Raw genomic sequence first — 56,385 nt, forward strand, 5'->3', positions numbered from 1 at the left:
CGGGTTCGGGCAGAACCGGCTGGTGCTGGTCGGGGTCGGCGCGTCGGCCGCCGCCACCGCGCTGATCGGCCTGCTCATCGTGCTCACCGACCCGTTCGACGCGACCAAGGCGCTGACCTGGCTGTCCGGTTCGACGTACGGCAGGACGCTGCCGGACGTAGTCCCGGTGGGCGCGGTCCTCGCGGTGGGCACGGCGGTCGCGGTGGCGCGCCGCCGGCAGCTGGACCTGGTGGCGCTCGACGACGACACGCCCCGGCTGCTCGGGCTGGGCCTGGCCCGTGAGCGGCTCGGGCTGCTGTGCCTGAGCGTGCTGCTCAGCGCGAGCGCGGTGGCCGCGGCCGGCACGATCGCCTTCGTCGGGCTGGTGGCGCCGCACGCGGCCCGCGCGCTGGTCGGCCGCCGGCACGTACGGGTGCTGCCGGTCGCGGTCATGCTGGGGGCCGCGCTGGTGTGCGCGGCGGACCTCCTGGGCCGTACGGTGATCGCACCGGCCCAGCTCGGCGCGGGCCTGACGACCGCGGTCATCGGCGCGCCGTACTTCCTCTACCTGCTGGTCAGGACCCGGCGGTAGGGGCCCACCCCGGCCGGTTGCGGCACGACCCGGTGCAACGGGCGTGCCGGGGACGGAGGATGGGGTGGCGCCGGTACGGACGGGAGGTCGGCAGTGATATCGGAGCCGGAGTTGAGCGGGGGTTCCGAGGGGGCGGAGCCAGAGCCCGCGGCGCGGGACGCGCGGGCGGGAACGGCGGCGGAGCAGGCGGTCGCGGCGGGGGCCCCGGCGGGGCGGGCGCCGGACGGCGGGGCGCCGCAGGCCGGGCCGGGAGCGGGGCCGGGAGCGGGGCAGGCGGTCGCGGGCGATGTGGTGACGGGCGACGTGGTCGCGGCCGATGTGGTGGCGGGCGGCGAACTCCCGCGCGCCGACCGGCAGTCGGTGCGGCGCGCGTGGCTGTGGGGGATCACCGGGGCGCTGCTGGCGTCCGCGGCGTGGGGCGCCGGGTTCTCCTTCTACGACGAGCACGACGGCGGTCCGCCGGACCTGCACGGCTACGCGCTGGGCGAGAGCCCGTGCGCCGGCACGACGCTGGCGAAGCTCACCGGTGCGATGGGCGTCACCGACAGCGAGCCGGTCTCGCCGTCCGCGGTGCACCTGGGCGAGGCGCTGGACCAGATCCGCTGCACGCTGTTCGCCTCCGCGCCGCTGCCGCGCGGCGGCACCGCCCGCTACGAGGTGTCCGTCTCGATCGACCTGCACAAACAGACCGATCCGAAGGCGGAGTTCGAGGACCAGCAGGAGCTGGACCCGGCCGACCTCGACCCGGTCGAGGCGACCACGACGGTCCCGGGCCTGGGCGACGAGGCGTTCCTGCTGACCGTCAGCGACCAGACCCGCCGGCTCGAAGTCCTGCACGGCGGCGCGGTGTTCGTCCTCACCCTCACCGGCTACAACAAGCTGCCGGTCTCCGACGACACCGTCAGCGCCCTGCACACCGGCGACGCGGCGCCGGACGTCGGGCGCTTCCAGCCCGCGATGGTCGAGGCGATGCGCACGGTGATGAAAGCGCAGGAACGCGCGGGGCGTTGAGCACCGGGCCGAGCGGCGGCGTCCGGCGAGCCGTCGAGCGGCGACGGCGACGGGGACGTCGAGCGGCGACGTCGGACGGGACGTCGAGCAGGGCCTCAGACCTCGAAGCGGTAGCCCATGCCCGGCTCGGTGATCAGGTGCCGCGGCCGGGTCGGGTCGGGCTCCAGCTTGCGCCGCAACTGGGCCATGTAGACGCGCAGGTAGTTGGTCTCGGTGCCGTAGCCCGGGCCCCATACCTCCTGCAGGAGCTGGCGCTGGGTGATCAGCCAGGCGTTGCGGGCCAGCACCTCCAGCAGGTGCCACTCGGTGGGCGTGAGCCGCACGTCCGCGCCGTCGCGCACCACCTTCTTCGCGGCCAGGTCGACGCTGAACGACGCGGCCTGGAGCACCGGCTCGCCCGGTCCGGGGTCGGCGCGGCGGAAGGCGGCGCGCAGCCGGGCCAGCAGCTCGTCCATCGCGAACGGCTTGGTGACGTAGTCGTCGGCGCCGGCGTCCAGCGCCTCGACCTTCTCGCCGGAGGCGTGCCGCGCGGACAGCACGATGATCGGCACCCGGGTCCAGCCGCGCAGCCCGGCGATCACGTCGACGCCGTCCATGTCCGGCAGCCCGAGGTCGAGCAGCACCACGTCCGGGTGGCGTTCCGCGGCCAGCCGCAGCGCGGTCGCGCCGTCGGGGGCCGCGTCGACCTCGTACTGCCGGGCCCGCAGGTTGATCACCAGGGCCCGTACGATCTGCGGCTCGTCGTCCACCACCAGCACGCGGCTCACCCGCGCCCCCCTTCGTCGCCTGCGCCGGGTCCCCCGGCGCCGTCCGGTACGCCGCGTCCACCGTGTCCACCGCGTCCGCCGCGTCCACCGTGCCCGCCGCCGGCGCCGCGGGCCCCTCGCCCGTCGCCGGCGCCGCGGGCTTCGGGCCCGCCGCCGGCGCCGGGCCCGTCCCGCCCGGCGGCGCGCAGCGCGAGCACCATCGTCAGGCCGCCGCCCGGCGTCTCCTCGGCCTCCAGGGTGCCGCCCATCGACTCCGCGAAGCCGCGGGCCACCGCGAGGCCGAGGCCCACGCCGTTGCCGCGCGGCGCGTCGCCGTGCCGCTGGAAGGGCTCGAAGATGGCGCCGCGCGCGGCCTCCGGGACGCCCGGGCCGCGGTCGGCGACGCGCAGCTCGACCCGGTCGTGGACCGCGCTCGCCGCGACCACCACCCGGCGGCCCGGCGGGCTGTACTTCACCGCGTTCTCCACCACGTTGGCCACGCTCCGCTCCAGCAGGCCGGGGTCGGCCTCGACCATCGGCAGGTCCTCGGGGATGTCGAGGTCGACGCTGTCGCGCGGCACCGCGGCGAGCGCCGCGGGCACCACCTCGTCCAGGTCGACCGGGGCGACCAGCGGGCTGACCGTGCCGGTCTGCAGCCGGGACATGTCCAGCAGGTTGCCGATCAGGTGGTCCAGCCGGTCCGCGCCGGCCTCGATGCCGGCCAGCAGCTCGGCCTCGTCGTCCGCGGACCACGCCACGTCGTCCGAGCGCAGCGAGGTGACCGACGCCTTGATGCCGGCCAGCGGGGTGCGCAGGTCGTGGCTGACCGCGGCGAGCAGCGCGGTGCGGATGCGGTTGCCCTCCGCCAGTTCGCGGGCCCTGGCCGCCTCGCCGGCCAGCCGCTGCCGGTCCAGCACGCCGGCCGCCTGCGCGGCGAAGGCGGACAGCACCCGCCGGTCGGAGGCGGGCAGCACCCGGCCGCCGAGGGTGAGCAGCAGCCGCTCGTTCACCGCGACGGCGACCTCGGCGTCCTCCGGCCGGTCGGGGCCGGGCGGCGGGGCCACGAAGCCCGCGCGCCGCCACGCGCCGCGCGCGTCGTCGCGCTCCCACAGCGCGGCCGAGGCGGTCCCGAACGTCTCGCGGACGCGTTCCAGCAGCGCGGCCAGCGTGTGGTCGCCGCGCAGCACGCTGCCCGCGAGGTACGACAGGATCTCCGCCTCCGCCTGGAGCCGCGCGGCCTGTTCGGTGCGGCGCGCGGCGAGGTCGACCACGGAGGCGACCGCGACGGCGACCACGACGAAGACGACCAGCGCGGTGACGTTCTGGCCCTCGGCGATGGTGAAGGCGTGGGTCGGCGGGGTGAAGTAGTAGTTCAGCAGCAGCGAGCAGCAGACCGCCGAGGCGAGCGCCGGGTAACGGCCGCCGAGCAGCGCGGCGGCCACGGTCAGGGTCAGGAACAGCAGGATGTCGGTGGCCAGGCTCGGGCCGCGGGCCGCGGTGAGCACGGCGGTCAGCAGCACCGGGCCGGCCACGCCGACGAGCCAGCCGGCGAGCACGCGGGTGCGGCCGAGCCGGGCGCCCGGCGCCACCGGCAGCGTCCGTCCGCTCCCCCGGGCGGCCGGGCCCCCGGCGTCGGCCTCCGGGCCGCCGCCCGGATTGCGCCGTCCGCCCCCGCGCGGGCCGGCCCACCGGCCGCCCGACCGGCCGCCGTGCGTGACCAGGTGGACGTCGAGGTCGGGGCCGCCGGTCCTGGCGACGCGCGCGCCGGTCCCCGGCCCGAAGACGTACCGCCACCCGGGCCGGCGCCCCGCGCCCAGCACGATCTGCGTGGCGTCGGCGCCCCGCGCGAAGTCCAGCAGCGCGGTCGCCACGTCGTCCCCGAGCACCTGGTGGTACGACCCGCCGAAGCCCTCCACGAGGGCCCGCTGCCCGGCGGCGGCCCCGGCGCCGCCGGGGCGGACCACGTGGACCGCGAGGATCTCGGCGTCGGCGGCGCCGGCGGCGCGGGCGGCCAGGCGGGCGGCGCGGCGTATCAGGGTGCGGTCCTGCGGGTCGCCGGACAGGCCGACGACGATGCGCTCGCGGGCCTCGCCGCCGAGAGGCTCGCCGGCGGGCAGCGCTCCGCGCATCCCCCGCGCCTCGCGCGTGCCGTCCGCTTCCACGCAGCTCACTGTAGGTCCGCGGAAGCGGACGAACACCCCGGCATCCGGGCGTTCCGCACGATCTTGACGCGTGCTTGACGGCCGCCGCCACCCGTACGGGCGGCCGGGGGCCGGACCGCGGCTCCGGCAGGGCCGGTGAGCTGGGACCGCGCGGGGGCGGCCGGGCGGCCGGGCGCGTTAAGAACACGTATGGATGCGTCGCGGCGCGCCGCGGCGCCGCCCGTGCGAGGGTTCGATGGGGCGGCAGCAGCAGGCAGCACGACAGGAGCGCGCACCCGATGTCCACCCCCGTCCGGTCGCACCGCCTGCGCGCGTGGTTCCTGGAGGGCCAGTCCGACATGGCCGGGCGCCAGCAGGGCCCGCACGCCAAGCCGCTGCCGCCGCCCGGGCGGACCCCGGACGGCGGCGGGGACGGAAGCGGGGACGGGAGCGACGGCGACCGGGACGGCGACGGGGACGCGAGCACCGGCGGCGACAAGGCGGCGCACCCGCACGGCCAGCGCTGGTGGCGGGTGATGTGCCTGACCGGCGTCGACTACTTCTCCACCCTCGGTTACCAGCCGGGCATCGCCGCGCTCGCCGCGGGCCTGCTGTCACCGGTCGCCACGGTCGTGCTGGTGATCGTCACCCTGGCCGGCGCGCTGCCGGTCTACCGCCGGGTGGCCGGCGAGAGCCCGCACGGCGAGGGCTCGATCGCGATGCTGGAACGGCTGCTGTCGTTCTGGGGCGGCAAGCTGTTCGTGCTGGCGCTGCTGGGCTTCGCGGCCACCGACTTCCTGATCACGATCACCTTGTCGGCCGCCGACGCCTCGACCCACCTGGTGGAGAACCCGCACTTCGCCTCCACGCTCGGCGGCCACCAGATGGTGATCACGCTGGCGCTGATCGCGCTGCTCGGCGCGGTGTTCCTCAAGGGCTTCCTGGAGGCCATCGGGGTCGCGGTGGTGCTGGTCGGGATCTACCTCGCGCTCAACGTCGTGGTGGTCGGCGACGCCCTGTGGCACGTGCTGGCGGCGCCGCACCTGGTCACCGACTGGCGGCACGGCCTGACCGCCGAGCGCGGCAACGTCTTCGTGATGATCGGCGTCTCGCTGGTGATCTTCCCCAAGCTCGCGCTGGGCATGTCCGGCTTCGAGACCGGCGTCGCGGTGATGCCGCACGTCAAGGGCGACCCGGGCGACACCGAGGAGCACCCGGCCGGGCGTATCCGCGACACCAGGAAGCTGCTGACCACCGCGGCGCTGATCATGAGCGTCTTCCTGATCGCGACCAGCTTCGTGACGACCGTGCTGATCCCGCAGCAGGACTTCAAGGCCGGCGGCCCGGCCAACGGCCGCGCGCTGGCCTACCTCGCGCACGACCGGCTCGGCTCCGGCTTCGGCACCGTCTACGACTTCTCCACCATCGCCATCCTCTGGTTCGCCGGGGCCTCGGCGATGGCCGGCCTGCTCAACCTGATGCCGCGCTACCTGCCGCGGTACGGGATGGCGCCGCACTGGGCGCGCGCGGTGCGGCCAATGGTGCTGGTCTTCACGCTGGTCGCGTTCCTGGTGACGTGGATCTTCGACGCCAGTGTGGACAAGCAGGGCGGCGCGTACGCCACCGGTGTGCTGGTGCTGATGAGCTCGGCGGCGGTCGCGGTGACGATCTCCGCGCGGCGCCGCGGGCAACGGGGCTGGACGGCGGCGTTCGGGGCGATCGCGCTGGTGTTCCTGTACACCACGGTGGTCAACGTGCTGGAGCGCCCGGACGGCGTGAAGATCGGCGCGTGCTTCATCGCCGGCATCGTGCTGGTGTCGCTGCTGTCGCGGCTGGCCCGCTCCTTCGAACTGCGGGTGACCAGCGTGGAGCTGGACGACATGGCGGCCAGGTTCGTACGGGACGTGGCGAGCCGGCGCATCCGGTTCATCGCGAACGAGCCGGGGCTGCGGGACGCCGCGGAGTACCGCGACAAGATCCACCAGATCCGGGCGGACAACGACATTCCGCCGGAGGACGACCTGGTGCTGGTCGAGGTCACGGTGCGGGACCCGTCGGAGTTCGAGTCGGCGCTGACCGTGCACGGGCACGTGCTGCACGGCCGCTACCGGGTGCTGTCGCTGGAGAGCTCCTCGGTGCCCAACGCGCTGGCCGCGCTGCTGCTGCACGTGCGGGACGTGACCGGCCGCAAGCCGCACATCTACTTCGAGTGGACCGAGGGCAGCCCGTTCGCGAACTTCCTGCGGTTCTTCCTCTTCGGCCACGGGGAGATCGCGCCGGTCACCCGCGAGGTGCTGCGCGAGGCCGAGCCGGACCGGGCCCGGCGCCCGCGGGTGCACGTGGGCTGACGCCGGCGGCCGGTCTCCGGCCGCGGCGGGTGACCGGCCTCCGGCCAGGGCGGGTGGCCGGCTCGGCCGCGTCGGGGCGTTTCCTGTGGGTCGCGCCAAGGGGGCGTCAAGATGCGGCCGGTCCACGTCAAGGCCGTGTCACCGGCGGGTCCTGCCGGCAGTCGCGCGGCCTAGCGTCGGCGGCATGGGACGACCTCGCAGGGCAGAGCCCGCGGCAGCCGCCGTGCGGCGGCGCGGGCCGGTACGGGTCGCGGCGGTGGTACGGGCCGTGGACCGCGGGTGGCGGCGCGACACGCGGCGGGCCGCGGGCTGCGCGCTGGCGTTCTGGGCCGCGGCGACCCTGCTGGACCTGGCCGCGGGAACGCTCACCCCGGTCCGCGCCGCGCTGTGGGCGGCGCTGGCCGCCGGGCTGCTGGCGGTGCTGCTGCCGTCGCGGCTGAGCGCCGGTCCCGGCTGGCTGGCCGCGCGCGGGCTGCTGCGCGAGCGCCGGGTGCGCACCGACGCGCTGGTCCGGGTGAGCCGCTACGGCGCCGGGGTCGCGCCCACGCTGCTGCTGCGGGACGCCGACGGCCGCCGGCTGCTGCTGGACCCGCGGGTGCTGGCCGCCGATCCGCTGCTGTGGCACGAACTCGACACCGGCGCCCGCGCGTCCCGCGCCGCCGGGACCCTGCGCGGCGGCGACGCGGTCCTGCGCGACCTCGCCGCGCGGATCGACGACCCCGTGGCCCGCGCGGTCTTCACGGCGTCCGGGCTGAGCTGACGGCTCGGCGGCCGAGCGCGGCGGGCCGGCCGCCGCGGTGCGTCCGCGGCCCCGCGGTGGCCGGCCCGTCCGTCGCGTCAGCCGGGCTCGTGGCCGTGCGGCGGCTTTCCCGGGCGGGCGGGCCGGCGCGGGGCCGCGGGGAGCGAGACGACCATCGTGAGGCCGCCGCCCGGGGTGTCCTCGGGGGTCAGGGTGCCGTGCATCGCCTCGGTGAGCCCGCGGGACAGCGCGAGGCCGAGGCCCAGGCCGGTGGTGTTGTCGGTGTCGCCGAGCCGCTGGAACGGCTCGAAGACCCGGTCGCGGTCCTCCGGCGCGAGGCCCGGCCCGTGGTCGGCGATCCGCAGCTCGACGCGGTCGCCCAGCGTGCTGGCGCTGACCAGCACGGGCGCGCCGGCCGGGCTGTGGCGCACGGCGTTGGCGGCCAGGTTGGCCAGCACCCGTTCCAGCAGCGCGGGATCGGCGAGGACCTCCGGGGCCGCGTCGAGTCCGCGGACGACGACGCCGGGGGCCGCCGGGTTCGCGGAGTTCACCGGCCCGGCCAGGTCGTCCAGCGCGGCCGGGGCGATCTCCGCCAGGGCGGTCGGCCGCAGGTCGAGGGTGAGGGCGCCGGCCTGCAGGCGGCTCATGTCGAGGAGGTTGTCGACGAGCCGGGCGAGCCGGGTCAGCGACTGCTCGGCGGTGGCGAGCAGTTCGTCGCGCTCGCCCGCGGTGAAGTCGACGTCGCGGCTGCGCAGGGAGCTGACCGCGGCCCAGCCCGCGGCCAGCGGGGTGCGCAGGTCGTGGCTGACCGCGGCGAGCAGCGCGGTGCGCAGCCGGTCGGCCGCCCTGACCGGCTCGACCTCGGCGGCGGCCTCGGCCAGCCGGGCGCGTTCCAGGGCGGCGGCCACGTGCCCGGCGAAGGCGACCAGCACCCGCCGCTCCGACGCGGCCAGATCCCGCCCCCGCAGCACCAGCGTCTGCCCCGCCCCGACCCCGACCGTGACCACACCCCCGGCCCCGGACCCGGACCCCGCATCGCCGGACCCCACGTCGCCGGACCCCACGTCGCCGGACCCCGCATCGCCGGACCCCGCGTCGCCCGCCGCCGGGCCGCCCTGCGGCGGCTCCGCGTCCACCAGTTCCGCGCTGTCCATGCCGAAGGCCTCCCGCGTGCGTTCGAGCAGGAGGGCCACCGTGTGGTCGCCGCGGAGGATGCCGCCGGCCAGGGAGGAGAGGGTCTCGGCCTCGGCGGTCGCGGCGGCGGCGCGGCGGGACAGGCGCAGGGAGCGGTCGACGATCGCCGCGACGGTGACCGCGACCACCGCGAACACGCCGAGCGCGAGCGCGTTGTTGGCCTCGCCGACGGTGAAGCGGTGCACCGGGGGGATGAAGAACCAGTTGAGCAGCAGCGACGCGGTGACCGCGGCCAGCAGCGCGGACGCCACCCCGCCGATGCACGCGACGCCGACCACCGCGAGCAGGAACAGCAGCGCCTGGCTGGTCAGGTTGAGGTCGCCGCGGGCGTGGCCGAGGACCAGCGTGAGCAGCGCCGGCAGCACCAGCCCCGCCGCGGGCCCGGCGATCTTGCGCACCGGCGGGAGGCCGCCGCCCGCGGCCGGGGCAGCCGGCCGCGCCCGGCCCGCTCGTGGGTGACCATGTGGACGTCTATGGCGCCCGAGCGCTCCACCGTGGTCTCGCCGACGCCGCGCCCGGTGACGAACCGCGCGAGCCGGCCCCGCCTGCTGGTGCCGATGACCAGCTGGGTGGCGTTCTCGGCGCGGGCGAAGTCCAGCAGCGCGGTGGGCACATGGCCGCCGACCACCGAGTGGAAGGTGCCGCCGAGGCTCTCCACCAGGGCCCGCTGCCGGGCCAGCGCGGCGGGCGACGCGCCGGCCAGGCCGTCGCTGCGGGCCACGTGCACCGCGAGCAGGTCGCCGCCGGCCGAGCGGTCGGCGATGCGGGCCGCCCGGCGGATCAGCGTGGCGCCCTCGGGGCCGCCGGTGAGCCCGACCACGACCCGCTCGCGGGTCTCCCAGACGCCGCCGATGCCGTGCTCGGTGCGGTACTTCTGCAGCGCCTCGTCGACCCGCCCGGCCACCCACAGCAGCGCCAGCTCGCGCAGCGCGGTGAGGTTGCCGACCCGGAAGTAGTGCGACAGGGCCGCGTCGACCTTCTCCGGCGCGTAGACGTCGCCGTGCGCCAGGCGGCGGCGCAGCGCCTCCGCGGGCATGTCGACCAGCTCGATCTGGTCGGCGCGGCGCACCACCTCGTCCGGCACGGTCTCGCGCTGCGGCACCCCGGTGATCTTCTGCACCACGTCGTTGAGCGACTCCAAGTGCTGGACGTTGACGGTGGTGACCACGTCGATGCCCGCCGCCAGCAGCGCCTCGACGTCCTGCCAGCGCTTGGCGTGCCGGCCGCCGGGCACGTTGGTGTGGGCGAGTTCGTCGACCAGGGCGACGCGCGGCGCGCGGGCCAGCACCGCGTCGAGGTCCAGCTCGGGGAAGCGCACGCCGCGGTGGGTGCGCCAGGCCCTCGGCACCTGCTCCAGGCCGCGCAGCATGTCCTCGGTGTGCGGGCGGCCGTGGCACTCGGCGTAGCCGACCACCACGTCCGTGCCGCGCCGGGCCCTGCGGTGGCCCTCGTCGAGCATCCGGTAGGTCTTGCCGACGCCGGGCGCCGCGCCGAGGTACACCTTGAGCCGGCCGGGCTTCACGGCGTCACCCCAGCCCGGCGAGATCGGCGTTGAGCCGCACCACGTTCACGTACCGCTCGCCGAGGAAGCCCAGGGCGCGGCCGTGGGTGGTGTGCTCGACCAGCCGGCGGACGGCGGCGGGGTCCAGGCCCCGGGCCCTGGCGACGCGGTCGACCTGCTCGGCGGCGTAGGCCGGGGAGATGTCGGGGTCGAGGCCGGAGCCGGAGGCGGTGACCGCGTCGGCGGGTACGTCCTTCGGGTCGACGCCGTCGAACGCGGCGATCGCGGCCCGGCGCTCTTTGATCGTCGTGACCAGGCCGGGGTCGTTGGGCCCGAGGTTGGAGGCGCCGGAGGCCAGTGGGTCGTAGCCGCCGGCGGACGGGCGGGGCTGGAAGTACCGCGGGTCGGGCCGGGGCGCCTCGTTCGGGTCGTCCGGGTGCTTCTTGGGCAGGTCGAAGGTCTGGCCGATCAGGCTGGAGCCGACCACGTGTCCGTCGTGCTCGATCAGCGAGCCGTCCGCCTGGTGCCGGAAGGCGGCCTGGGCGACGCCGGTGACCAGCAGCGGGTAGAGCACGCCGGTGATCACAGTGAGCACCAGCAGCATCCGCAGGGCGGCGAGATGGGTACGCATGGCGATGTCTTCCCTGTCTTCCTTCCGCCGCTTCAGCGCAGTCCGGGGACGAACTGCACGACGAGGTCGATGAGTTTGATGCCGGCGAAGGGCAGCAGCAGCCCGCCGAGGCCGTAGACCCAGATGTTCCGGCTGAGCAACTGCGCGGCGGAGGACGGGCGGTAGCGCACGCCGCGCAGCGCCAGCGGGATCAGCGCCACGATGATCAGCGCGTTGAAGACGATCGCCGAGGTGATCGCGGAGGTCGGGCTGTGCAGCCGCATGATGTTGAGCTTGTCCAGGCCCGGGTAGGCGGCGGCGAACATCGCGGGGATGATCGCGAAGTACTTGGCGACGTCGTTGGCGATCGAGAACGTCGTCAACGCGCCCCGGGTGATGAGCAGTTGCTTGCCGATCTCGACGATCTCGATGAGCTTGGTGGGGTTGGAGTCCAGGTCCACCATGTTCCCGGCCTCCTTGGCGGCCGAGGTGCCGGTGTTCATGGCGACGCCGACGTCCGCCTGGGCGAGTGCGGGCGCGTCGTTGGTGCCGTCGCCGGTCATCGCGACGAGCCTGCCGCCCTCCTGCTCCCGTTTGATCAGCGCCATCTTGTCCTCGGGGGTGGCCTCGGCGAGGAAGTCGTCCACGCCGGCCTCCCGCGCTATGGCCCTGGCGGTCATCGGGTTGTCGCCGGTGATCATCACGGTGCGGATGCCCATCCGGCGCAGTTCGTCGAAGCGTTCGCGCATGCCGGGCTTGACCACGTCCTTGAGGTGGATCACGCCGAGCACCCGGGCGGTGGTCCGCCCGTCGCGCTCCACCACCTCGCCGACCACCAGCGGGGTGCCGCCGCCGGCCGCGATGGCGTCGGCGACCGGTCGGGCCTGCTCGCCCGGCCGGCCGCCGCTGTCGGTGATCCACCGCAGCACCGCGCTGGTCGCGCCTTTGCGCAGCGACCTGCGGGCGCCGTCCTCGTCAAGGTCCACGCCGCTCATCCGGGTCTGCGCGGTGAACGGCACGAACTGCGCGCCGGCGGGCCGGTCCGCGCCGCCGCGCCGGTCCGCGCCGCCGCGCCCGTCCGCGCCCGGCCCGCCGCCCGGGCCGTGCCGCTCCTCGGCCAGCGCCACCACCGACCGTCCCTCGGGCGTCTCGTCGGCCAGCGACGCCAGCCGCGCGGCCCGCGCCAGCTCGGCCACGTCGACGCCGTCGACGGGCAGGAACTCGGCGGCCTGCCGGTTGCCGAGGGTGATGGTGCCGGTCTTGTCCAACAGCAGCGTGTTGACGTCGCCGGCGGCCTCCACCGCCCGGCCCGACATGGCCAGCACGTTGCGCTGCACCAGCCGGTCCATACCGGCGATGCCGATCGCGGACAGCAGCGCGCCGATCGTGGTCGGGATCAGCGCGACGGTCAGCGCCACCAGCACCACCAGGGACTGCGCGGCGCCGGCGTAGACCGCGAACGGCTGGAGCGTCACCACGGCCAGCAGGAAGACCACGGTCAGCGAGGCGAGCAGGATGTTGAGCGCGATCTCGTTGGGCGTCTTCTGCCGGGCGGCGCCCTCGACCAGGGCGATCATCCGGTCCACGAAGGTCTCGCCGGGCCTGGAGGTGATCTTCACCACGATCCGGTCGGACAGCACCCGGGTGCCGCCGGTGACCGCGCTGCGGTCGCCGCCGGACTCGCGGATCACCGGCGCGGACTCGCCGGTGATCGCCGACTCGTCGACGCTCGCGACGCCCTCGACGACGTCGCCGTCACCGGGGACGACCTGCCCGGCCTCGACCAGCACGTGGTCGCCGAGCCGCAGGTCGGCGGCGGCCGCCCGCTCCTCGGTGTACGTGCCGGGCGCCGCGCCCGGCCGCCAGCCGGTGAGCCGCCGCGCCGGGGTCTCGGTCCTGGTCCGGCGCAGCGTCTCGGCCTGCGCCTTGCCGCGGCCCTCGGCGACGGCCTCGGCGAGGTTGGCGAAGAGCACGGTCAGCCACAGCCACGCGGCGATCACCCAGGCGAAGACGCCGGGGTCCTTGATCGCGGAGACCGTGGTGAGCACCGAGCCGACCTCGACCACGAACATGACCGGGTTCCTGACCATGGTCCGCGGGTCGAGCTTGCGGGCCGCGTCCGGCAGCGAGCTGACCAGCTGCCGGGGGTCGAGCAGTCCACCGGACAGCCGCCGGGCGGCCGGCCGGTCGGGAGCGCCGCCCGGGGCGGCGGGGGGTTCGAGGGTGGTGACGGACATCAGTGCAGCCCTTCGGCGAGCGGCCCCAGCGCGAGCGCCGGGAAGTAGGTGAGGCCCACCACGACGACGATCACGCCGGCCAGCAGGCCGACGAACTGCGGCCGGTGGGTGGGCAGGGTGCCGGCGGTGGCGGGCACCGGCTGCTGCCGGGCCAGCGACCCGGCCAGCGCCAGCACGAAGACGATCGGCAGGAAGCGGCCGAAGAGCATCGCCAGGCCCAGCGCGGTGTTCCACCAGTTCGAGCTGACGGTCAGTCCGGCGAAGGCCGAGCCGTTGTTGTTGGCGGCGGAGGTGAAGGCGTACAACACCTCGGAGAAGCCGTGCGGCCCGGAGCCCAGCATGTTCGCCCGCTCGCCCTTCAGCGACATCGCGGTGCCCGCGCCGACCAGCACGACGGCCGGGGTGGCGAGGATGTAGAGGGAGGCGAACTTCATCTCCCGGGCGCCGAGCTTCTTGCCCAGGTACTCCGGGGTGCGGCCGACCATCAGCCCGGCCACGAACACGGTGATGACGGCGAAAATCAGGATGCCGTACAGGCCAGAGCCGGTGCCGCCGGGCGCGATCTCGCCCAGCATCATGTTGAAGATCGTCATCCCGCCGCCGCCCGGCGAGAACGAGTCGTGGAAGGAGTCCACGGCGCCGGTGGAGGTGAGCGTGGTGGACGCGGCGAACAGCGCCGACGCCCAGACCCCGAACCGCTGCTCCTTGCCCTCCATCATCCCGCCGGCCGCGTGCCCGGCCGAACTGCTCACGCTGTGCAGCTCGTTGACGGTGATCAGGGCGACCGAGGCGGCCCAGATCAGGCCCATCACGGCGAGCACCGCGTAGCCCTGGCGGCGGTCGCCGACCATCGTGCCGAAGGTCCGCGGCAGGCTGACCGAGATCACCAGCAGCAGGTAGATCTCCAGCCAGTTGGTGAACCCGTTGGGGTTCTCGAAGGGGTGCGCGGAGTTGGCGTTGTAGAACCCGCCGCCGTTGGTGCCGAGTTCCTTGATGGCCTCCTGCGAGGCGACCGGGCCGCCGGTGATCGACTGCTTGTCGCCGAGCAGCGTGCCGATCTCGTGCGCGCCGTGGAAGTTCTGCACCGCGCCCGCGGCCACCAGCACGATCGCGAAGACGAACGCGACGGGCAGCAGCACCCGTACGGTGATCCGGGTCAGGTCCACCCAGAAGGTGCCGACGCGGTCGGTGCGGTTGCGGGTGAAGCCGCGGATCAGGGCGGCCACCACCGCGACGCCGACCGCGGCGGAGACGAAGTTCTGCACCGCGAGCCCGGCCATCTGCACCAGGTGGCCCATCGTCGACTCGCCCGAGTACGACTGCCAGTTGGTGTTGGTGACGAAGGACGCGGCGGTGTTGAACGCGGTGCCCGGCGGCACCGCCTTCATGCCGACGGCCAGCAGCAGGTGGTTCTGCAGCCGCTGGAAGGCGTACAGGAACAGCACGCTCACCACGGAGAAGGCCAGCACGCCGCGCAGATACACCGGCCAGCGCTGGTCGGCGTCGCCGTCCACGCCGCCGAGCCGGTAGAGCGCGCGCTCGACCCGCAGGTGGCGCGCGGAGGTCAGGGTGTGGGCGATGTGATCGCCCAGCGGCCGGTACGACAGGGCCAGCGCGCCCAGCAGCGCGAGGATCTGCAGCCAGCCGGCGAGGGTGTCGTCCACTAGAACTTCTCCGGGCGGATCAGGGCCACCACCAGGTAGCCGATCAGGAGGGCGGCGACGACGAGCCCCACGACGTCGTCCGCGCTCACAGCCGCTCCACCGCCTTGGCGAGCAGGCCGAGCACGGCGAAGACGGCGACGGTGACGAGGACGAACACCAGGTCCTGCATGAGGAGCACCCCGGGGTGTGACGGAGGGAACGGGCCGCGCGCCCGGCCGGTCAGGCGGGGCGTGCGGGCCGGCGCACCGCCGGCCGTTCCAGACAACCCCGCCTTCGCGCGGGTGGGAGCGGCCCTTAGCGGGTCCCTGACGCGCGGCGCGGACGCTTTGACGCGGCCTTGACGGCTTGACCGGGGAGGGAGCGGCCGGTCGGCTCAGGCGGACAGGCCCGGCGCGGGGATGCGCTGCTCGGTCCAGATGATCTTGCCGGACGCGGTGTAGCGCGTCCCCCACTGCTCGGCGAGCTGCGCGACCAGGAACAGGCCGCGCCCGCCCTCGTCGGTGGTGGCGGCGTACCGCAGGTGCGGGGAGGTGCTGCTGGTGTCGGCGACCTCGCAGATCAGCGCCCGGTCCATCAGCAGGCGCACCTCGATCGGCCCGGAGGCGTGCCGGATCGCGTTGGTGATCAGCTCGCTGAGGATCAGCTCGGTGGTGAAGGCCAGGTCGTCCAGGCCCCAGCGCTCCAGCTGCTCGGTGGCCGCGCCGCGCACCCGTGCCACCGCCGCCGGGTCGGTCGGCACCTCCCAGCGGGCGATCCGGTCGTCCGGCAGCGCCCTGGTGCGGGCCACCAGCAGCGCGATGTCGTCCTTCGGCACCTGCGGCAGCAGCTCGGCCAGCACGGTGTCGCAGGTCTGCTCGGGCGTGCGGTCGGGGCCGGCCAGCGCCTGCCGCAGCAGCTCCAGGCCGACGTCGATGTCCCGGGCGCGGTCCTCCACCAGGCCGTCGGTGTACAGCACCAGCCGGCTGCCTTCGGGCAGCTCGCGCTCCACCGACTCGAACGGCAGCCCGCCCAGGCCCAGCGGCGGCCCGGCCGGCACGTCGAGGAACTCCGAGGTGCCGTCCGGGCGCACCAGCGCGGGCGGCAGGTGCCCCGCCCTGGCCAGCTCGCAGGTCCGCGCCACCGGGTCGTAGATCGCGTACAGGCAGGTGGCGCCGGCGATGGTGGCGCCGGTCGCGCCGGGCGCGGTCTCGTCCTTGTCGATCCGCGCGACCAGGTCGTCCAGGTGCGCCAGCAGGTCGTCGGGCGGCAAATCCAGCATGGAGAAGTTGTGCACGGCGGTGCGCAGCCGGCCCATCGTCGCCGCCGCGTGCATGCCGTGCCCGACGATGTCGCCGACCACCAGCGCGACCCGCGCGCCGGGCAGCGGGATCACGTCGAACCAGTCGCCGCCGACCCCGGCCTGCGCGGGCAGGTAGCGGTAGCCGACCTCCAGGGCGTTCTGCTCGGGCAGGCCGTGCGGCAGCAGGCTGCGCTGCAGGCTCACCGCCATCGCCGTGTTGCCGGTGATGGCCGAGTCGAACTGCTCCTGGGTGGTGTACTTCGTGTCGAAGAAGCCGGTGTTGCGGCCGACCCGCAGCACCGCGACCCGGTCGCTGACCGCGCGCACCTCGTCCATCTCGTGGCTGACGAAGAGCACGCCGAGCTGCTGGTCGCGCAGCCGCTGCACCAGTTCCAGCACCTGGGCGGCCTGCCGCGGGCCGAGCGCGGCGGTCGGCTCGTCCATCACCACCAGCCGCGGCTCGCCGATCAGCGCGCGGGCCACCGCCACGCCCTGCCGCTGCGCGCCGGACAGCGACGCGACCGGCACCCGCAGGCTGGGCACGTCCACCGACAGCGACTCCAGCAGCCGCCGGGAGCGGCGCTCCATCGCGACCTGGTTGAGCATGCCGAAGCGGCGCAGCTCGCGGCCGAGGTAGAGGTTCTCGACGGTGTTGAGGTTGTCGCACAGCGACAGGTTCTGGTGCACGGTGGCGATGCCGAGCCGCTGGGCGTCCAGCGGGCGGCGCAGGTCGACCGGCCGGCCCTTCCACTCGATCGTGCCGGCGTCCGGCGAGAACACCCCGGAGACCGTCTTGACCAGGGTGGACTTGCCCGCGCCGTTGCTTCCCACGAGGCCCACCGCCTCGCCCTCGCGGACCTCCAGGTCCACGTCCTGCAGCGCCTGCACGGCTCCGAACCGCTTGCAGATCCCGCGCACGGTGAGCAGAGGACTGCCTCTCACCGCACCACCTCCGCCCCGCGGCCGCCGCCCAGCGCACGCTTGCCCCTGAGTCTGCCCGGATCACCGGGTCCACGCACGTCAACCGGCGCAGTTGCCGTCACCCGGATGCGGTACGGCACGCCGGTCCGCGTTGGGCACGCTGGAAGCAGCAGGCGGGCCGTCGCGCGGCGCATCCTCGTTGCGCGGCCCCCGCCCGGCCGCGGCCCCGGCCCACAGGGAAAGGCGACCGCCATGCGCACCCTGCTCGTCCGCTCGCTGCACCGCCTCGGCACGTACCGCTGGTTCGCGGTCGTCGCGTCCTCCTGGGCGCCGCGCGCCGACATGTGGCTGCACCGCAGGACCTCGGGCCGCAGGATGCTGCTGTCCGCCCTCTTCCCGGTCCGCGTGGTGACGACCACCGGGCGCCGCAGCGGGCTGCCGCGGCGGACCCCGCTGCTCACCGTCGACGAGCCCGGCGGCCCCGGCTGCTACGTCGTCGGCAGCAACTTCGGCATGGACCGGCCGCCGGCCTGGGCGCTGAACCTGATGTCCGACGGGCGCGCGACGGTGGAGTACGACGGGGTCGACGTGCCGGTCACCGCCGAGCTGCTGACCGGGCAGGCCCGCGACCGGGCGTGGCAGCGGATGGCCGCGGTGTGGCCGCCGTACCGCGCGTACGCCGCGCACACCGCGCGCGAGTTCCCGCTCTTCCGCCTCAGCCCGGCGGCGGCCTGAAGGTGCGCCCGCGGCGGGCACGGGGAGGCCCGACCCCCACAACGGCGGACCCCCACAACGGCGGACGGGCCGCCGGCTGGTGCCGGCGGCCCGTCCGCGACGCGGGGTCCGCTGGGGCCCGTCGGGCCCCCGGTGTCCTCGGGGTGTCGTCAGTGGTTGGCCACACCGTTGCCGGAGAGCACCGGGATGTTGTCCAGGATGTGCGACAGCGGCTCGTCGCCCTTGGCCTGGGTGGAGTTCTCGGTGCACTGCTGGTTCTGCGGCGAGGACAGCACGTTGATGTCCTGGACGGTGATCGGCACCAGGCCGACCAGCGAACCGACGTTGACCTTGACCGGCAGGCCGACGCAGGGCTTGTTCAGGGTGCCCTGGACCAGGCCGATCTGCGGGCTCTGGGTGCCGCCGGTCACGGTGTTGCCGTACGCCGACGAGGCACCGTTGCCGTTCACCGTGGTGGTGCCCTCGTCGTTGCCGATGGCCATGGCCGGGGAGGCGGTGGCGCCGACAGCGGCGACCGACGCGGCGAGAGCAGCACCGGCGAGCATCTTCTTGATCATTGTTGTCCCTTTTTTGGTGCTTGGATGCACGGTCTGGAAGGTCGGGTGGAGCGATCTGATCAACCGCTCGCGGGGGGTTTGGTTCCGGCGTTTCACTCCGATGGGCGAGTGGCCGGAGCGTCGGTGACGCGACCGGGCGGCCCGCGGGCCGACCCGAGGTCAGTGCAGCGGCAGGCCGTTCAGCGGCAGGCCGCCGAGCAGCGAGGCGCCGGGGACCGCGCCGGTGACGGCGGGCAGTGCGGCGCCCTTGACCACGTCGGTGGCCTGGCCGAGCAGCTGGTCGGCGGGAAGCTGCTGCGGCAGCGCGTCGGTGGTGTGGTCGACCGTCGCCACCGCGGAGGACAGGTGCGTGCCGTCCAGCAGCTGCTGGACGGGCTGCGCGGCCAAGAGCTGGTCGACGCCGGCGTTGATGCTGGTCGGCATCGCAGGGGCGGCGGTCGTGGCGTCCGCGGCGAAGGCGGGCGCGCCCACCCCGACCGCGACCACGGAGCCGGCCATGACCGCTGCGACCTTGGAAAACTTCACTTGCCACCCTTTCAGTAGCCGAAGCCGGGGTTCCGGCGCCGGAGGAGTCCGGGGGCCGGGGGCCCTGCCGGCTCGGCGCCTGGTGCGCCCGGCCTGCCGGCGTCCCTCGCCGGCGCTGCCTCGCCGTGGACAACGAGGGTGCGGCACTGCCGGAAACGCCGGGGCGGCCAGAAGCCGGACAATCACTCGTTCGGTGACGGCCCCGCGCCCGTACGGCCCACGACGCGTGCGGAGCCGGGTGCGGGCCCGGAGCCGACGGCCCGGTCCGCACGCATGAGCGCGGAGCCGACGGCCCGGTCCGCGCGGCTGAGCGCGCGGGCCGGTCCGGAGCCGGGCGGACGGTCCGCCGGTCAGCGGCGGGCGTGGCCCGCGCGGGCGCCGCGGTCGGCGTGCGGGCCGGCGCCGTGGCCGGCCCGCGCGGGGGCGGTGCGGCCGCCGCGGCGGTAGAGCAGGGCGCCGCCGAACAGCAGCGCGGCCGCCAGGGCCGCGGCCCCGCCCAGCTCGCCGCCGCCGATCCCGGTCTCCGCCAGGTCGTGGTGCACCGGGCGCGGCTCGGGGACCTGCCGCTGCGGGGTGGTGGGGACCGGGGTGGCGGGGGTCGGGGTCGTCGGGGGAGGGGTCTGCGCGGTGGGCGGCGCGGGCGTGCCGTTGGAGCAGGCGTTGCCGAACGCGGGGTTCAGCAGGCCGACCGCGTCCACCGAGTTGCCGCAGACGTTGACCGGCACCTCGACGGGCGCGGACACGCTGTTGCCGGACACCAGTCCGGGCGAGCCCTCCGCTGTCCCGTGGGCGCCGGAGTCCGCGCTGGCGTATCCCCCTGCCGCGGCGAGGACGCCGCCGGCGGCGGCGACGGTGAGCACGCTCCGGCTCAGGATCTGTCGCATCGAATCTTTCTCCGCTCGGGTACGGCCGCACGTGGGTGCGTACGGCCGACGTGCCGTACGGGAGTGCGTACGGCCGCGGGGCGCGCGTGCGCGGGCGCGTCCCGATGCGCACCGCCCCGGGGCGCGGCGTGCGCGCTCCGGGGCGGTACCTGATCAGGGCCTGACGGCCCGGCAGGTCGCGATCGTCGTCACTCGCTGACGTTGGCGCAGGTGTTGCCGAACGCCGGGTTCAGCAGGGCGATGATGTCGACGGTGTTGCCGCACAGGTTGATCGGCACGTGGACCGGGACCTGGACGACGTTGCCGGACAGGACGCCCGGGGAGTGCACGGCGGCGCCGCTCGCGCCGGCGTCCGCGAACGCGGGGGCGGCGGCGCCGCCGACGGCGATCATCGTGCCCGCGGCGAGCGCCGCGACCTTCGTGTACTTCACTTGTGTGCTCCTTTTCGTCAGCGGCGTTCCGGAATACGCCGCGCATTCGCGCAGCAGCCGGCCCGTGGTTCCGGGACCTCGAACTCCGCTATCGACCGCCTAACGACGACCGGGCGCGGGAGGCAACTCCCCGGCCGGTACGGCGGCCGCGATCCACCCGAATGGACGCGCCGGGCGGCGGGCGGCGTCAGCCGTTGTGCGCGCCGTTCCCGGACAGCACCGGGATGTTGTCCAGGATGTGCGAGAGCGGCTCGTCGCCCTTGGCCTGGGTGCTGTTCTCGGTGCACTGCTGGTTCTGCGGCGAGGACAGGATGTTGAGGTCCTGGACGGTGATCGGCACCAGGCCGACCAGCGAGCCGAGGTTGGCCTTGGCGGGCAGCGCGATGCAGGGCTTGTTCAGCGAGCCGGCGATCAGCGCGAACTGCGGGCTCATGTAGCCGCTGGTGTACGTGTTGCCGTAGTACTGCGCGGAACCGTTGCCGTTCGCGGTGGTGGTGCCCTCGTCGTTGCCGAGCGCCATGGCCTGGGGGGCGACGGTCGCCGAGACGCCGGCCAGCGAGGCGGCGACGGCGGCCGTGGCGAAGATCTTCTTGATCACGGTTGGTCCTTCTGGAGAGAGGTTGCCCCGGTACCAGGGGCCGCACTGCCCAACCGCGCGGCGGTGGATCGGTAATGGACCTTCACCCGAATGGATAATTTCCGCGCGCCGCCGCGCCGTACACCCCTCGGGGGAGTGACATCCGCGGACCCGGTGTGACCTCGGGTCAATCCCATAACCCGTCAACTGATCCGATCGTCATATGAATTTGGAGTAGCGGGGCGCAGCGCGTCGGACGTGATTTCCTGCGGCGGGCGTGCATTCCTGTTCTGGGGATTACCTGACAGGCACGGAATTCGTTGACTGCACGCAGCCCGCGCCCGCGCGCCGCTCCGGCGCCGGTCGCGAGCCGCAGGACCGACCACACTTCGGCTTCGCCGGGCCCGCCCGGCGTGAGAGAACGGCGTGCGATGCCGCAAGACCAGTACGGGCTGGAGGGGCCGGACCGGCCGCACGGGCTCGGGCTCCACGGGCGCGGGCCGGACGGCCCGGCCGTCCTGGGCGGCACCACCCGCGCGAGCGGCACGGTCCGCGCGCGCGGCACGGTCCGCCTGGACGGCGCGGCCCCCGCGGACGGCGCGGTCCGCCTGGACGGGCTCACGGTGCTGCACCTGGCGCAGCCGGTCGACGGCGGCGTCGCCCGGGTGGTCGCTGACCTGGCGCGTGCGCAGACGGCGCTCGGGGCCCGCGTGGTGGTCGGCTGCCCGCCGGACGGCCCGCTCGCCGAGGCGGCGCGGGCGGCCGGAGCGGCGACCGTGCCCTGGCACGCCCGCCGCTCGCCCGGCCCCGGCCTGCCCGCGGAGGTGGCCGGCGCGGCCCGCGCGGCCCGCGAGAGCGCGGCCGACCTGGTCCACCTGCACAGCGCGAAGGCCGGGCTGGCCGGCCGGCTGGCGCTGCGCGGCCGCGTCCCCACCGTCTTCCAGCCGCACGCCTGGTCCTACGAGGCGGCGACCGGGCCGCTGCGGGCCGCGTCGGTGCGCTGGGAGCGGTACGCGGCGCGCTGGGCGCACCGCGTGCTGTGCGTGAGCGAGGCCGAACGCGCCTCCGGCCTGGCGCACGGGATCGCGGCGCGCTGGCACGTGGTGCGCAACGGCGTGGACACCGCGCGGTTCACTCCGGCGGTGCGGCAGGAGGGGGTGCGGGCGGAGCTGGCCCGGTGGGTCGGGCTCCGGGAGCCGGGCGGGCCGGATCGGCCGGGCGAGGCGGATCGGCCGGGCGAGGCGGATCGGCCGGGCGACGCGGCTGCGGCGGGCGGGGTGCGCGAGCCGGGAGGCGCATCCGAGCGGGGCGGCGCACCCGAGCCAGGCGGCGTGCCCGAGCCGGGCAGCGCACCCGAGCCGGGAGGCGCACCCGAGCCGGGAACGTCGGATCGGCCGGAGGCGCCCGGGGCGGGAGCGCCCGGCGCTGATGCGCCCGGGGCCGGAGCGCCCGGCGCTGAGGCTCTCGGAGCCGGAGCGTTCGACGCCGAGGTGCTTGCAGTCGAGGCTGCCGGGACCGTCGCGTCCGGAGTCGAGGCGATCGGCGCTGGAGGGCCCGGCGCTGAGGCGCTCGGCGCCGGGGTGCCGCTGGTGGTGTGCGTCGGGCGGCTGTGCCGGCAGAAGGGGCAGGACCTGCTGCTGGAGGCATGGCCGCAGGTCACGGCGCGGCTGCCGGAGGCGCGGCTCGTACTGGTCGGCGACGGGCCGGACGCACAGGCGCTTTGGGCGGCGGCGCCGCGGGGCGTGCTGTTCGCGGGCGCGGCGGCGGACCCGGTCCGCTGGTACCAGGCCGCGGACGTGGTGGTGCAGCCGTCGCGCTGGGAGGGCATGGCGCTCGCGCCCCTGGAGGCGATGGCGTGCGGCAGACCGGTGGTGCTCACCGACGTCGGCGGCGCGCGCGAGTGCCTGCCGGAGGTGGACGCGGCGCACTGCGTGGTCCCGCCCGGCGACGCGGCCGCCCTCGCCACGGCCCTGCTGCGGCTGCTCACCGACCCGGTGCTGCGTTCGGCCGCGTCCCTGCGCGCGCTCGCCCGGGTGCGCGAACGCCACGACCTGCGCGACACCACGGCGGCGGTCACCGCCCTCTACGCCCACCTCCTCGACCTCCCCGCCCGGGAGGCCACCCCCCGATGACCCCCGACGACGCCACGCGCCCCCGCCCCGCCCGGCCGGCCGCTCCCACGACGCCTCCCGTTCCCGCACCCGACCGCCCGGACGCCGCGGCCGCCGGGACCGGAGCCACGCCGGACGCTCCCGCGCGGCCCGCGGCCCCGGCCGAACCGGGGGACGGGAGCCTCGCGGCGGCGGGGGCCCGGCGGGCGGGCGGCGAACGCCCCGCGGGCGCGGCGCGGGGAACGCGGACGGCACGGTCGCAGCCGTCGCGCAGCACGACGCCCAGCGCGCCCCCGCCCGCGCCCCTGCGCGCCGCCGGGGGACGGCCGGGCGCGGAGCCGCGCGACCTGCGCGAGGCGGAGGCTCGGGAGCCGGCCGGCGGGCAGGTGCGGGCGCGGAGCGCCGAGCACGCGGCCGGCGAGCACGGCGCATCGCGCGAGCAGACCGTTCCCGCGCCCTCGCGGGTCGGCGGACGGCGCGGCGCCGGACCGCACGTCCCGGGCTCCGGGGGCGGGCCCGGGCGTGACGTCGAGCACGCCTCCGTACGCGGCCTCCTTCGCGGGCGCGGAAGCGCGCACCGGCGCGGCACCGGGGACGTGGCGCGCCGCGCCCGGCGCGACCCGCACGGACCCGGGTGGGGGCACGGCGCGTGGGGGCTGGTCGCCGCGGACGTCGTCGGCGTCGCCGCCGGTATCGCCGCCGGCGCCGCGGCCGGCTCGCCGGGCCCGGGCGTCGCCGGGACCGCCGCGCTGCTCGCCGTGCTGCTGCCGGCACACCGCGCGGGCGGCCTGTACCGCCCGGGGTTCGCCGCGTCCGCGCTGAGCGAGGCCCCGGCCGTGGCCGTGCGGGCCGGCGCCGCGTGGGCGGTGGCCGCCGCGACCGCCGCCGCGCTCGCGCCCGGCTCGGCGCTGCGCCCCCTCGCGCTGCTCGCCGCGCTCGCGGCCACCGTGCTCACCGCGTGCCTGCTGCGCGCCTTCCACTACGCGCGCGGCCGCCGCGCCGCCCGCCGCGACCCGCGCTCGACCCTGATCGTGGGCGCGGGCCCGCACGCCGGCCCGTACGTCCAGCAGATCGCCGCGGCGCTGCACGGCCACCCCGAGTACGGCCTGCGCCCGGTCGGCGTCGTCACGCCCGACCCCGGCGCGGAGCCGCACGACCCCGCCGTGCGGCTGCTCGCCGCCGCGCTGCACGCGCAGACGCCTGGCGCCCCGCCGGGGCTGCCGCTGCCGGTGCTGACCGGCCACGCCGAGATCACCCGCGCGGTGATCCAGAACAGCGTGCGGCACGCCGTCGTCACCGGCCCGCCCGCGCTCGACGCGCGCACCACCGCCACGCTGCGGCTGCTGGCCGCCCAGGGCTGCCGGGTCTGGCACCTCACCTCGGGCCGCGGCCCGGTGCCGCCCGCGCACCTGTGGGGCTTCGCGTTCCGGCCGCTGGACCTGGAGCCGTACCCGGCGCCGCGCCCGGGCCGCGCGGCCAAGCGCGCGCTGGACGCGGTCCTGTCCGGCGCCGCGCTGCTCGCGCTCGCACCGGTGCTGGCCGCGTGCGCGCTGGCGGTACGCCTCAGCGACGGCCCCGGCGTGCTGTTCCGGCAGGAGCGGATCGGCCTGGGCGGACGCCCGTTCACGCTGCTGAAGTTCCGCACGCTGCGGCCGACGGACTCGCAGGAGTCCGCGACGCTGTGGAGCGTCGCGCACGACTCCCGGGTGAGCCGGGTCGGCCGGCTGCTGCGCCGCACCTCCCTCGACGAGCTGCCGCAGTTGTGGAACGTGCTGCGCGGCGACATGAGCCTGGTCGGCCCGCGGCCCGAACGCCCGCACTTTGTCGAGGAGTTCAGCCGCGCCCACCCCGGCTACCGGGACCGGCACCGGATGCCGGCCGGCATCACCGGGCTCGCCCAGGTGCACGGGCTGCGCGGCGACACCTCGATCAGCGACCGGGCGCGCTTCGACAACCACTACATCGACAGCTGGTCGTGGTGGCAGGACATCGCGATCCTGCTGCGCACGGTCGGCTCGCTGTTCCGGATGGGCGGGAGCTGATGGCCACGGCCACACCGGTCGACGGCACGCCGCCCGACGCCCGCGGCGCGGCGGGGAGTTCGGCAGCGGCGACCGCGCCACACGGCGAGGACTCCGCGTCGGGAACGGGTGCGCCGCCCGCGACCGCGGCTGCGTCCGGAGCGGGGGCGCCGCCCGCGACCGCGTCCGGTTCGTCTCCGGCCCGTACGCCCGGAGCCCGCGGGGCAGGGGCGCACACGCCCTCGGTCGGCGCGGGCGCGGACCACGCCGCCCCAACGGCCGCCGCCGGCAAGGCGACACGGCGGCGCGGGGACCCAACGGCCGCCGCCGGCAAGGCGGGACGGCCGCGCGGGGGCCGACGCGAGCCGTACCCGGGGCGGTGGGCGCGCGTGCTGCGCCGATACGCCTGGCTCGCCCCGCTGGCGCCGGCCGTCGCGACCGTGCTGCTGCTGGCGCTGCCCGTGTCCGACGGCGACGTCAGCGCGTCCGGCAAGGTCACCCCCGCCGACGTGGCGTCAGCCGTGCTGGTGGCGACCTGCGCGGTGCGGCTGCTGCGCGCGCGACGCCGGGTCCTCGCGCCGGCCGCCGCGGTGGTGCTCGGCGCGCCGCTGGCCGGCTTCGCGGTCGCCGCGGTCACCTCGCTCGACCCCGGCGCCGGACTCACCGGATTCCTGCGCTACGCCCAGGTGTTCGTGCTCGTGCCGGCCTCGGTGGCGCTGCTGCTGCGCGACCGGCGGGACTTCGCGGTGGTCGCCGGGTCGATCGTCGCGCTCGCGCTCGCACAGGGCGCGGTCGGAGTGTGGCAGTACGCGACCGGCACCGGCGCGTCGTACGCGGGCCAGGACATCCGCGCGGTGGGCACGTTCGGTCCCGCCGACGTGATGGACATGGCCACGGTGGTGGCGTACGGGCTGGTGGTCGCCGCGGCGTACGCGCTCGCGCCCGGGCCGCGGCGGCTGCGGCTCGGCGCGCTCGGCTGCGCGGTGGCGCTGGTGGTGCCGCTCGCGGTGTCGTTCAGCCGCGGCACCTGGATCGCGACCGCGCTCGCGTGCACCGTCGTGATCGCGCTGGCCGGGCTGCGGCAGGCGGTCCGCGTGGCCGCCGTGCTCGGCGCGTGCGCGGTGCTGCTGGTCGGCGGGCTCGGCGTCGGGTCCCAGGCGATCGGCGCGCGGCTGTCGAGCATCACGCAGGTCACGGCCGCGCCCGACCCCTCGGTCACCGACCGGTACACCCTGTGGGCCGCGGCGCTGTCGATGTGGCGCGAGCACCCCGTGACCGGCGTCGGGCTCAAGCGCTTCCCCGACGAGCGCGACGGGCACGCCTCCCTCGCGCTCTCCTCCGGCAGCGACACGGCCGGCGCGGGGCAGTCCTTCCGCCGCGAGCCGCTGCTGTCGCCGCACAACATGTACCTGCTGGCGCTCAGCGAGCAGGGCCTCGTCGGCTGCGCGCCGCTGACCGCGTCCTGGGCCGCGCTGCTGGCCGCGGGGCTGGTCCGGGTCGCCGGGCGGCGTAGGCGGGCACGCCCGGCGGGGCGGTCGGGGCGGCCGTGGCGGGCGCCCGCCACGCCGCGCGGCCCCGCGGCCTGCGGGCTGGCGGCCGTCGGGCTGCTGGTGTGGCAGTGCGTGGACTTCCTGTACGCCGACATCGGCGGGCCGACGACCGTGCTGACCGCGACGCTGCTCGGCCTCGCGGCGTGGTGGGCGCTCGCCCCCGCGAACGCGACGCGGCCGGGCGGAAGCGGGCGGCCCGCGGGCGGCGGGGTGCGCCGGGGCCGGCCGTGCGGCCGTACGAGGGGACGACCGTGCCGCCGTACGAGGGGCCGCGCAAGGGACCGCAGGAGGGGCCGCGGCGATGACCGAGCTGCGCGCGCCGGACGCCGTGCGCGTCCCCGGCACGGCGTCGGCCGCGCCGGACGCACCCGCCGGGCCGGACGCACCCGCCGGGCCGACGCCCGAACCCCCGGCTCCGGGACGGGGGTTGGCGTGGGCGGCGGGGGTGACGGCCGGGCTGAGCGCGGTGGGGTCGGTCGGCGGACTGGTGCGCGACCAGGCGATCGCGCACCTGTTCGGCGCGGGGGCGGAGAGCGACGCGTTCCTGGTCGCGTGGACCGTGCCCGAGATCGCGGCGACCGTGCTGATCGAGGACGCGATGGCGCTGCTGATGGTGCCCGCGTTCAGCGCGGCGCTCGCCCGCGCGGGCGGGGCCGGCGCGCGCGGCCTGGTCCGCGGCACGCTGCCCCGACTCCTGGCGCTGCTGGCCGCGTTGACCGCCGCGCTGGCCGCGGGGGCGCCGTACGTCGTGGACGTCCTCGCGCCCGGCCTCGCCGACCCGCGCGCCGCCGTCGCCTGCACCCGGCTGACCGCGCTGACCGTCCTGACCTTCGGCCTCACCGGCTACCTCAGCGCCGCGCTGCGCGCCCACCGCCGCTTCGTCCCCCCGGCCGCGGTCTACGTCGCGTACAACGCGGGCATCGTCGCCACCCTCCTCGCGCTGCACGGCCGTTACGGAGTCCGCGCCGCCGCGGCGGGCGTCGCGATCGGCGGCTTGTGCATGGTCGCCGTGCAACTCCCCGCGTTCGTCCGCGCCTTGGCCGCGACGGCCGGCACGACGCCGGAACCGGAGGCGGGCGCGGGGGCAGCGGCGAGGACCCTCCTACCGCCCACCGGACCTGGCGTCGGCACACCGGCGCGGCCGGCGAACGGCCCTGACACGCGCCGCGAAGCCGGCGGCGGCGAGTCAGCCGGTGCGGGACTGGGCGGCGGCGCTCCCGCACAGCCGGGAACCGGTGCCGATACCCGTGCTGGAGCACGCGGTAGCGACCTCGCGCGACCGGCAGCGGGCGGCGGTGACCCGGCCCCGGCACATCCGGGCAGCGGCCTCCCTGCGCGGACGGAAGCCGGCAGCGGCGTCCCCGCCGTCTTCGCGCGGCCGGGGGCCGACGGCGGCCTGCCAGCGCCCGCCGGGCCGGGTGTCGGCGTCCCTGCGCAGCCGGGGAGCGATGCGGACGCGCGCGCGAAAGCCGGCAGCGGCGTCCCGGTCGACGCGGTGCCTCGCGACGGCGTTCCCACGCGACCGGAGGCCGGCCATGGCGGTCCCGGCCCTAGCGGTCTCGCAGGGCCCGAGGCGCACGGCGACCTGCCGGCACCCGCGGGGCCAGGCGTCGGCACACCGACGCAGCCGGAGTCCGGTGCCGGCGTGCGTGTTCGCTCGCGCGGCGGGCGCGGGGGGCTTGCACAGCCGCAGGAGCCGGACGCGGTCCTCGGCCGCTCGCGGGGGCGGCAGCCGGTCCTGCGGCGGGGAGGCCGCGCGGCCCGGCGCGTCCGGCGGGGTTCTGGCGCCGCCGGAGACTCCGCGCGCGCGTTCGGGCTCGTCGTGCCCGTCGTGACCTTCACGCTCGGACGGCAGGCGCAGGTGCTGGTCGAGCGCTTCTTCGCCGCGCCGCTCGCCGCGGGCGCCATCTCGCACCTCAACTACGCGCAGAAAGTCGCCCAGTTGCCGATGGCGCTGTCGCTGATGATCGCCACGGTGACGTTCCCGGTGGTGTCGCGCGCGCTCGCCGAGGGCGACCGGGAGCGGGCGCGGCGCCGGGTGACGCGCGACCTGCGACTGGCCTGCCTGGTGGTGCTGCTCGGCACCGCGTACGTGATCGCGTGCGCGCCGCAGATCATCGACGTCCTCTTCCAGCGCGGCGAGTTCACCGCGTCCGACACCGCCGCGACGGCCGGCGTGATGCGGGTGTACGCGCTCGGGCTGCTCGGGCAGACCCTGGTCGGCGCGCTGGTCCGGCCGTACTTCTCGGCGGCGCGCCCGACCTGGTTCCCGGCCGCCTGCATGGGACTCGGCCTGCTCGTCACCGCCGTGGCCGACGCCGCGACCGCCGGGCCCTGGGGCGCCTACGGCATCGCCGCGGGCAACGCCGCCGGCATCAGCGTCACCGCCGTGCTGCTGCTGCGCGGGCTGGCCGCGCGCGGCATCGACGTCCGCGCCCGCGACCTCGCGCCCGGCCTGGCCAGGACCGTGTCCGCCGCGGCCGCGGCCACCGCCGCCGGGTGGGCGCTGACCGCCGCGGCCGGCTCCCCCTGGCCGCCGCGGCCCTGTGCGCGCTCGCCGTCCCCGCGGTGTTCGCCGCCGCGGCCGTCGTGCTGCGCGCGCCCGAAGTGCCGCACGTGCTCGGCCGGTTCGCGCCCCGCCGCGGCTCCTCCGGCGCGACCCCCGGCCGCGCGGACCTCCCCCGCCTTTCCCGCCTTTCCCGCCTCTCCCCCTCCCCGCCGGCCGGTCCGCCGCGCTCCCCCGCATCCGTTCGCCACCCGCGCGGCCCGCGCCCTGCGCGCGGCGCCCCGCTCAGCCCGCGCCGTGACCCGCGGGGTCGCCGGCGCCCTACGTAAGGACCGCAGATGACGCCCGAACTCGTCGTTCCCGCAAGGTCCGAGGCCGCCGCGCGGCGTGCGCCGTGGGCGCTGATGTACCACTCGGTGGGCGGCGTCGCGCACGATCCGTACCAGGTCACGGTGAGCCCGGACCGGCTGGCCCGGCAGCTGCGGTGGCTGAGCCGGCGCGGGCTGACCGGCGTGAGCATGCGCGAGCTGCTGGCGGCGCGGGCGCAGGGCCGCGCGGCCCGGCTGGTGGGGCTGACCTTCGACGACGGCTACGCCGACTTCCTCACCGAGGCGGTGCCGCTGCTGCACGAGTACGGCCACACGGCGACGGTGTTCGTGCTGGCCGGCCGACTCGGCGGCGACAACGCGTGGGACCCGGACGGCCCGCGCAAGCCGCTGCTCGACGCGGCCGGGGTGCTGGCCGCGCAGTCCGCCGGGATGGAGATCGGCTCGCACGGCCTGCTGCACCGGGACCTGACTGCCCTAGGCGACGCGGAGTTGGCGGCCGAGACCGCGGACAGCCGCGGCCGGCTCGCGGAGATCACCGGCAGCGCGCCCGGCGGGTTCTGCTTCCCGTACGGCGCGGTGGACGCGCGCACCGTGCGGGCGGCGCGCCGGGCCGGGTACGCGTACGCGTGCGCCGTCGACCCCGGGCCGCTCGCCGGGCCGTACGCGCTGCCGCGTACGTACGTCGGCGAGCGCGACACCTCCGCGCGCCTGCACGCCAAACGCGCCCTGCACCGGCTGCGCGGCCCGCGCCTGGCCGACCCGCCGCCGCCCGCGCCGACGCCCCCGCGCACCCCGGCGGACGGCACCGCGCCCACGGCGACGCGCACCGCGACGCCCACCCCGTCACGCGCCCCGTCGGACCCCGCGTCCGGCAGCGCCCCGCGCCCGCGGCCCACCGCACCCTCCCGGGAGGACACATGAGAGTCCTGCACGTCATCACCGGCCTCGGCATCGGTGGCGCCGAGCAGCAACTGCGGCTGCTGCTGCGGCACTTGCCGGAGGAGTACGAGTGCGAGGTGGTCACCCTGACCAACCCCGGGCTGGTCGCGGAGGGGCTCGCCGAGGACGGCGTGCCGGTCGCCCACCTCGGGATGCACGGCAACCGCGACCTCGGCGCGCTGCCCCGCCTCGCCCGGCTGATCCGGGCCGGCTCGTACGACGTCGTGCACACCCACCTGTACCGCGCGTGCGTCTACGGGCGGGTCGCCGCCCGCCTCGCCGGGGTCCGCGCGGTGGTGGCCACCGAGCACTCGCTGGGCAGCAGCCAGATCGAGGGCCGCAGGCTGTCCCTGGGCGTGCGCGCCCTCTACCGCGCGAGCGAGCGGCTCGGCTCGACCACCCTCGCGGTCTCCGAGACCGTCGCGCGGCGGCTCGGCGACTGGGGCGTCGACCCCGCGCGGGTGCGGCTCGCGCCCAACGGCATCGACGCCGCCCGCCACGCCTTCTCGCCCGCCGCGCGGCTGGCGGTGCGCGGCCGGCTCGGCATCCCGCAGTACGCGTACGTGGTCGGCGGCGTCGGCCGCCAGACGCCGGGCAAGGACTTCGACCGGCTGGTCCGCGCGGTCGCCGCCAACCGCGACGCGCACCTGCTGCTGGTCGGCGACGGGCCGGAGCGGGTGCCGCTGCTGCGCACCGTGCACCGGGTCGGCGCGGCGGGCCGCGTGCACTTCGCCGGTGCGCACGAGCACCCCGAGGCGGACGCTCCGGGCGCGCCCGACGTCCCCGACCTGCTGTCCGCGATGGACCTGTTCGTCTCGCCGAGCCCCGAGGAGTCCTTCGGCCTGGCGGTCGTCGAGGCGCTCGCCGCGGGTCTGCCCGCGCTGTACGTCGCCTGCCCGGCCCTTGAGGACCTCCCCGCCGAGTACGCGCCGGGGGCGCGCCGGGTGGCCTCCGAGGACCTCGCCGCCGCGATCCGCGCGGAGGTCCTGGCCGGCCCCCGCCGCCTCCCGGTGCCGCCGGCGGTCGAACGCTACGACATCGCCCGCACGGTCGAGGCGGTCACCGCGGCCTACGCGTCCCTCCTCGCGCCCACGGCGACCCCCCACCCGCCGGCCGCCCCAGCCGGCCCCCGCGCCCACCGTCCCCACCCCGGCGAGCACCCCCACGCGGCCCTCGACGACCCCCGCGTCCCCCGACCGCGCGGCAGGTCCCACGCGGGATGCGGCAGGTCCCACGCGGGATCCCGCGCGGCACTCCGCGACCGTCCCGGCGTACAGCTCCGCGACGGTCACCGCGTCCGACCCCGCGCGCGGCTCGGCGCCCCGTCCCGCGACGGGTTCCGCGACGGTCACCGCGAGCGAACCCGCGGCAAGCCCCGCCACAGGTCCCGCCACAGGTCCCGCCACACGTCCCGCGTCCGACCCCGCGCGCCACTCCGCCGCCGGCTCGGCGGCCCGCTCCGCCGAGGACGCGGCTCGCGACCCCGCGCGGGGCGCCGGTGCCGCGCACAGCGCCGTGGTCGGCTCAGCGGCCGACGCGTGGCACGCCTCCGGAGGCGGGGACGGGGCGGCGCCGGCGGGCGGGCGCGACGGTTCGGCCGCGCCCGCCGAACCCGCCGACTCCGCTGGGCCCGCCGAACCGGCCGGGCCCGCCGAACCGGCCCACCCGGGCGGCCCCACTTCCTCCGCCGCAGGCGAGCCCGCGGCGACCGGTTCCGTATCCGTCGAGAAACGAGGAGAGCAGGCATGAACGACGCAGCTGGCGCAGCCGGCCAGCAGGGGACGCGGCCCGAGCGCGGCCGGGAGCGGGAGCCGGACGGCGGGCGGGGCGCCGGGCGCGAGCGGGGCGCCGGGCGCGAGCGGGGCGCCGGGCGCGAGCAAGGCCGGCGCGCGGTCGGGGCGTGGGTGCGCCGACTGCCGCGGTGGGGAGTGGTGCCGCTGGGCGCCGCGGTGGGCCTGGGCTGCGGGCTGGGCTACGGGCTCACGGCCACCCCGCAGTACGCGGCCACCGCGTACGTGATGGTCGTGCCGCAGCACGCGGGCGGCGACTCCGCGAGCGCCACGGGCTTCGCGCAGGCGTACGGCCGCATCGTCACCGGTTCCGCCGTGCTCGCGGGTGCCCAGGCGGCGACCGGCGCCGCCGCGGCCAACCTCCGCGCCCACGTGCAGGCGGCGACCTCGCCGGACGCGCCGATGATCTCGGTCACCGGCACCGCGGACCGCGCGGGCGCCGCCGCTCAGATCGCCGACGCGGTCGCCGCGTCGCTCGCCCGGACCGGGAACCGTACGGCCGCGGACACCGGCGTCCGGCTGCTCGTGTTCTCCCGGGCCACCGCCCCCGACTCGCCCGCCTCGCCCTCGGTCCCGCTGTCCGGCGCGGTCGGCGCGAGCACCGGCGGGCTCCTGGCCGCCCTCACCCTCCTCGTCCGCCGCCGCGAGCCCGGCGACGCGTACGGCGCGTACGGCGCGTACGGCGACACGGACGGCGGGCACGGCGGATACGGCGACGGGCACGGCCTCCCCGGGGACGGGCACGACGCCGACGCCGCCGCCACGCTGCCCTCCCCGGCCGCCCCCGCGCCGAGCAGGACCCCCGCATGACCCGGCGGCACCCCGACCCGTCGGCGTCCGTGGCCGTCGACCCCGCACCCCGCCTCCCGTCGGCCCGCACCCCCGGCGCCGGGCCGCCCCGTGCGCCCGGGCCCGGGCCCGCCGCCGGCGCGCTGCGCGTGGAGATCTGCCGCGACGCCGAGGAGTTCGCGGCGCTCGCGGGGGAGTGGGACGCGCTGTACCGGCGGTGCGGGGACGCGGTGACCGCGTTCCAGAGCCACGCGTGGCTGCACTCGTGGTGGGCGTCGTACGGGCGGCGCGGCCGACTGCGGGTGGTGCTGGTGCGGCGCGTCGGCGCAGACGGCGAGGGCGGCGAGAACGGCGGAGCCCGTACGGGCGGCGATCGCGGTGAGCTCGTGGCCGCCGCGCCGCTGATGCGCGCGTACCGGCCGCTGCCCGTGCTCGTCGCGCTGGGCGGCGCGATCACCGACTACACGGACGTGCTGATCGCCCCCGGCGCCGACACCACGCACGACGCTGACGCGAGCTCCGACACCTGCGGCCCGGTCCCTGCCCCCTCGGGCCCCGACGACCGCGGCCCGGACCCCGCGAGCCCCGCCCGCGCACCCGTCTCCGACGAACCCGTCTCCCGCGAACCCGCCGCCGACGTCCTGGACGCCCTTGCCGCCGGGGTGCGGCGGGCGGCTCGCGGCGGGCCGGTGGACCTGCGGGAGGTGCGGCCGGGCGGCGGCGCCGAGCGGCTGTACGCGCGGTGGCGCGGCCCGAAGCGGCAGCTCGCCGGCTCGGTGTGCCTTGAGCTGCCGGGCGCGCCGATGGACGGCCTGATCGCGCGGGTCGGCAGCTCGCGCGGGCAGCGTGTCCGCAAGGAGCTGCGCGCTCTGGACCGCGCGGGCCTGACCGGCTACGACGTGGCGCCCGCCGACGTGCCGCGAGCGGTCGCGACGATGCTGCGGCTGCACCTCGCGCAGTGGCGTGGCCGGGGGATGACGCCCGAGCACCGGCGGCCGCGGTTCGCCGCGCACCTGACCCGCGCGGCGGCGCTGATGGTCGCGTCGGGCGACGCCGCGGTGACCGAGTACCGGCGCGGCGGCCCGGACGGCGAGGTGGTCGCCGTGGGCCTGACCGTGCTCTCCCCGGCCTGGCCGGCGGCTACCTCTACGGCGCCGATCCGGCGCTGCGCGCGGCCAAGGTCGATGTGATGACCATGCTGATCCGGCAGGGCGCCGCGCACGCGGCGGGCGGTGGGCGGCCGGTGCTCAGCCTGCTGCGCGGCGCCGAGCCGCACAAGTTCCACTGGCGGCCCGAGCACCGCGCCAACCGGCGGCTGCTGCTGGCCGGCCGCCGTGCCGCGCCCGCGCTGCCGCTGCTCCTCGTCCCGGCCCTGGTCCGCGCCGCCGCGGCCCGCTCCCCCGGCTGCGCGCGCTGCGCGACCGCCTCCGCAACGCCCTGCGCGAGCGCCGCGCCTGACGCCGCGGCAGCGCTGCGGCGGGGCCTCGCCGCGGCGCTGCCGGCCGCGTGCGCCCCACCGGCGCGCACGGGCCGCACGGGGCCGCCCCGGCCGCCGGCTCACGGCCACCACGGCCGCCACGGCCACCACGGCCGGCAGCTCACAGCGCAGGGCGCGGGCCCGTCGATCACGTCGGTCACCGGCTCACCACCGGCTCACCACCGGCTCACTACCGGCTCACCGCCGCCATGGCCAGCGACTCACGGCGCCGGGCGCGCTCGCGTCGCCGCCGGCGTGGTCGGCGTGGTCGGCGCCCCCGGCGTGCCCGTGGCGGTCGGCGTCGCCCCGACCGCGGGGGTCGGCGCCTGCGTCCCGCCCGCGCCGCCGCCCGCGGTGGGAGTCGGCGTCACAGGCGGCGTCGACGTCGCGGGCGGGGTCGGGCTCGGCGCCCCGCCCGGCGTGGGAGCGGTGGTCGGCGGCGTCGGCGGGCCGCCGGGCTTCGGCTTCGGCCACACCGGCGCGACCTGGCGCGCGTACAGCAGCGAGCGGTAGACCGCCGTCGCCTTGGGGTTCTCCTGGCACTGCCACACGCCGTGCGGGCAGTAGTCGGTGATGGTCTGGTAGAGCGGCCGGTGCCGGGCGATCCACGCGAGCATCAAGCTCATGTAGTCCGGGTCGTCGCCGTTGCGGAACATCCCCCACTCGGGGTACGAGATCGCCTTGTGGTGCGCGGCGGCGAACTCCACCTGCGCCTGCAGCCCGAACGGCTCGGTCACCTGGTCGTAGAACGACTCGCCGGACGGCTGGTCGTAGGAGTCCATGCCGACGATGTCGACGCTCGCGTCGCCCGGGTAGCACGCCGTCCAGCCGATCGCGTCCTGGCCGCGGTTGGGCGCGAAGTCGAACCGGAAGTGCTGGCCCGGCACCGCGCGCATCGCGGCCACGATGCGGTTCCAGTACGTCTTCCAGTCCTGCGGGTCGGGCCCGCAGCGGTGGGTGTAGGTGGTGCCGTTCATCTCCCAGCCGAGCACGATCACGGTGTCCGGGACGCCGAGCCGGACCAGCCGCTGGGCGAGCCGGCTGAAGTGGGCGTCGAACGCGCCGCTCGCGCCCTGCCGGATCAGCGAGCGGACGACGCCGTCCGGCAGGTGGTCCTCGTTGCGCTCCTGCATGGGCACGTTGAGCACGAACAGCCGGTCGGGCGCGGCGCGCTTCCACTCGGCCCAGGGCCGCAGCAGGTCGCCGTCGCCCTCGATGGCGTCCCAGCTGTCGCCGGGCAGATAGGTGTGGCCGACCCGGATCTGGGTGCCGCCGAGCCAGGTCTGCAGCGCGGCGAGGCTGCGCACGCCCTCCTCGCCGGAGTCGGTGAAGGCGCCCAGCGGCGGCAGTTGCGCGCCGGGCAGCGCGCCCCACATGCCGCCGCCGGGCGGGCCCTGCGCGGCGGAACCGGTGGGCTTCGGCGTGGCCGGCGCCGTGGTCGCGCGGGGAGCCGCGGGCGCCGCGGAGGCCGCCGCGGTCCGGTGCGCGCCGCCGGGCGGCCCCTCGTCGCCGAGCGCGGTGACGCGCAGCCCGGTCACCAGCAGCGCGGCCGCCGCCGCGCCGACCCCCGCTTTGGCCGCCCAGTGGCGTCGCTCGGCCATGGTCACTCCTTCGTCGCCCGAAAAGCAGGCGCCGTGGACAACGCCTTCTGACGACCAGTCATAACGTACGAAGAATGAGGCCGCGCCATGGCGTACGCCGAATGGGGAGGACCGCCGCGACCAGTCAACCGCGAGAGGCGCGTGAAACCACACGCGCGCGATTTTCTGGTTGTTCGTCAATACCGGTGTCGGGCGCATTCGTACATCACTCGGGCGGATGAATTTACCGCCCGCCCGTACCGATGATCCGCCCGTTTCCGCGCCCCGGAGGCACGATGAGCGGGCGGTACGGACGGACGGTCGCGCGGGGCGCGGCGGACGCGAAGGACGTGAAGGTCACGGACGCGAACGGCGGGAGGAGCCGGTCATGGTGACGCGCAGAAGGGTGCTGAGGACCGGCCTGACCTCCGCGGCGGCGGTCGGCGGCACCGCGGCGGCGCTCCGCCCGATGCTCGCGGCGCGCGGCGGGGACGGCGCAGCGGCCGGCCGTGCGGCGGGCGGCTCGCCGGCCGGCGCGGCCTCCGGCGGCGCCGGGCAGGCCGACGACCTGCCGCTGTTCGACGAGGTCTACCGGGGCCGGCGCATCCAGGGCTTCCGCTCCTCCTCCCAGGCCAGGGTGGCGCTGTACGTCGACGGCAGGCCGCTGGAGGTGATGCGGCGGGTGGACGGCAGCTGGATCACCATGGCGAACCACTACCAGCCGTACCTGACCCCGCTGGCCACCGCGCGCGGCGCGGTCGACGTCATCGGCCGCGCCCAACTCGCCGGCGGCGCCGAGGCGATGCCCGGCATGGACGACGGGGACCACGCGGCGCCCCCGGCCGCCGCGGCCGAAGCCGCCGGTGCGGCCCGCGCCGCCGCCCGCACCGACGCGTCCGCCGCGCGCACCGACGCGTCCGCCGCGCGCCACGACCACTGACCAGCCGAGGGGTGCGTCCCTGTGTACACCCGTATGAACCAGCGCCACCTGACGAGCAGCCAGCGCTCCCGCTTCGTCGAGGCGGTGGTCGAGCTGAAGCGCGCCGGCAGGTACGAGAAGTACGTCAGGCTGCACGGCAAGTACTTCGCCGCGGACGGCGAGACCGGGCTGCGGATGGCGCACATGGCGCCGACGTTCTTCCCCTGGCACCGGCAGTTCCTGCTGGTCTTCGAGCGTGAGCTGCAGAGCCTCGACCCGACCGTGACCGTCCCGTACTGGGACTGGACGGTCGACCGGTCCCCCTCGTCCGCGCTGTGGGCCGACGACTTCATGGGCGGCAACGGACGCGACAGCGACGGTCAGGTGATGACCGGCCCGTTCGCGTACCGCACCGGCAACTGGCCGATCCGCTACGGGGTGACGAAGGAGAAGTACCTCACCAGGAACATGGGCAGGCCGGACCGGCCGATCGCGCTGCCGACCAGGGCCGAGCTGGACGGCGCGCTGTCGATCGCCACCTACGACACGGCGCCGTGGAACTCCGCGCCGGGCACCAAGGGCTTCCGCAACAAGTTCGAGGGCTGGACGGTCAGCGAGACCAAGGGCGGCTACCTGCACAACCGGGTGCACCAGTGGGTCGGCGGCCACATGACCGGCGGCACCTCGCCCAACGACCCGATCTTCTGGCTGCACCACGCCTTCTGCGACCTGCTGTGGGTGCGCTGGCAGCGCCGGCACCCGCACTCCGGCTACCTGCCGGCCGCGCCGCTGGGCGCCAAGGACCCCGAGCACGGGCGGGTGGTGAGCCTGCACGAGAAGATGCCGCCGTTCGGCGTGACGCCCGCGGAGGTGCTGGACCACCGGCGGTTCTACACGTACGAGGAGAGCTGACCGCACCCGGTGGGCGCGCGGGCCGGCGGGGTCCGCTCGCGCCGCCGGGCGTACGGCGACGGCCTCCCGGCGCGGGACTGGTGTCCGCGGGCCGGGAGGCCGTCGTCTGGGGGTGCACCTCACGGTGCGTACGACCTGGTGGGCCGGATTTACCAGCCGGTGTCGTCGCCGCCGCCGTGGATGGAGGCGTTGGTGCACTGGTTGCCGAACGCCGGGTTCAGCAGGCCGATCACGTCGATGGTGTTGCCGCACACGTTCACCGGAACGTGGACGGGCACCTGGACGAGGTTGCCGGACAGGACGCCCGGCGAACCGACCGCAGCACCCTGGGCGCCGGCGTCGGCCGCCGCCACACCAGCGCCGGCGGCCAGAGCGGCACCCGCGGCGGCGGTGACGGCCGCGGCCTTTGCGATACGCGACATCAAGATCTCCCTGAGACGAGAAGCAGCCGCAGCACCTGCGGCTTTTTGACGCCCTGCGCAACGCCGGGGGATCACGGATGGTCACGCCGGTTGAGCCGTTCCGGTGACGCCGGCGACCGCCCGTGCGGTTCCGTGGGTCAGCTCGCCGGGGCGGCCGGAGTGGCCGACGGGGCCGTGGCGGTGCCCGTCAGGCCGCCGAGCAGCGCGCTGAGGGTGTCGACCAGCCCGCTGACCACGCCGGTCGCCGCGCTGAGCAGGCTGCCCACAGTGTCGGTGAGCGACTTCACCAGGGCGTCGAGCGCGGTCTGGAGCTGGGTCAGCGCGTCGGTCGCGGCGTCCCGGGCGACCCGGGAGCCGGCCTTCTGCGCCTGCGCCTCGCGGGTGGACTTCACCGCGGCGCGCGCGGCGTCGGCCTCCTTGGCGAGCGTGTCCGCGGTGGCCTTGCCGGCCACCGCGTCCTCGACGAACACGGCGACGGGCGAGGCCACGTGGCCGACCCGGCCGAGCGTCCTGGCCTGGGCGATGATCGTGGTGGCGTCCGCGGGCGCCGCCACCGGCCGGGAGGTGCGCAGGTGGTGGGAGGGCGTGTCGGCGGACGCGGAGGACGCTGCCAGCACGCCGCCGGCGGCCCCGCCGACGAGCGCCAGGGAGACGACCACGCCGGTGATCCGGTGGGTACGCATGGGGCGGTTTCCCTTCGGGAGGTGAACAACGGTCTGGACCACCGTGAAAAGCGGAAAGTCGCACCGCAACCGCACCGGACCCAGTGCGCCTTCCGGCGTGGCGCCTTCGATCGGAAAGCGGCGGTCAATTCCGCTGCGCGTACGCCGTGTTCGGCCCCGCGCGCATCGTGACGGCACCTCATAGCGGCAATAGGCCGTCCGAGGAGGCCGGCCGGCGGAGAATTCCCCGAACGGGGGAATCCTGGGGTCATCGGTCGCCCGCTGAGGTGATATCCGCCGCGGCCCGGGCCAGGCGGCGGTTAGGGTCCCGCGCATGACCCAGACCAGCCAGACCCAGGCCGCGTCCGCGGCGCCGCTCCCCAGCCGGCTCGGCACCCTGGTGGTGATCCCCTGGGCCGGGGAGCACCAGGACGACGGCGCCGACATGCCGTTCCTGATGGCCTACACGCTCGGCGACGGCGTGGCGGGCCCCGAGGGCACACGGCAGGCGGTGCTGGAGGCCGCGGCGGAGATCGGGCTGCCGGTCGGCGGCGCGATCCTGGAGATCGGCACCCTGCCCAAGCCCCCGGTGAAGGTGCTCGTCGAGGGCGGCCAGGCGGTGCTCACCATGCCGTACCTGCACGTCAACTGCCCGGTGCCGCAGGAGTGGACGGCGGCGGCGCGGGCCCGCGGGTCGGTCTATCTGATCCTGGCCAGCTGCCCCTGGCCGCAGGCGGCGCCCGGCACCACGCTCACCGAGGAGGAGCTGCGGGCGTTCGCCGCCGACCCGGAGGTGCTCGGCTCGGCCGCGCACTGCCTGGTGCCGGTGTCGACGCTGAACGTGTAGGGCGCAGGGCGCGTAGGGCCGTCCTGGAGGTCGTCCGCGCCGGACGCACGGACATGACGACCGGACCTCCGGACGTGACGACCGGACGTCCGCCCACATGACGAGGGGCGCTCCCCCGGCGGGAGCGCCCCTCGTCGTCTTCGGTACGGCCGCCGCGTCGTGCGGCCGTACGTCCTGCGTGGTCGGTCGGTTCGGGCGGTGCCGGGTGACTCGCGCGGTGCCGGCGGTCCGGCTCAGCCGTTGACGAGCTGGTTGCCGGCGGCGACGGCGTCGGACCCGGCCTGGACGGCGTTCTTCACGGCGGCGACCTTCTGGCCGACACCGGTCTCCTGGGCGACGCCCTGGGCGACCGGCGCGGCCTGCTCGCCCACGGCGGTCGCGGTCAGCGCGGTGCTGGTGAGGGTGCCGCCCAGGTCGGCGGCCTGCGCGGCGCCGGCCGCAGCAGCGGTCGCGGAGGCGGCGAGCAGGAAGGAGCCGGCCGCGGTGGTGAGGATTCGGCGTGCGTTCATGGTCCTCCCAACGCCGCGGCCCCCCGCCAGGGCACGCTCCGCACGCCGTCCGTCACCCCGCGTCCACCGGATTCACCCGCTCAGGGGCGGTGCCGGGCCCGTACGGTCGGCACGCGGCGTACGGCTCGCACGCGCGTCCGTCGACGCGCGCGGCCGGGGTCACGCGCACCGCGCGTCCCGTCCGTGCTCCTGGGTCTCCTACGCCTCGGCGCGGCGACGCTTCGTTGCCCGGCCGTGACAGGCGGCGCACCGATCGGCGAAGTGCCGCGGGCACGCTCGTGTCCAGCCGGTCAGCGGCCGGCCGGTCAGCCGGCCGGGCAGCCCGCTCGTCCGTTCCGTCGCCTGTCCCTGAGGGGATCACCATGTCCGCAGCACCGCGCGGCCGCCGCCGCAGCACCGCCGCAGCCATCGCCGTGACCGCGGCCGTCACCACGAGCGCCGCGCTGCTGTTGTCGGCGTGCGGACCGGAGGACACCACCGACGCGACCGACGGCGCCTCGCCGACCGCGACCGGCCCGTCGACCACCGCGAGCGCCTCGACCGGAGGCGCGGGCAGCGGCAGCGGCAAGGGCGCCTCGGGATCCGGCGGCAGCCCCGCTCCGGTCAACGGCACCGCCCGGGGCGGTCTGACCATCAGCGACGGCACCCGCTACGTGGTGATGAACGGCACCCGCGTGGACTTCGGCACCGAGGTGCGCGACCTGGCCTGGTCGCGGGACGGCAGCAAGGCCGCGTTCGTCGACGGCGACGGGGACCTCGCGGTCAGCAACGCCGACGGCAGCGGCCGGGTGATCGCCGCCCGCAACCCCGGCGGCCAGACCTGGTCCCACCCCACCTGGCTGCTGCGCGCCGACGACCCGGCAAACGGCGAACCGGGCGCGGACCGGATCGTGTTCGCCGTCCGCGGCGGCGGCGCCTCGCGGCTGGTCTCCGTCGACGCCTCGGCGCGCGACGCGACGCCGCAGCCGCTGCCGCTGAACCACGCCTCGGGCGAGGACGTCCCCGACCTGCCGCAGACCGGCAACGTCTGGCCCAACGCGGGCGGCAGTCACGGCACGTCGGTATACGCGAACGAGGACACCGGCGACGTCTACATCCGCGACGACTACCTGCGGCAGCAGGGCTTCGACCTCGCCAAGGGGTCCGAGCCCGCGCTCGGCCCGGACCAGGGCGGCGACAACGGCGAGATCGTCTTCGTCCGCTCGGTCGGCGGCCACGACCACCTGTTCGTGGAGCACAGCGGCGACAACGGCCCGACCTACCGGGACATCACACCGAACGCGACCACCGACTACACCGAGCCGGCCTGGTCGCCGGAGGGCAGGACCATCGCCGCGCGCACCCCGCGGGGCGTCGTGACGCTGACCGCGGACGGCTCGCAGCCGCCGGTGCTCACCTCCGGCTACCACGGCCTGCCGGCCTACCGCCCGTCCTGAGCGGGCCTCATGTCGGCCGTACGACCGGCGAGTTCGGCGCGCAGCTCGTCCAGGTGCGCGTCGGACTCGGCGTGCGGCGAGAACTCCACCACGTCGAGGAAGCGGAACAGCACCCGCGTCGCGGTGATCGCGAACTCGTAGTCGGCGAAGCCCACCACGGCCCCCGAGGCGCCGCGCGCCGCGCCCCGCACGACGTGCTCGGTCATGGCGTCCGGGGTCCGCGCGTCCAGTCCCCTGCGGGCGCCCGGCCGGGCGAGATACGGGCAGACCATCGAGGCGTAGAGCATGCAGGCGCGGTGGCCCGGGCCTTCGAGGGTGGGCGCGAGATTGCGGTACGGCCGGCCGGCCGCCAGCGCCTCGGCGATCGCGGCGCTCTCCGACGCACCGACCACCCGCCACACCGGGCCGCGCGGCATCAGCTCCCCGCACACCGAACAGCGGCGCCCGCGGGCGCAGTCGGCACTGCGCTCGTAGTCGGTCAGGGCGAACTGCGGGGTGTCGCCGTCCCACGGCGTGATCGCGGGGACGGGGTAGCCGCGGGCGTCGCGCGGGCGCGCGCCGACGGACGGCGGCACCGGGACGGCGTCAAACCGCACGGTCACCCCGCTCGCCCGCGGCGCGCTGGGCGTCGGGGGCATCGGGGGAGCGCTCCGCGTCGCGGGAACGCGCGGCCTCGCGGGAGCGCTGGGCATCACGGGAACGCCCGGCGTCACGGGAACGCTCCGCGTCGCGGGAACGCGCGGCGTCGCCGCCGCGCCTGCCGCGGCCGGTCAGGCGGGCGACGAGGCCGCGCCTGCGTCCGGGGGCCGCCGCGGGCGCGCCCTCGCCCGCCGCCCGCGCACCGGCCCCCGCCGCCTCCGCCGCCTCCGCGGCTCCCCCGGCTCCCGCTCGCGCCTCCGCCTGTTCGCGCAGCCGCCGCTCGCGTGCCTCGCGCCACTGCGCGACCGTGCGCTCCACGTCGAAGGGCCCGCGGTTCAGCGGCGGGCCCTCCGGCGGCCGGCGGATCGCGGCCTCGATCTTCTCGTTGATCACGTCGAGGATCCGCCGCACCTGACGCTCCGAGACCGCTTCGGCGATCGCGGCCTCCGCGTCCTCGGCCTCCTTGCGCAGCGCCAGCGACGGCGGCAGGAAGGACAGCCCCTCGCGGCGCATCTTGTCCTTGACCCACCACATCTCGTCGTACGAGGAGCCGGCCGAGCCCAGCGGCTTGCCCTTGCCGGTGAGCCCGTCGAACGCGCCGCTCTCCTGCGCCTCGCGGATCTGCCGGTCGGCCCAGGTCTCCCAGGAGACCCCGGGCGGCTTGCGTTCGCTCATGTCTCACTCCTCGGCTGCGGGGCCGGCCCGCTGTCGAGCCTACGCGGTCGGCCCCGCCGGGCGGAGGGCCCCGGCCCTGCGCGGCCCGGCAGGCTCGGCGGGATGCGCCCCGCCGCCCCCGTCCGCCCCTGTCCGCCCCCGTCCGGCCCCGTCCGGCCCCGCGCGCCACCTGCGTCACCCCTGTTGCCGCGGCCATCCGAGTGGACATCCGACATCAGGATTGCCGCTTGGTACGACTATGTAACTTTTGCCACGTTCGCATCCGAGCGCCACTGCTGCGCCCGCACAAGCAGGGCCGGTAGGCTTTCCGTGTGATCTTCAAGCGCATCGGAAACGGGCGGCCGTACCCGGACCACGGCCGGGTCAGCACGCGCGAGTGGGCGGACGTCGCCCCACGTCCCGTGCGGCTGGACCAGTTGGTGACCACCAAGGGCCAGCTCGACCTGGAGACACTCCTGGCGGAGGACTCGACGTTCTACGGCGACCTCTTCGCGCACGTCGTGAAGTGGCAGGGCGACCTCTATCTGGAGGACGGCCTGCACCGGGCCGTACGCGCCGCGCTCCAGCAGCGTCAAGTGCTGCACGCCCGGGTCCTGGAGATGGACTGACAATCCGCTTACGCTGCGCTCATGAGCATGCTCACCCCCTCCGGTATGGGCGGGAAGTACAAGGTCACCGGGACTGCCTACCCGCGGATGCGCCGGCCCAGGCGACGCGGCCGGATCGTCGCCGCCGTGGTCGCGTCGGTCGTCGTCCTGGGCCTGTTCGGGTGGGGGGCCGTGCAGCTGTTCCATGTCTTCAGAGGCGACGACGGCGACAACCAGGCGAGCGGCTCGCCGCAGAACACGCCCTCGTGCGCGCCGGTGACCCCGGCGACGCCCGGGAAGCCGATGGCGCTGCCGCAGCCCGCCGGTGTCACGGTGAGCGTGCTCAACGCGACCGCGCGCGGCGGCCTGGCCAAGTCCACCGCCGACGAGCTGGCCAAGCGCGGCTTCAAGGTGGCGCGGTTCGGCAACGCGGAGCCGCCCTACGACAAGAAGGTCACGCAGTCCGCGCTGATCGTGGCGGGTCCGGCGGGCGAGGCGGCGGCGCGTGAGGCCGGTACGCAGGTCGTCGGCTCGGCGGTGAAGATCGACCCGGCCCGCAAGGGCAAGGGGGTCGACCTGCTCATCGGCAACGGCTTCTCGGCGCTGGCCTCGCCCGCGGACGTGGCGAAGGCGCGGGTCGTGGCGGCGAACCCGCCGCCGCCGAAGCCGAGCTGCCGCCCGGTGTCGCCGTCGGCGACCGGACCGGCGCGGAAGTCCTAGCCCACCGCGCCCAACTGCCGGCCCGCGCGCCGTACCGCGGCGGGTCCGCGCCGTCACCGGCGTCCGGACGAGCTAACCCACCGCGCCGTAGAGGCGGTCGCCGGCGTCGCCGAGGCCGGGGACGATGAAGCCCTGCTCGTTGAGCCGCTCGTCGACCGCCGCGGTGACCACGGTGACCGGGCGGCCAACCAGTTCGCGTTCCATCACCTCGACGCCCTCGGGCGCCGCCAGCAGGCACAGCGCGGTCACGTCGTCGGCGCCGCGCTCGATCAGCAGCCGGATCGCCGCGACCAGGGTGCCGCCGGTCGCGAGCATCGGGTCCACCACGTAGACCTGGCGGCCGGAGAGGTCCTCGGGCATCCGGGTCGCGTAGGTCCTGGCCTCCAGCGTCTCCTCGTCCCGGACCATGCCGAGGAAGCCGACCTCGGCGGTCGGCAGCAAGCGCATCATGCCGTCGAGCATGCCGAGGCCGGCGCGCAGGATCGGCACGACCATCGGGCGCGGGTGCGAGAGCCGCACGCCCGTGGTGGGGGCGACGGGGGTGCGGATGTCGACCTGCTCGGTGCGGACGTCCCGCGTGGCCTCGTAGGCGAGCAGGGTGACCAGCTCGTCGGCCAGCCGCCGGAAGGTGGGCGAGTCGGTGCGCGCGTCGCGCAGGGTGGTGAGCTTGTGCGCGACCAGGGGGTGGTCGACAACGTGGAGACGCATGCGACGACTGTAACCGCACACTCGGGCGACCCGCGGCGGCCCTGCCACCCGCATCTTCTGCCGCCGCGGTGGGGTAAACCCCTCGTTCGGGGGAAACAGAGCACATACGCCCGGTGTCTCTCCCGGGTGAACCGAGGCGCTGGACGGTGAGCGCGGATGCCTGAGATGCGGGACGGTGCCGGCGACGGCGGCGACGGTGAACGCGACGTGGAGCGCCGCAGGAAGCGCGCGGTGTTCCTGCGGGAGCTGAACGAGGCCCGGGAGCTGCGCGACCGCGTCCAGCCGCGACGCGCGCGGGCGAACCGGATGCGGCAGCAGATGCGGATGCGCACGTTCCGCTGGTGAAGGACCGCGCCGGGCGCCCCAGGAGGGCCCCGGCGCCCCGCCAAGCTCGTGGATTTACCGTCACGTGACGAAGAACTGGCACGTCGCGGTGGCGAAGACCTCTCGCAAAGCCCGGGTTTCTGCCACGATGCCGATGGGTGGGACCATCGTGGAGGCATCAGAACATCATCGAGGCCTTCACGGAACGCGAACGGATCGCTTGCGGCCCCGCCCGGTCCGGACGGCCTGAGACCTGTGGGAGAGTCACGGTGTACTTCGCCGCACTGCTCGCGCGCACCGAGGACGGTTGGCAAGCGAGCGAACCCGATCTCGACGATGTGGAAACCCTCGCCGACCTGAGTGACCTGGCCCGCGCGGCCGGCGACGAGGATGAGACGGTCCTGGTCTTCATCGAGCAGGAGGACGCCTGGTTCGGCGTCATCCGGGTCGACGGTGAAGAGGACCCCAGGATCTACGTGTCCGACGCGGCGGCGGCCGCCCGCAGTTCGTACGGGGAGATCCTGCTCACCGACGAGGTGCTGGGCCGCGACCCGGAGGACCTCGACGACCTGGTCGACCTCGACGGAACCGAGGACGGCGAGGTCGACGACGACGAGGACGAGGGGGTGGCCGGCCCGTCCGAGGACCATGTGCCGGTGGGCCCGCTCGGCGACACCGACCTGCTGGCCGATCTCGGCATGAGCACCGCGGACCTGCTGGCGCTCAGCGGCGACGGCGCGCTCACCGGCGAGGCGCTCGGCGAGATCGCCGACGCGATCGGCGCGGCCGATGTCCTGGAGGCCGTGCGCTGACGGTCCCTCCACCTCCTCCCGTCCCCCCATCCGTTCCCTCGGGCGGCGCCCCGGGGGACCCCGTCCGCGATCCGTGGGCGCCCGCGATGCGGCTCGCGCTCGCGGTGGCCGAGCGCGCCCCGCTCACCGGCGACGTGCCGGTGGGCGCGGTCGTGCTGGGCCCGGACGGCTCGATCCTGGCGCGGGCGTGCAACGAGCGCGAGGCGACGGGCGATCCGACGGCCCACGCCGAGGTCCTCGCGATCCGCAGGGCCGCGGCGGCCTACGCGGCGGCGCGGGAGGCGACCGCGGCGGCGGGCCCCGGCGCGCCCGCGAACACCGCGTCCTCGGAACCCGGCGCGCCCGTGAACACCGCGTCCTCGGGCGGCACCCCCGCGGCCGAGTGGCGGCTGACCGGCTGCACGCTGATCGTCACGCTGGAGCCGTGCACGATGTGCGCGGGCGCGATCGTGCTGTCCCGCCTGGACCGCGTGGTCTACGGCGCGCGCGACGCCAAGGCCGGCGCGGCGGGCTCCCTGTGGGACGTGGTCCGCGACCGCCGCCTCAACCACCGCCCCGAAGTGATCCCCGACGTCCTCCCCGCCGAGTCCGCCGCCCTCCTCACCGCCTTCTTCCGCGGAACCGATTTCTGAGCACACCCCCCGGTGGGCTAAGCTCTCCCTCGGTAGCGTGTCCGAGCGGCCTAAGGAGCACGCCTCGAAAGCGTGTGAGGGGGCAACTCCTCCGTGGGTTCAAATCCCACCGCTACCGCTCTCAGCTCCACGCACGCGGGCCCCGACCGGTCACCGGTCGGGGCCCGCGTCGCGTCTGGTCCCCGACGCCGTGCACCGCTTGGGCCACGGCGAGCAGCGTGGCGATCGGATCGCCGCCGAGGGGGTAGACGCCGACGTGGTCGGCGCCGGCGTCCCGGTGGGCGAGCAGCCCTCGCGCGACGGCGGCCGGGTCGCCGTGGGCGACGAGCCCGTCGATGAGGCGGTCGCTCCCCGCGTCGGCGAGATCGTCGTCGGTGAAGCCGAGCCGCCGGAGGTTGTTCGCGTAGTTGGCGACGCCCAGCGCCGTCCCGGGCGGGGCGGACCGCGCGATCGCGCGAGCCCGCTCGGCGTCCGGCTGGGGAAGCGCGAAGTGGCCGGGCAGCAGCAGTTTCCCCGCGCCCAGGACGGAGCGTGCGCGACGCGTGTGCTCCTGGGTCACCATGCACGGGACGGCGCCGGCGGTGCGGTCGCGGGCCAGGCGCAGCATCCTGGGCCCGAGCGCGGCCACCACCGTCCGGTCGGCCGGCACGCCCTTGGCGGCGAGCCGGTCCACGTACGACGCCAGCGTGTCGTACGGCGAGGCGTACTCGCGGTGGACCTCGCGGTGCCCGATGCCGACACCGAGCAGGAACCGGCCGGGGTGGCGGGCCTCGATGCGGCGGTAGGAGGCCGCGACGGCGTCCGGGTCGGCGGTCCAGACGTTCACCACGCTGGTGCCGACGGCCAGCCCGGTGGTGGCGTCGAGGAGTTCCTCCGCGAGGGTGAGGTCGGCCGGCGGCGAGGCGTCGAGCCAGAGGGTGCCGTAGCCGGCTCGTTCGACGTCCGCCGCGGCTGCCGGGGTCACTTGGTGTGCGCGCAGATGGGCGCCGAGGAGGCCGAGATCGATGGTCATGTCCCGACTTCAGCACGCCGGCCCGCGGCGAACCAGGACCAGGGCTGACGCGCAGCGATAACCTGGCGGCATCGTCGCGGGGAGGGCCGGTGGAGCTGCGGGCGTTGCGGTACTTCGTCACGGTCGCCGACGAGCTGCACTTCGGACGGGCCGCCGACCGGCTGCACATCGCGCAGCCCGCGGTCAGCCGGCAGGTCGCGCGGCTGGAGCGGGAGCTGGGGGTCCGCCTGTTCGACCGTTCGCCGCGGCGGGTGCGGCTCACCGAGGCCGGGCACCGGGTGCTCGACGCGGCGCGGGAGGCGCTGGCGGCCGCCGACCGGGTCCGGGTCGCGGCGAGCCCGCGCGCGGGGGTGATGCGCATCGGCACCGGCACCGGCCAGTTCACCGCCCGCCTGGAGCGGGGGATCGACGCGTTGCGGGAACAGGCCCCGGCGTTCGACGTGGTGCTCGTCGACCTGCCGCTGCCCGCGCGTCTGAACGCCCTGCGGCAGGGGGAGACGGACCTGGCGCTGGTGCGGGGCGTGCGTGCGGCGCCCGGGCTGCGGGTCCTGCCGACGTGGACGGAGTCCCTGTTCGCGGTCGTGTCCGCGCGGCACCGCGCCGCCGGTCGTACGGCCGTCGGCGTGGCCGAGCTGGCCGGCGGACCCTTCCGCGCCTCCCAGGACCACGACCCGTCGGTGCTGGCCGCGCTGCGGGAGGCGGCGGCGCCGGTGCGGCCGGGCCGCCGCGCGGGCACGCTGGGGGACACGATCGTCGAGATCGGCTCCGATCCGCGCAGTTGGACGGTGCTGCCGGCCGATCAGGTGGCCGAGCTGCGCTCCACCCGGGTCCGCGCGATCCCCCTCGAACCTCCGGCGACGATCACCGGCAGCGTCGTCGTCCCGAACGACCTCCCCTCCCCGTGCGCCGCGGCCCACCAGGCAGCCTTCGGCGACTGACGCCGTCTCACGTCCGATCGCCCGGCCGACCTCCCGCACCCGCACGCGCACCCGCCCCGGCCGCGTCCGCCCTGGCCGCACCCGCCCCTGCCCGCGCTCGCAGGGACGCCCACGGCCGCCGCCGCTCAGAGCGCGAGGATCAGGTCGCGGACCGCGGCTGGGCGGGAGAGGAAGGGGTGGTGGCCGGTGGGGAGGGTGGTGGTGTGGGTGGCGCGGGCGGCGTAGGCGTGTTGCCGGGAGGCGGGGGTGCCTCGGTCGTCGGCGCAGACGAGGTAGGTGGAGGGGATGTCGTGCCAGGCCGCGGCCTGGACGGGGTGGGTGAGGACGGACAGGCTCTGCGCCGCGGTCCGGGTCGCGGCCTCGCGGCGGATCCGGGCGTCGCAGTCCTGGAGGAAGGTGTCGGGGAGGGCCTCGGGCCGCACGGTGAAGGTGCCGGCCCGCGGGTCGACGTCGAGGAAGGGCGCCGGTCCCTCGCCGCCGAAGGTGGACAGGCTCTCGCCCGGCTCCGGCAGGTAGCTGGAGACGAGCAGCAGGTGGCGTACGGCCTCGACGCCCGCCGCCGCCTCCGCGGTCACGATCCCGCCGTAGCTGTGGGCCACCACGACCGTCGGCTCGTCGCCGTCGGTCAGCACGCGCCGGACCGCCGCCACGTCCTCCGCCGGCCCCGGCCCCGCGGCGTCCACCGCCACGCCCGGCGCGGTCCCCTCGCCGCAGCTCGGCAGCCCCGGCGCCACGCTCGCCACCCCCCGCTCGGCCAGCAGCTCCGCGGTCCGGTGCCACCACCACGCCCCGTCCCGTACGCACGCCCCGTGCACGAACACGACCCTCATCGCGACCTCCCGGTCCGCCGTCCTGCCTGTCGCAGTCGCCTGCCTCCCGATCAACGGTAGACGTATCGTCGATTACGCGAAAAACTGAGGCGGTGGGCAGACATCCGCAACCGCAGATCCGGCAGCGTCTCCTCGCCGCCTGCACCGACCACGCGCTCGCGCACGGCCTCCCCGACCGGCTGGAGCCGCTGGCCGCCGCCGCGGGCACGTCGAGCCGGATGCTGATCTACCACTTCGGCTCCCGCGACCGGCTGCTCCGCGAGGTGCTCGGGCAGGCCAGGCAGCGCCAGCTCGAAGCGTTCACCGAGCTGCTCCGGCTGCGTCCCGACGAGCCCTACCCGCAGACGCTCGCCCGCGCCTGGTCCGCGATCTCCGGGCCGGAGGGCGAGCCGTACCTGCGGATGTTCAGCCGACTGCACGACAGCGCGGGCGAGCCGCTCTGGCCGGGCTTCCGGCGCGCCGCGACCACGGACTGGCTCGCGCCGCTGGAGGAGGGGATGGGCAGCCTCGGCCGCCCGGAGCTGGCGACGGTCGTGCTCGCCGTGATCCGCGGGCTGCTGATGGACCTCGACGCGACGGGCGACGCGGAGCGCACGGGCCGGGCGTTCCGGGCGTTCCTCACGACGGTCGAGGGCCCGGCCGCGGCGCAGGCGCACTCCGGCCGCGCCTGACGAGGGCGCGGTACACCCCGCCGACCCGGTACGTCACCGCGCCGCGCCCCAGCCCGCCGCCGCACTCCAGCCCCTCGTCCCGCCCCCGGCCCGGCACCGTAGCCCAGCCTCTCGCCCCAGCCCCGCGCCGCACTCCATGCCTCACGCCGGAGCCCCTGCCTCACGCCGGAGCCCCCTCCGCCACCACCGACAGCGCCACCTCCCGCTGCTCCTCGTGCTCCGCGAGCCGCGCGCCCAGCGCCGCCCGCACGTCCGCGTACGTGTCCGAGCCCAGCGGCAGGCGCAACGGCGTCGCCCCCGAGTCGACCAGCGCGATCATCGCGTCGGCGATCTTCCCCGGGTCGTTGGGCAGCGGGAACGACCCGTCCGCCAGCGCGCGCCGCACCTCGCCGGCCGGCGTGGCCTCGTACTCCGGCATGGCCGGCGCGGTGTCCAGCCCGGCGCCGAAGCCGGTCGGCGTCGCGCCCGGCTCCACGATCGTCAGCCCGATCCCGAGCGGCGCGACCTCGCGCGCGACCGTCTCGCAGAAGCCCTCGATGCCCCACTTCGAGGCGTGGTAGTAGCCGAAGTTCGGGTACGTGGCCTGGCCGCCGGCGGTCGAGACCTGGAGGATGCGGCCGCCGCCCTGCGCCCGCAGACGCGGCAGCGCGGCGCGGACGACGTCGATCGACCCGATCAGGTTGGTGTCGATCACCCGCCGGATCTGCTCGTCGGACGCCTCCTCGACGGACGCGAAGACGCCGTAGCCGGCGTTGTTGACGACCACGTCGATCCTGCCGAGCGCCGCGAACGCCGCGTCCACCACGCGGTGGACCTCGGCGGTGTCGGTGACGTCCAGCCGCGCGACCCACAGCCGCTCGCCGTACGCCTCGCGCAGGTCGTCCAGCGCCTCGGGCAGGCGCAGCGTCGCGGCGACGCGGTCGCCGCGGGCGAGCAGCCGCTCGGTCAGCAGGCGCCCGAAGCCGGACGACGTGCCCGTGATGAACCAGGTGGAGGTCATGGTGAGCCTCTCCTTCAGCTTCCTCGATGGTCGTGAGCGTTGTGTACGCATCCGGCACTGTTCGTTCCGGTGCTGTCTTCGACGCTATGAGTTCGAGTCGACTGGAGGTCAAGCGCGGCTCTCGGACGCGGCTGCCCGGCCGCACGGCGCCGCCGGGACCGGGGTCCGGCCGCGCGGTGCCGCGACCGCGGTCCGGCCGCGTGGCGCCGCGGCACCGTGGCGCCGTGGTGCCCCTCACCCGTCGACGAGCCGCTGGATCGTCGCGCCCAGCCATTCCCTCAGCTCGTCCGGGTCCCCCAGCTCCGCCCGCAGCACCCGGCGGCGCGTGGAGACGCCGAGCACGAACGCGTCGATCGCCGCGGCCCGGCCGCGCGCCTCGGCCGCGTCCAGGCCGCTGTCGCGCAGGTAACGGGTCAGCGGCTCCAGCGAGTTGGCGTCGAGGAAGCCGGCCAGCGCCTCCGCCGCCTGCGGGCGTTCGCCGGACGCGCGGTGCAGGACGAGCAGCGGGTCCTCGCCGGGCGCGCCGAACCAGCGCCGCACGATGCTGGCGGCCAGGCGCGCGCCCAGCTCGGAGCGGTCGCCGTCGAAGGAGTCGGCGACCGGGATCTCGACGCGGGTCGCCGCCAGGAAGAGGCCCTCCTTGCCGCCGAAGTAGCGGGTGATGAGGTTCGGCGAGACCCCGGCGGCGTCGGACACGCCCTTCACGGTGACCGCGGCGTACCCCCGCTCGGCGAAGTGGCCGCGCGCGTGCTCCAGGATGCGCCGCCTGGTCGCGGCGGCGTCACGGGACATCATGCGGACGAGGATATGTGTATGGCCGTACACATGCGATGTGTATGCTCGTACACATGATGAGCGACGCGATGGCCGGGGCGGCCGGTCCGCCGGCCGATCCGATATCCGCCCCGGTGCCCGACCCGATGGGCGAGCCGACGCTGGACCCGATGCCGGACCCGACGCTGGACCCGATGCTGGACCCGGCACCGGACCCGATGCCGGACCTGCGGGAACGCCTGCGGCGGACGCGGCGCGTGGCCACCCCGTGGCGCGACGACGCCGCCCGCGGGGTCCGCGCCGAGCGCCTCGACGCGCTGCTGGACCGCTGGGTCTCCGGCTACGACTGGGCGGCGCACGCGCGTCGCGTCCGCGCGCTGCCGTGGGCGACCGTGCGGACCGCGGGCGGCGACGAGCTGCGGCTGGTCCACCAGCGGGCCGCGGACCCCGGCGCGCCCGTGGTCGTCCTGCTGCACGGCTGGCCGGACTCGGTGCTGCGGTTCGAACGGGTGCTGCCGCTGCTCGCGGACCTGAACGTGGTGGTGCCCGCGCTGCCGGGCTTCCCGTTCGCGGCGCCGCTCACCGCGGCCGGGACGTCGGGGGAGACGTCGGCCGGGGTCTCGGCCGGGATGTCGGTCAACCGGATCGCCGCCGTCGTCGCGGGCGCGCTCGAAGCGCTGGGGTACGCGCGGTACACGCTCTCCGGCGGCGACGTGGGCGGCACCGTCGCCGAGATCCTCGCCGGCGAGCACCCGGACCGGGTGGCCGCGCTGCACCTGACGAACGTCGCCCCGCAGCGCGCGCTCACCGCGGACCCGGCGGCGCTCGCCCCCGACGCGGCGGCCTACCTCGGCCGGGCGGCGCGGTGGTTCCGCGGCGAGGGCGGCTACATCGCCGAGCAGTCGACGCGGCCGAACACCCTCGCCGTCGCGCTCGGCGACTCGCCCGCCGGGCTCGCGGCGTGGCTGGTGGAGAAGCTGGACGCGTGGTCCGACGGGCCGGACGCGTTCACGCCGGACGAGTTGCTCACGTGGGTCACGGCGTACTGGGCGAGCGGGACGATCGGCACGTCGTTCGCCACGTACGCGGAACCGGCCGCGCTGCCGGAGCGGGTCGGGACGCCGACCGTGCTGTCGGTGTTCGCGCACGACACCAAGCCGGAGCCGCGGAGCTACGCGGAGGCGTTCCTCAACGTGCGGGCGTACGTGGAGCACGACGCGGGCGGCCACTTCGCCGCGTGGGAGCGGCCGGAGGAGTACGCGGGGGACGTGCGGCGGGCGGTGGGGCTGGGGGTCGGCGGGTAGGGGGCCTGGAGCGTCGGCCGGGGGTCGGCCAGGCGGGTGGCCGGGCACGGGCCAGGCGGGCGGCCGGGCGGGCGGCCGGGCGCGAACCGGGCGCGTACGGGAGGGGCGAGCGAGCAGCCGGGCGGGGGCCGCGCGAGTTCGAGCCGGCTGGAGGTCGGAGTCGTACGCTGGGGAGCATGACCACGGCGCAGCCCACCGCGAAGCCCACCACGCAGTCCACCCCGCAGCCGGCCGCGACGCCGGCCGCGACGCCGGCCGCGGACGCCACGATGACCATCGGCGAGGTCAGCGCGCTGACCGGCCTGACCACGGACACCCTGCGCTTCTACGAGCAGGAGGGCCTCTTCTTCGCGCCCGTGCGGCGGAACGCGGCCGGCCGCCGCGTCTTCACCCGCGAGGAGGTCGAGTGGCTGAAGGTGTGCACGAAGCTGCGGTCGTCGGGGATGCCGCTGCCGGAAATCCAGCGGTACGCCACGCTCGTGCGCGACGGCGCCGGCAACGAGGCCGAGCGCTTCGAGATCCTGCGCCGCCACGAGGCGAAGGTCCAGCAGCAAGTGGCCGACCTCCAGGAGGCGTTGGGCGTCATCCACCACAAGGTGGAGCTGTACGCCCGCCACCTCGCCGCGGGCACCGCGGACCGCCTCTGGCGCAACGGCCCCGAGTGCGACGACCCGGTGGAGGCTGACGTCCCCGACCCGCGGGCGTAGCGCCTCAGTTGACGTGAGGTGACGTACCCGACCCCGCCGCACCCACGCGTCACGCCCGCGCGTCCATCCTCTGCGTGCCGATGACCTTGAGGAGTTGGAGCGTGCGGTACGCCGGGGAGTCCGGGTCCGCGGTGTAGAGCATCAGCTGCTGGTCGCGGTCCGGGAGCGTGAGGATGTCGAACGTCAGCTCGATCGGGCCCACTCGCGGATGGTGGAAGACCTGCCGGGCGTGGTGCTCGATGCGTAGCTCCTGGGAGTTCCAGAGGCGGGTGAAATCCGCGCTCCCGGCGAGGAGTTCGGCGATGAGGGAGTGCAGCTCCGCGCTGTCGGGGTAGCGCGTGGTGGCCAGCCGCAGGTAGCTGACCGCGCTGGTCATGAAGCGTTCGGGGTCGGTGACGCCGTAGACGGCGCCGCGTCCCTGACCGGGCTCGCCGCCCGCTCCCAGGAAGATGCGGCGCAGGATGTTGCGGTCCGGCGGGCGCAGCGCGGAGAAGTCCTCGAACAGCGCGGCGGCCAGCGGGTTCCAGGCGATCACCTGGCAGGTGTTGTCCACGACCAGCGCGGGCATGTCGGCGAGGCGGTCGAGCAGCGCGGCGGTGGACGGCGCGACGTCGCGGGTGGGCTGCCGGCCGGGCGCGTGGTCCAACTCGCCGGCCAGCGAGAAAAGATGGACGCGCTCCTGGTCCGACAGCCGCAGTGCGCGGGCGATGCCCAGCAGCACCTGGCGCGACGGGTGCCGGCCGCGCGCCTGTTCGAGGCGGCTGTAGTGGTCGGTGGAGATGTGGGCGAGCTGCGCGACCTCCTCGCGCCGCAGCCCCGGCGTGCGCCGCCGCGAGCCGCGCGGGAGCCCCACGTCCTCCGGCCGGAGCTGCTCCCGGCGGCTGCGCAGGAAGGCTGCCAGCGCGTCCTTGTCCATGGTCACCACGCTACGACGCGGCGCGGCGCGGCGGGAGCCACGGGCGGCGGGCGGGGGCGCGCAGCCATGGACCGACAGTCCCTGGATGGGCGTCGGCGGCGGCCGAAGGCTGGTGGAGACCGGTCTCCGGACGCTCCGGAAGCTCCCGGCACGCCGGGCGCTCCGGGCACCCCCGGGCATCCGGGCGCTCCCGGCACCCCGGGCGCCCCCAGGCGCCCTGGGGAATCCAGGCGCCCCCGAGCGCCCCGGACACCTCCGGCGCCACCCACCCCCGACACCACAAGGACATCCCGTGCACATCTTCCTCACCGGCGGCAGCGGCTACCTCGGCGGCCACCTCACCCGCCACTTCATCGGCTCCGGCCACCAGGTCAGCGCCCTCGCCCGCTCGCAGGCGGCCGGCGACAAGGTGGCGGCGCTCGGCGCACGGCCGGTGGCGGGCAGCCTCGCGGACACCGCCGTGCTGCGCCGCGCCGCCGCGGAGGCCGACGCGATCGTGCACGCGGCCGTGGACTTCGCGGACCCGGCGATGCGCGAGGTGGAGGAGCCCGCGCTCGCGGCGCTGCTGGGCGGGGCGCGGCCGGGCACGCCGTTCGTCTACACCAGCACCGGCCTGGTCTACCCGGACGGGCGGGGCGCGACCGCCGACGAGGACACGCCGGTGGACGCCGAGGGCTCGCCGCAGCCGTACAAGGTGCTGGGCGAGCAGCAGGTGCTGGCCGCGCGGGGACCCGCGGTGACGGTGGTCAGGGCGGCGCTGATCTACGGGCACGGCGGCTCGGGCCTGCTGCAGGGCATGATCGCGGGGGCGCGCGAGCGCGGGGCCGCCACGTACATCGGCGACGGCGCGAACGCGTGGAGCGCGGTGCACGTCGACGACCTGGCCCGCCTCTACGCCGCGGTGATCGCCCGCGCCGAGCACGGGCTCGTGGTCAACGCGGCGTCGCGCACGCACGTCACGATGCGACAGATCGCGGAGGCGGTGGCGCACACGACGGGCACCCGCGCAGTGTCGATCACGCGGGAACAGGCCGAGCAGGCGCTCGGCCCCTACGCGGCGGTGCTGACCCGCTCGACCCCGCTGGACCCGTCCCGCGCGGAACGCGCCGTCAACTGGACCCCCGAGGCCCCCGCACTCCTGGACGACCTGCGCACGGGCTCCTACGCATGAGCCCCGCCCAGGTGCTGGTCGATGCGTGAGCGGACGCCGTTCGCACGGGTGTCGTCGAAGGCGGCCAGCAGGTCCCGCGCCTCGCGCCAGCACCGGCGGGCCTGGGCCGGGTCCGTCGCAAGCAGAGCGGTGGCCAGGCAGTCCAGTTCCACGCCGCGGTTCCACGCGTCGCCGAGCTCTTCGTGCACGGCAGCGGCTCTGCGGTGAAAGGCGACGGCTTCCTCGTGCCGCCCCAGGCGCCGGTACGTCTCGCCAGTCCCGCGCCACGCCAACGCTTCCCTGCTGCGGTCGCCCAGCCGGCGGTGGAGCATCGCGGCGCGCTGGTAGGAGGCCAGCGCCTCCGGGTAGCGGGATGCCGCCTGCTGCACGTTGCCCAAGGTGATCAGCCAGTGGCCCTCCAGGCGGCGGTGACGCAGGCGTACGGCGATGTCCGTGGCGTCGCTCGCCGCCTCCAACGCCGTTGTGAGGTCGCCCAGTTCGCGGTGGAGCTCCGCC

The 56,385-nt window shown here is 76.2% G+C and carries 49 protein-coding genes, 1 tRNA gene and 4 pseudogenes (2 of these 54 cut by a window edge); 27 read left to right on the forward strand and 27 right to left on the reverse strand.

What is annotated here, in order from left to right; all coding sequences use genetic code 11:
- On the forward strand, positions 1–571 hold the 3' end of the coding sequence (locus VSR01_RS18690; protein ID WP_326453707.1) for an iron ABC transporter permease. The gene continues 1,511 nt to the left of window position 1, outside the view; only the last 571 of its 2,082 coding nucleotides appear in the window; the start codon falls outside the window, past its left edge; it ends in the stop codon at positions 569–571.
- Between the two features lie 111 nt (positions 572–682).
- A complete protein-coding gene (locus tag VSR01_RS18695; protein ID WP_326450348.1) occupies positions 683–1,582 on the forward strand; it encodes a hypothetical protein in 900 nt (299 codons plus the stop codon).
- A gap of 95 nt (positions 1,583–1,677) precedes the next feature.
- Here VSR01_RS18695 and VSR01_RS18700 read toward each other — a convergent pair whose 3' ends face one another.
- A complete protein-coding gene (locus VSR01_RS18700; protein ID WP_326450349.1) occupies positions 1,678–2,349 on the reverse strand; it encodes a response regulator in 672 nt (223 codons plus the stop codon).
- A complete protein-coding gene (locus tag VSR01_RS18705; protein WP_326450350.1) occupies positions 2,346–4,490 on the reverse strand; it encodes an ATP-binding protein in 2,145 nt (714 codons plus the stop codon). The genes VSR01_RS18700 and VSR01_RS18705 overlap by 4 nt, the downstream gene beginning before the upstream one ends.
- A 278-nt stretch (positions 4,491–4,768) precedes the next feature.
- Between VSR01_RS18705 and VSR01_RS18710 the strand changes: the two genes are divergently transcribed.
- Both VSR01_RS18710 and VSR01_RS18715 read left to right on the forward strand, forming a co-directional pair.
- Complete coding sequence (locus VSR01_RS18710; protein WP_326450351.1) at positions 4,769–6,817, forward strand: APC family permease; 2,049 nt, start codon at positions 4,769–4,771, stop codon at positions 6,815–6,817.
- Positions 6,818–7,001: 184 nt separating this feature from the next.
- Positions 7,002–7,577: a hypothetical protein gene (locus tag VSR01_RS18715; RefSeq protein ID WP_326450352.1), complete on the forward strand. Its 576-nt coding sequence runs from the start codon at positions 7,002–7,004 to the stop codon at positions 7,575–7,577.
- Positions 7,578–7,654: 77 nt separating this feature from the next.
- On the opposite strand, the pseudogene VSR01_RS18720 reads toward VSR01_RS18715, so the two are convergent.
- The 6 genes and pseudogenes from VSR01_RS18720 to VSR01_RS18745 form a co-directional block, all read right to left on the reverse strand.
- Positions 7,655–10,296: pseudogene (locus tag VSR01_RS18720) on the reverse strand (ATP-binding protein).
- A complete protein-coding gene (gene kdpC / locus VSR01_RS18725) occupies positions 10,277–10,882 on the reverse strand; it encodes a potassium-transporting ATPase subunit KdpC (RefSeq protein WP_326450353.1) in 606 nt (201 codons plus the stop codon). The pseudogene VSR01_RS18720 and the gene kdpC overlap by 20 nt, the downstream one beginning before the upstream one ends.
- Positions 10,883–10,914: 32 nt before the next feature.
- The gene (kdpB, locus tag VSR01_RS18730; RefSeq protein WP_326450354.1) at positions 10,915–13,098 is read right to left on the reverse strand and encodes a potassium-transporting ATPase subunit KdpB; all 2,184 of its coding nucleotides are present in this window, start codon (positions 13,096–13,098) and stop codon (positions 10,915–10,917) included.
- Positions 13,098–14,762 (reverse strand): potassium-transporting ATPase subunit KdpA, encoded by a 1,665-nt coding sequence (gene kdpA / locus VSR01_RS18735; RefSeq protein WP_326450355.1) that lies wholly within the window; start codon positions 14,760–14,762, stop codon positions 13,098–13,100. Before kdpA ends, kdpB begins: the two co-directional genes overlap by 1 nt.
- Positions 14,762–14,851: a K(+)-transporting ATPase subunit F gene (gene kdpF, locus VSR01_RS18740; RefSeq protein ID WP_326450356.1), complete on the reverse strand. Its 90-nt coding sequence runs from the start codon at positions 14,849–14,851 to the stop codon at positions 14,762–14,764. The genes kdpA and kdpF overlap by 1 nt, the downstream gene beginning before the upstream one ends.
- 284 nt (positions 14,852–15,135) lie before the next feature.
- Positions 15,136–16,983: a SpoIIE family protein phosphatase gene (locus VSR01_RS18745; RefSeq protein WP_326450357.1), complete on the reverse strand. Its 1,848-nt coding sequence runs from the start codon at positions 16,981–16,983 to the stop codon at positions 15,136–15,138.
- A gap of 231 nt (positions 16,984–17,214) precedes the next feature.
- On the opposite strand from VSR01_RS18745, the gene VSR01_RS18750 reads away from it, so the two are divergent.
- On the forward strand, positions 17,215–17,697 hold the full coding sequence (locus VSR01_RS18750) for a nitroreductase family deazaflavin-dependent oxidoreductase (protein WP_326450358.1): 483 nt from the start codon (positions 17,215–17,217) through the stop codon (positions 17,695–17,697).
- A 149-nt stretch (positions 17,698–17,846) separates the two neighbouring features.
- Here VSR01_RS18750 and VSR01_RS18755 read toward each other — a convergent pair whose 3' ends face one another.
- The 5 genes from VSR01_RS18755 to VSR01_RS18775 form a co-directional block, all read right to left on the reverse strand.
- Positions 17,847–18,254 (reverse strand): rodlin, encoded by a 408-nt coding sequence (locus tag VSR01_RS18755; protein ID WP_326450359.1) that lies wholly within the window; start codon positions 18,252–18,254, stop codon positions 17,847–17,849.
- Positions 18,255–18,413: 159 nt separating this feature from the next.
- The gene (locus VSR01_RS18760; RefSeq protein WP_326450360.1) at positions 18,414–18,779 is read right to left on the reverse strand and encodes a hypothetical protein; all 366 of its coding nucleotides are present in this window, start codon (positions 18,777–18,779) and stop codon (positions 18,414–18,416) included.
- Between the two features lie 350 nt (positions 18,780–19,129).
- The gene (locus VSR01_RS18765; RefSeq protein WP_326450361.1) at positions 19,130–19,663 is read right to left on the reverse strand and encodes a chaplin; all 534 of its coding nucleotides are present in this window, start codon (positions 19,661–19,663) and stop codon (positions 19,130–19,132) included.
- Between the two features lie 188 nt (positions 19,664–19,851).
- The gene (locus VSR01_RS18770) at positions 19,852–20,094 is read right to left on the reverse strand and encodes a chaplin (protein ID WP_442785486.1); all 243 of its coding nucleotides are present in this window, start codon (positions 20,092–20,094) and stop codon (positions 19,852–19,854) included.
- Between the two features lie 187 nt (positions 20,095–20,281).
- Positions 20,282–20,692: a rodlin gene (locus tag VSR01_RS18775; protein WP_326450362.1), complete on the reverse strand. Its 411-nt coding sequence runs from the start codon at positions 20,690–20,692 to the stop codon at positions 20,282–20,284.
- A 410-nt stretch (positions 20,693–21,102) separates the two neighbouring features.
- Here VSR01_RS18775 and VSR01_RS37830 point away from each other — a divergent pair, with 410 nt between their 5' ends.
- The 7 genes and pseudogenes from VSR01_RS37830 to VSR01_RS18815 all read left to right on the forward strand — a co-directional run bounded on the left by VSR01_RS37830 (position 21,103) and on the right by VSR01_RS18815 (position 33,896).
- Positions 21,103–22,803, forward strand: a complete 1,701-nt coding sequence (locus tag VSR01_RS37830; protein WP_442785487.1) for a glycosyltransferase — start codon at positions 21,103–21,105, stop codon at positions 22,801–22,803.
- 671 nt (positions 22,804–23,474) lie between these two features.
- Complete coding sequence (locus tag VSR01_RS18790) at positions 23,475–24,824, forward strand: exopolysaccharide biosynthesis polyprenyl glycosylphosphotransferase (RefSeq protein WP_326453709.1); 1,350 nt, start codon at positions 23,475–23,477, stop codon at positions 24,822–24,824.
- Between the two features lie 368 nt (positions 24,825–25,192).
- Positions 25,193–26,548 (forward strand): annotated as a pseudogene (locus VSR01_RS18795) (O-antigen ligase family protein); the annotation flags it as partial.
- 106 nt (positions 26,549–26,654) lie between these two features.
- Entirely contained in the window at positions 26,655–29,201 is a 2,547-nt protein-coding gene (locus tag VSR01_RS18800; RefSeq protein WP_326450363.1) for a lipid II flippase MurJ, read from the forward strand.
- On the forward strand, positions 29,198–30,109 hold the full coding sequence (locus tag VSR01_RS18805) for a polysaccharide deacetylase family protein (RefSeq protein WP_442785488.1): 912 nt from the start codon (positions 29,198–29,200) through the stop codon (positions 30,107–30,109). The genes VSR01_RS18800 and VSR01_RS18805 overlap by 4 nt, the downstream gene beginning before the upstream one ends.
- The gene (locus tag VSR01_RS18810) at positions 30,106–32,727 is read left to right on the forward strand and encodes a glycosyltransferase (protein ID WP_326450364.1); all 2,622 of its coding nucleotides are present in this window, start codon (positions 30,106–30,108) and stop codon (positions 32,725–32,727) included. Before VSR01_RS18805 ends, VSR01_RS18810 begins: the two co-directional genes overlap by 4 nt.
- Positions 32,724–33,896 carry a GNAT family N-acetyltransferase gene (locus VSR01_RS18815; RefSeq protein WP_326450365.1) on the forward strand — a complete coding sequence of 391 codons (1,173 nt, stop codon included), beginning with the start codon at positions 32,724–32,726 and terminating at the stop codon, positions 33,894–33,896. Before VSR01_RS18810 ends, VSR01_RS18815 begins: the two co-directional genes overlap by 4 nt.
- 508 nt (positions 33,897–34,404) lie before the next feature.
- On the opposite strand, the gene VSR01_RS18820 is transcribed toward VSR01_RS18815, so the two are convergent.
- Positions 34,405–35,784, reverse strand: a complete 1,380-nt coding sequence (locus tag VSR01_RS18820; protein WP_326450366.1) for a glycoside hydrolase family 26 protein — start codon at positions 35,782–35,784, stop codon at positions 34,405–34,407.
- A 367-nt stretch (positions 35,785–36,151) separates the two neighbouring features.
- On the opposite strand from VSR01_RS18820, the gene VSR01_RS18825 reads away from it, so the two are divergent.
- Positions 36,152–36,703 (forward strand): tyrosinase family oxidase copper chaperone, encoded by a 552-nt coding sequence (locus tag VSR01_RS18825; protein WP_326450367.1) that lies wholly within the window; start codon positions 36,152–36,154, stop codon positions 36,701–36,703.
- A 33-nt stretch (positions 36,704–36,736) separates the two neighbouring features.
- Positions 36,737–37,594 (forward strand): tyrosinase family protein, encoded by an 858-nt coding sequence (locus VSR01_RS18830; protein ID WP_326450368.1) that lies wholly within the window; start codon positions 36,737–36,739, stop codon positions 37,592–37,594.
- A gap of 149 nt (positions 37,595–37,743) precedes the next feature.
- On the opposite strand, the gene VSR01_RS18835 is transcribed toward VSR01_RS18830, so the two are convergent.
- Both VSR01_RS18835 and VSR01_RS18840 read right to left on the reverse strand, forming a co-directional pair.
- Positions 37,744–38,016 carry a chaplin gene (locus VSR01_RS18835; RefSeq protein WP_326450369.1) on the reverse strand — a complete coding sequence of 91 codons (273 nt, stop codon included), beginning with the start codon at positions 38,014–38,016 and terminating at the stop codon, positions 37,744–37,746.
- Between the two features lie 137 nt (positions 38,017–38,153).
- Positions 38,154–38,699, reverse strand: a complete 546-nt coding sequence (locus tag VSR01_RS18840) for a hypothetical protein (RefSeq protein ID WP_326450370.1) — start codon at positions 38,697–38,699, stop codon at positions 38,154–38,156.
- A gap of 313 nt (positions 38,700–39,012) precedes the next feature.
- Here VSR01_RS18840 and VSR01_RS18845 point away from each other — a divergent pair, with 313 nt between their 5' ends.
- Positions 39,013–39,525 (forward strand): DUF5949 family protein, encoded by a 513-nt coding sequence (locus tag VSR01_RS18845; RefSeq protein WP_326450371.1) that lies wholly within the window; start codon positions 39,013–39,015, stop codon positions 39,523–39,525.
- A gap of 233 nt (positions 39,526–39,758) precedes the next feature.
- On the opposite strand, the gene VSR01_RS18850 is transcribed toward VSR01_RS18845, so the two are convergent.
- Positions 39,759–40,034: a hypothetical protein gene (locus tag VSR01_RS18850; protein WP_326450372.1), complete on the reverse strand. Its 276-nt coding sequence runs from the start codon at positions 40,032–40,034 to the stop codon at positions 39,759–39,761.
- Between the two features lie 362 nt (positions 40,035–40,396).
- Between VSR01_RS18850 and VSR01_RS18855 the strand changes: the two genes are divergently transcribed.
- A complete protein-coding gene (locus tag VSR01_RS18855; protein ID WP_326450373.1) occupies positions 40,397–41,470 on the forward strand; it encodes a hypothetical protein in 1,074 nt (357 codons plus the stop codon).
- Here VSR01_RS18855 and VSR01_RS18860 read toward each other — a convergent pair.
- Together VSR01_RS18860 and VSR01_RS18865 are read right to left on the reverse strand one after the other, a co-directional pair.
- Complete coding sequence (locus tag VSR01_RS18860) at positions 41,455–42,066, reverse strand: hypothetical protein (protein ID WP_326450374.1); 612 nt, start codon at positions 42,064–42,066, stop codon at positions 41,455–41,457. The genes VSR01_RS18855 and VSR01_RS18860 overlap by 16 nt on opposite strands.
- 325 nt (positions 42,067–42,391) lie before the next feature.
- Positions 42,392–42,784: pseudogene (locus VSR01_RS18865) on the reverse strand (J-domain-containing protein); the annotation flags it as partial.
- A gap of 311 nt (positions 42,785–43,095) precedes the next feature.
- Here VSR01_RS18865 and VSR01_RS18870 point away from each other — a divergent pair.
- The gene (locus tag VSR01_RS18870) at positions 43,096–43,392 is read left to right on the forward strand and encodes a type II toxin-antitoxin system VapB family antitoxin (RefSeq protein ID WP_093712089.1); all 297 of its coding nucleotides are present in this window, start codon (positions 43,096–43,098) and stop codon (positions 43,390–43,392) included.
- A gap of 21 nt (positions 43,393–43,413) precedes the next feature.
- Positions 43,414–44,091, forward strand: coding sequence for a LytR C-terminal domain-containing protein (locus tag VSR01_RS18875; RefSeq protein WP_326450375.1), 678 nt, complete (start codon positions 43,414–43,416; stop codon positions 44,089–44,091).
- Positions 44,092–44,163: 72 nt separating this feature from the next.
- On the opposite strand, the gene upp is transcribed toward VSR01_RS18875, so the two are convergent.
- Positions 44,164–44,799, reverse strand: coding sequence for a uracil phosphoribosyltransferase (upp, locus tag VSR01_RS18880; RefSeq protein ID WP_326450376.1), 636 nt, complete (start codon positions 44,797–44,799; stop codon positions 44,164–44,166).
- A 156-nt stretch (positions 44,800–44,955) separates the two neighbouring features.
- Here upp and VSR01_RS18885 point away from each other — a divergent pair, with 156 nt between their 5' ends.
- From VSR01_RS18885 to VSR01_RS18900, 4 genes are all read left to right on the forward strand, one after another.
- The gene (locus VSR01_RS18885; protein WP_326450377.1) at positions 44,956–45,144 is read left to right on the forward strand and encodes a hypothetical protein; all 189 of its coding nucleotides are present in this window, start codon (positions 44,956–44,958) and stop codon (positions 45,142–45,144) included.
- A gap of 248 nt (positions 45,145–45,392) precedes the next feature.
- On the forward strand, positions 45,393–45,935 hold the full coding sequence (locus VSR01_RS18890; RefSeq protein ID WP_326450378.1) for a tRNA adenosine deaminase-associated protein: 543 nt from the start codon (positions 45,393–45,395) through the stop codon (positions 45,933–45,935).
- Between the two features lie 86 nt (positions 45,936–46,021).
- Entirely contained in the window at positions 46,022–46,567 is a 546-nt protein-coding gene (locus VSR01_RS18895) for a nucleoside deaminase (RefSeq protein ID WP_326450379.1), read from the forward strand.
- A 31-nt stretch (positions 46,568–46,598) separates the two neighbouring features.
- Positions 46,599–46,685 (forward strand) — tRNA-Ser (locus tag VSR01_RS18900).
- Between the two features lie 3 nt (positions 46,686–46,688).
- Here VSR01_RS18900 and VSR01_RS18905 read toward each other — a convergent pair.
- A complete protein-coding gene (locus tag VSR01_RS18905) occupies positions 46,689–47,579 on the reverse strand; it encodes a TIGR03620 family F420-dependent LLM class oxidoreductase (RefSeq protein WP_326450380.1) in 891 nt (296 codons plus the stop codon).
- Positions 47,580–47,668: 89 nt separating this feature from the next.
- On the opposite strand from VSR01_RS18905, the gene VSR01_RS18910 reads away from it, so the two are divergent.
- Positions 47,669–48,517: a LysR family transcriptional regulator gene (locus VSR01_RS18910; RefSeq protein ID WP_326450381.1), complete on the forward strand. Its 849-nt coding sequence runs from the start codon at positions 47,669–47,671 to the stop codon at positions 48,515–48,517.
- A gap of 125 nt (positions 48,518–48,642) precedes the next feature.
- Here VSR01_RS18910 and VSR01_RS18915 read toward each other — a convergent pair whose 3' ends face one another.
- Positions 48,643–49,347 carry an alpha/beta hydrolase gene (locus VSR01_RS18915; RefSeq protein ID WP_326450382.1) on the reverse strand — a complete coding sequence of 235 codons (705 nt, stop codon included), beginning with the start codon at positions 49,345–49,347 and terminating at the stop codon, positions 48,643–48,645.
- A 92-nt stretch (positions 49,348–49,439) separates the two neighbouring features.
- Between VSR01_RS18915 and VSR01_RS18920 the strand changes: the two genes are divergently transcribed.
- Positions 49,440–50,018 carry a TetR/AcrR family transcriptional regulator gene (locus VSR01_RS18920; protein WP_326450383.1) on the forward strand — a complete coding sequence of 193 codons (579 nt, stop codon included), beginning with the start codon at positions 49,440–49,442 and terminating at the stop codon, positions 50,016–50,018.
- Between the two features lie 160 nt (positions 50,019–50,178).
- Here VSR01_RS18920 and VSR01_RS18925 read toward each other — a convergent pair whose 3' ends face one another.
- The gene (locus VSR01_RS18925) at positions 50,179–51,018 is read right to left on the reverse strand and encodes an SDR family oxidoreductase (RefSeq protein ID WP_326450384.1); all 840 of its coding nucleotides are present in this window, start codon (positions 51,016–51,018) and stop codon (positions 50,179–50,181) included.
- Positions 51,019–51,252: 234 nt separating this feature from the next.
- Positions 51,253–51,813: a TetR/AcrR family transcriptional regulator gene (locus VSR01_RS18930; RefSeq protein ID WP_326450385.1), complete on the reverse strand. Its 561-nt coding sequence runs from the start codon at positions 51,811–51,813 to the stop codon at positions 51,253–51,255.
- Between the two features lie 53 nt (positions 51,814–51,866).
- Between VSR01_RS18930 and VSR01_RS18935 the strand changes: the two genes are divergently transcribed.
- Positions 51,867–53,096, forward strand: coding sequence for an alpha/beta fold hydrolase (locus VSR01_RS18935; protein ID WP_326450386.1), 1,230 nt, complete (start codon positions 51,867–51,869; stop codon positions 53,094–53,096).
- 176 nt (positions 53,097–53,272) lie between these two features.
- Entirely contained in the window at positions 53,273–53,803 is a 531-nt protein-coding gene (locus VSR01_RS18940) for a MerR family transcriptional regulator (protein WP_326450387.1), read from the forward strand.
- Positions 53,804–53,852: 49 nt separating this feature from the next.
- On the opposite strand, the gene VSR01_RS18945 is transcribed toward VSR01_RS18940, so the two are convergent.
- Positions 53,853–54,719 carry a helix-turn-helix transcriptional regulator gene (locus VSR01_RS18945; protein ID WP_326450388.1) on the reverse strand — a complete coding sequence of 289 codons (867 nt, stop codon included), beginning with the start codon at positions 54,717–54,719 and terminating at the stop codon, positions 53,853–53,855.
- Positions 54,720–55,011: 292 nt separating this feature from the next.
- On the opposite strand from VSR01_RS18945, the gene VSR01_RS18950 reads away from it, so the two are divergent.
- Entirely contained in the window at positions 55,012–55,890 is an 879-nt protein-coding gene (locus VSR01_RS18950; protein WP_326450389.1) for an NAD-dependent epimerase/dehydratase family protein, read from the forward strand.
- Here the strand turns inward: VSR01_RS18950 and VSR01_RS37835 are convergent.
- Together VSR01_RS37835 and VSR01_RS37840 are read right to left on the reverse strand one after the other, a co-directional pair.
- A complete protein-coding gene (locus tag VSR01_RS37835) occupies positions 55,881–56,258 on the reverse strand; it encodes a tetratricopeptide repeat protein (RefSeq protein ID WP_442785685.1) in 378 nt (125 codons plus the stop codon). The two genes, VSR01_RS18950 and VSR01_RS37835, sit on opposite strands and share 10 nt — an antisense overlap.
- Positions 56,259–56,372: 114 nt before the next feature.
- Positions 56,373–56,385 (reverse strand): annotated as a pseudogene (locus tag VSR01_RS37840) (hypothetical protein) (its annotated part continues 560 nt past the right edge of the window); the annotation flags it as partial.

The sequence above is a fragment of the Actinacidiphila sp. DG2A-62 genome (genome assembly GCF_035825295.1).
Classification (GTDB): Bacteria; Actinomycetota; Actinomycetes; order Streptomycetales; family Streptomycetaceae; genus Actinacidiphila.

Bases quoted from the DNA above. Each gene is read 5' to 3' on its own strand.
- VSR01_RS18710 (WP_326450351.1), top strand. From the start codon at position 4,769: ATGTCCACCCCCGTCCGGTCGCACCGCCTGCGCGCGTGGTTCCTGGAG.
- VSR01_RS18715 (WP_326450352.1), top strand. From the start codon at position 7,002: ATGGGACGACCTCGCAGGGCAGAGCCCGCGGCAGCCGCCGTGCGGCGG.
- kdpC (WP_326450353.1), bottom strand. From the start codon at position 10,882: ATGCGTACCCATCTCGCCGCCCTGCGGATGCTGCTGGTGCTCACTGTG.
- kdpB (WP_326450354.1), bottom strand. From the start codon at position 13,098: ATGTCCGTCACCACCCTCGAACCCCCCGCCGCCCCGGGCGGCGCTCCC.
- VSR01_RS18750 (WP_326450358.1), top strand. From the start codon at position 17,215: ATGCGCACCCTGCTCGTCCGCTCGCTGCACCGCCTCGGCACGTACCGC.
- VSR01_RS18755 (WP_326450359.1), bottom strand. From the start codon at position 18,254: ATGATCAAGAAGATGCTCGCCGGTGCTGCTCTCGCCGCGTCGGTCGCC.
- VSR01_RS18765 (WP_326450361.1), bottom strand. From the start codon at position 19,663: ATGCGACAGATCCTGAGCCGGAGCGTGCTCACCGTCGCCGCCGCCGGC.
- VSR01_RS37830 (WP_442785487.1), top strand. From the start codon at position 21,103: ATGCCGCAAGACCAGTACGGGCTGGAGGGGCCGGACCGGCCGCACGGG.
- VSR01_RS18800 (WP_326450363.1), top strand. From the start codon at position 26,655: ATGACCGAGCTGCGCGCGCCGGACGCCGTGCGCGTCCCCGGCACGGCG.
- VSR01_RS18805 (WP_442785488.1), top strand. From the start codon at position 29,198: ATGACGCCCGAACTCGTCGTTCCCGCAAGGTCCGAGGCCGCCGCGCGG.
- VSR01_RS18810 (WP_326450364.1), top strand. From the start codon at position 30,106: ATGAGAGTCCTGCACGTCATCACCGGCCTCGGCATCGGTGGCGCCGAG.
- VSR01_RS18815 (WP_326450365.1), top strand. From the start codon at position 32,724: ATGACCCGGCGGCACCCCGACCCGTCGGCGTCCGTGGCCGTCGACCCC.
- VSR01_RS18820 (WP_326450366.1), bottom strand. From the start codon at position 35,784: ATGGCCGAGCGACGCCACTGGGCGGCCAAAGCGGGGGTCGGCGCGGCG.
- VSR01_RS18825 (WP_326450367.1), top strand. From the start codon at position 36,152: ATGGTGACGCGCAGAAGGGTGCTGAGGACCGGCCTGACCTCCGCGGCG.
- VSR01_RS18830 (WP_326450368.1), top strand. From the start codon at position 36,737: ATGAACCAGCGCCACCTGACGAGCAGCCAGCGCTCCCGCTTCGTCGAG.
- VSR01_RS18835 (WP_326450369.1), bottom strand. From the start codon at position 38,016: ATGTCGCGTATCGCAAAGGCCGCGGCCGTCACCGCCGCCGCGGGTGCC.
- VSR01_RS18840 (WP_326450370.1), bottom strand. From the start codon at position 38,699: ATGCGTACCCACCGGATCACCGGCGTGGTCGTCTCCCTGGCGCTCGTC.
- VSR01_RS18845 (WP_326450371.1), top strand. From the start codon at position 39,013: ATGACCCAGACCAGCCAGACCCAGGCCGCGTCCGCGGCGCCGCTCCCC.
- VSR01_RS18850 (WP_326450372.1), bottom strand. From the start codon at position 40,034: ATGAACGCACGCCGAATCCTCACCACCGCGGCCGGCTCCTTCCTGCTC.
- VSR01_RS18855 (WP_326450373.1), top strand. From the start codon at position 40,397: ATGTCCGCAGCACCGCGCGGCCGCCGCCGCAGCACCGCCGCAGCCATC.
- VSR01_RS18875 (WP_326450375.1), top strand. From the start codon at position 43,414: ATGAGCATGCTCACCCCCTCCGGTATGGGCGGGAAGTACAAGGTCACC.
- upp (WP_326450376.1), bottom strand. From the start codon at position 44,799: ATGCGTCTCCACGTTGTCGACCACCCCCTGGTCGCGCACAAGCTCACC.
- VSR01_RS18885 (WP_326450377.1), top strand. From the start codon at position 44,956: ATGCCTGAGATGCGGGACGGTGCCGGCGACGGCGGCGACGGTGAACGC.
- VSR01_RS18895 (WP_326450379.1), top strand. From the start codon at position 46,022: ATGCGGCTCGCGCTCGCGGTGGCCGAGCGCGCCCCGCTCACCGGCGAC.
- VSR01_RS18905 (WP_326450380.1), bottom strand. From the start codon at position 47,579: ATGACCATCGATCTCGGCCTCCTCGGCGCCCATCTGCGCGCACACCAA.
- VSR01_RS18915 (WP_326450382.1), bottom strand. From the start codon at position 49,347: ATGAGGGTCGTGTTCGTGCACGGGGCGTGCGTACGGGACGGGGCGTGG.
- VSR01_RS18925 (WP_326450384.1), bottom strand. From the start codon at position 51,018: ATGACCTCCACCTGGTTCATCACGGGCACGTCGTCCGGCTTCGGGCGC.
- VSR01_RS18930 (WP_326450385.1), bottom strand. From the start codon at position 51,813: ATGATGTCCCGTGACGCCGCCGCGACCAGGCGGCGCATCCTGGAGCAC.
- VSR01_RS18935 (WP_326450386.1), top strand. From the start codon at position 51,867: ATGATGAGCGACGCGATGGCCGGGGCGGCCGGTCCGCCGGCCGATCCG.
- VSR01_RS18940 (WP_326450387.1), top strand. From the start codon at position 53,273: ATGACCACGGCGCAGCCCACCGCGAAGCCCACCACGCAGTCCACCCCG.
- VSR01_RS18945 (WP_326450388.1), bottom strand. From the start codon at position 54,719: ATGGACAAGGACGCGCTGGCAGCCTTCCTGCGCAGCCGCCGGGAGCAG.